56 protein-coding genes, 1 tRNA gene and 1 other RNA gene (2 of these 58 running past the window's edge) are annotated in these 57671 nt (G+C 46.8%); 28 read left to right on the top strand and 30 right to left on the bottom strand.

The features are described from left to right. The 6 genes from aspS to rnpB all read left to right on the top strand — a co-directional run. Positions 1 to 455 carry the 3' end of an aspartate--tRNA ligase gene (gene aspS / locus QUE61_RS08660; protein ID WP_286306825.1) on the top strand. It extends 1345 nt beyond the left edge of the window, so the window shows 455 of its 1800 coding nt (coding positions 1346–1800); its start codon lies off the left edge, out of view; its stop codon occupies positions 453 to 455. A gap of 1 nt (position 456) precedes the next feature. Then, positions 457 to 915, top strand: a complete 459-nt coding sequence (nudB, locus tag QUE61_RS08655; protein ID WP_286306824.1) for a dihydroneopterin triphosphate diphosphatase — start codon at positions 457 to 459, stop codon at positions 913 to 915. Further along, positions 912 to 2762, top strand: a complete 1851-nt coding sequence (locus tag QUE61_RS08650; protein WP_286306823.1) for an ABCB family ABC transporter ATP-binding protein/permease — start codon at positions 912 to 914, stop codon at positions 2760 to 2762. The genes nudB and QUE61_RS08650 overlap by 4 nt, the downstream gene beginning before the upstream one ends. 15 nt (positions 2763 to 2777) lie before the next feature. Further along, positions 2778 to 4127 carry a glycerate kinase type-2 family protein gene (locus QUE61_RS08645; protein ID WP_286306822.1) on the top strand — a complete coding sequence of 450 codons (1350 nt, stop codon included), beginning with the start codon at positions 2778 to 2780 and terminating at the stop codon, positions 4125 to 4127. A 2-nt stretch (positions 4128 to 4129) separates the two neighbouring features. Further along, entirely contained in the window at positions 4130 to 5182 is a 1053-nt protein-coding gene (gene pyrC, locus QUE61_RS08640) for a dihydroorotase (RefSeq protein WP_286306821.1), read from the top strand. A gap of 42 nt (positions 5183 to 5224) precedes the next feature. Beyond that, positions 5225 to 5531: RNase P RNA component class A (rnpB, locus tag QUE61_RS08635), an RNA gene on the top strand. Here rnpB and QUE61_RS08630 read toward each other — a convergent pair. Further along, complete coding sequence (locus tag QUE61_RS08630) at positions 5520 to 5942, bottom strand: OsmC family protein (protein WP_286308346.1); 423 nt, start codon at positions 5940 to 5942, stop codon at positions 5520 to 5522. The two genes, rnpB and QUE61_RS08630, sit on opposite strands and share 12 nt — an antisense overlap. A gap of 419 nt (positions 5943 to 6361) precedes the next feature. Between QUE61_RS08630 and rplM the strand changes: the two genes are divergently transcribed. The 4 genes from rplM (at position 6362) to erpA (ending at position 8788) form a co-directional block, all read left to right on the top strand. Continuing rightward, positions 6362 to 6790: a 50S ribosomal protein L13 gene (gene rplM, locus QUE61_RS08625; protein WP_108509103.1), complete on the top strand. Its 429-nt coding sequence runs from the start codon at positions 6362 to 6364 to the stop codon at positions 6788 to 6790. Positions 6791 to 6799: 9 nt separating this feature from the next. After that, positions 6800 to 7192, top strand: coding sequence for a 30S ribosomal protein S9 (gene rpsI / locus QUE61_RS08620; protein WP_108509102.1), 393 nt, complete (start codon positions 6800 to 6802; stop codon positions 7190 to 7192). A gap of 88 nt (positions 7193 to 7280) precedes the next feature. Further along, positions 7281 to 8339, top strand: coding sequence for an N-acetyl-gamma-glutamyl-phosphate reductase (gene argC / locus QUE61_RS08615; protein ID WP_286306820.1), 1059 nt, complete (start codon positions 7281 to 7283; stop codon positions 8337 to 8339). A 68-nt stretch (positions 8340 to 8407) separates the two neighbouring features. Then, entirely contained in the window at positions 8408 to 8788 is a 381-nt protein-coding gene (gene erpA, locus QUE61_RS08610) for an iron-sulfur cluster insertion protein ErpA (protein ID WP_286306819.1), read from the top strand. Between the two features lie 6 nt (positions 8789 to 8794). On the opposite strand, the gene QUE61_RS08605 is transcribed toward erpA, so the two are convergent. Continuing rightward, on the bottom strand, positions 8795 to 9940 hold the full coding sequence (locus tag QUE61_RS08605) for an anhydro-N-acetylmuramic acid kinase (RefSeq protein WP_286306818.1): 1146 nt from the start codon (positions 9938 to 9940) through the stop codon (positions 8795 to 8797). Between the two features lie 80 nt (positions 9941 to 10020). Here QUE61_RS08605 and tyrS point away from each other — a divergent pair, with 80 nt between their 5' ends. Continuing rightward, complete coding sequence (tyrS, locus tag QUE61_RS08600) at positions 10021 to 11247, top strand: tyrosine--tRNA ligase (RefSeq protein WP_286306817.1); 1227 nt, start codon at positions 10021 to 10023, stop codon at positions 11245 to 11247. Positions 11248 to 11253: 6 nt separating this feature from the next. Here tyrS and ruvB read toward each other — a convergent pair whose 3' ends face one another. From ruvB to QUE61_RS08550, 10 genes are all read right to left on the bottom strand, one after another. After that, the gene (gene ruvB / locus QUE61_RS08595) at positions 11254 to 12315 is read right to left on the bottom strand and encodes a Holliday junction branch migration DNA helicase RuvB (protein WP_286306816.1); all 1062 of its coding nucleotides are present in this window, start codon (positions 12313 to 12315) and stop codon (positions 11254 to 11256) included. 3 nt (positions 12316 to 12318) lie between these two features. Next, positions 12319 to 12900, bottom strand: coding sequence for a Holliday junction branch migration protein RuvA (gene ruvA, locus QUE61_RS08590; protein ID WP_286306815.1), 582 nt, complete (start codon positions 12898 to 12900; stop codon positions 12319 to 12321). 9 nt (positions 12901 to 12909) lie between these two features. Further along, positions 12910 to 13404 carry a crossover junction endodeoxyribonuclease RuvC gene (ruvC, locus tag QUE61_RS08585; RefSeq protein WP_286306814.1) on the bottom strand — a complete coding sequence of 165 codons (495 nt, stop codon included), beginning with the start codon at positions 13402 to 13404 and terminating at the stop codon, positions 12910 to 12912. 2 nt (positions 13405 to 13406) lie between these two features. Beyond that, complete coding sequence (purH, locus tag QUE61_RS08580; RefSeq protein ID WP_286306813.1) at positions 13407 to 14990, bottom strand: bifunctional phosphoribosylaminoimidazolecarboxamide formyltransferase/IMP cyclohydrolase; 1584 nt, start codon at positions 14988 to 14990, stop codon at positions 13407 to 13409. Between the two features lie 2 nt (positions 14991 to 14992). Further along, positions 14993 to 15232: a helix-turn-helix domain-containing protein gene (locus QUE61_RS08575; protein ID WP_108509095.1), complete on the bottom strand. Its 240-nt coding sequence runs from the start codon at positions 15230 to 15232 to the stop codon at positions 14993 to 14995. 10 nt (positions 15233 to 15242) lie between these two features. Then, entirely contained in the window at positions 15243 to 16259 is a 1017-nt protein-coding gene (gene dusB / locus QUE61_RS08570; RefSeq protein WP_286306812.1) for a tRNA dihydrouridine synthase DusB, read from the bottom strand. Positions 16260 to 16334: 75 nt separating this feature from the next. Next, entirely contained in the window at positions 16335 to 17483 is a 1149-nt protein-coding gene (locus QUE61_RS08565) for an FAD-dependent monooxygenase (protein WP_286306811.1), read from the bottom strand. An 11-nt stretch (positions 17484 to 17494) separates the two neighbouring features. Continuing rightward, entirely contained in the window at positions 17495 to 18871 is a 1377-nt protein-coding gene (locus tag QUE61_RS08560; protein WP_286306810.1) for an aminopeptidase P N-terminal domain-containing protein, read from the bottom strand. A 10-nt stretch (positions 18872 to 18881) separates the two neighbouring features. Next, on the bottom strand, positions 18882 to 19592 hold the full coding sequence (murU, locus tag QUE61_RS08555; RefSeq protein WP_286306809.1) for an N-acetylmuramate alpha-1-phosphate uridylyltransferase MurU: 711 nt from the start codon (positions 19590 to 19592) through the stop codon (positions 18882 to 18884). Continuing rightward, positions 19589 to 20608 carry an aminoglycoside phosphotransferase family protein gene (locus QUE61_RS08550; protein WP_286306808.1) on the bottom strand — a complete coding sequence of 340 codons (1020 nt, stop codon included), beginning with the start codon at positions 20606 to 20608 and terminating at the stop codon, positions 19589 to 19591. Before QUE61_RS08550 ends, murU begins: the two co-directional genes overlap by 4 nt. Positions 20609 to 20640: 32 nt before the next feature. On the opposite strand from QUE61_RS08550, the gene QUE61_RS08545 reads away from it, so the two are divergent. From QUE61_RS08545 to rsmA, 4 genes are read left to right on the top strand one after another with little or no spacing between them, the layout of a single operon-like run. Next, positions 20641 to 23238, top strand: a complete 2598-nt coding sequence (locus tag QUE61_RS08545) for an LPS-assembly protein LptD (RefSeq protein WP_286306807.1) — start codon at positions 20641 to 20643, stop codon at positions 23236 to 23238. A gap of 35 nt (positions 23239 to 23273) precedes the next feature. After that, positions 23274 to 24680, top strand: a complete 1407-nt coding sequence (locus QUE61_RS08540) for a peptidylprolyl isomerase (protein WP_286306806.1) — start codon at positions 23274 to 23276, stop codon at positions 24678 to 24680. After that, on the top strand, positions 24664 to 25659 hold the full coding sequence (gene pdxA, locus QUE61_RS08535) for a 4-hydroxythreonine-4-phosphate dehydrogenase PdxA (protein WP_286306805.1): 996 nt from the start codon (positions 24664 to 24666) through the stop codon (positions 25657 to 25659). The genes QUE61_RS08540 and pdxA overlap by 17 nt, the downstream gene beginning before the upstream one ends. Continuing rightward, positions 25643 to 26434: a 16S rRNA (adenine(1518)-N(6)/adenine(1519)-N(6))-dimethyltransferase RsmA gene (rsmA, locus tag QUE61_RS08530; RefSeq protein WP_286306804.1), complete on the top strand. Its 792-nt coding sequence runs from the start codon at positions 25643 to 25645 to the stop codon at positions 26432 to 26434. The genes pdxA and rsmA overlap by 17 nt, the downstream gene beginning before the upstream one ends. Here the strand turns inward: rsmA and QUE61_RS08525 are convergent, their stop codons facing one another. From QUE61_RS08525 to miaB, 8 genes are all read right to left on the bottom strand, one after another. Next, positions 26435 to 27175 (bottom strand): lysophospholipid acyltransferase family protein, encoded by a 741-nt coding sequence (locus QUE61_RS08525; protein ID WP_286306803.1) that lies wholly within the window; start codon positions 27173 to 27175, stop codon positions 26435 to 26437. It abuts the gene before it with no gap. Further along, positions 27172 to 27744, bottom strand: a complete 573-nt coding sequence (gene gmhB, locus QUE61_RS08520; RefSeq protein WP_286306802.1) for a D-glycero-beta-D-manno-heptose 1,7-bisphosphate 7-phosphatase — start codon at positions 27742 to 27744, stop codon at positions 27172 to 27174. Before gmhB ends, QUE61_RS08525 begins: the two co-directional genes overlap by 4 nt. Further along, a complete protein-coding gene (gene glyS, locus QUE61_RS08515) occupies positions 27741 to 29870 on the bottom strand; it encodes a glycine--tRNA ligase subunit beta (protein WP_286306801.1) in 2130 nt (709 codons plus the stop codon). The genes gmhB and glyS overlap by 4 nt, the downstream gene beginning before the upstream one ends. A 14-nt stretch (positions 29871 to 29884) precedes the next feature. After that, positions 29885 to 30766 carry a glycine--tRNA ligase subunit alpha gene (gene glyQ / locus QUE61_RS08510; protein WP_286306800.1) on the bottom strand — a complete coding sequence of 294 codons (882 nt, stop codon included), beginning with the start codon at positions 30764 to 30766 and terminating at the stop codon, positions 29885 to 29887. Positions 30767 to 30831: 65 nt separating this feature from the next. Then, positions 30832 to 32355: an apolipoprotein N-acyltransferase gene (gene lnt, locus QUE61_RS08505; RefSeq protein WP_286306799.1), complete on the bottom strand. Its 1524-nt coding sequence runs from the start codon at positions 32353 to 32355 to the stop codon at positions 30832 to 30834. Beyond that, entirely contained in the window at positions 32356 to 33201 is an 846-nt protein-coding gene (locus tag QUE61_RS08500) for an HlyC/CorC family transporter (RefSeq protein ID WP_286306798.1), read from the bottom strand. Positions 33202 to 33255: 54 nt separating this feature from the next. Next, positions 33256 to 33705 (bottom strand): rRNA maturation RNase YbeY, encoded by a 450-nt coding sequence (gene ybeY / locus QUE61_RS08495; protein ID WP_286306797.1) that lies wholly within the window; start codon positions 33703 to 33705, stop codon positions 33256 to 33258. A 13-nt stretch (positions 33706 to 33718) separates the two neighbouring features. Beyond that, positions 33719 to 35071 carry a tRNA (N6-isopentenyl adenosine(37)-C2)-methylthiotransferase MiaB gene (gene miaB, locus QUE61_RS08490; protein WP_286306796.1) on the bottom strand — a complete coding sequence of 451 codons (1353 nt, stop codon included), beginning with the start codon at positions 35069 to 35071 and terminating at the stop codon, positions 33719 to 33721. A gap of 137 nt (positions 35072 to 35208) precedes the next feature. On the opposite strand from miaB, the gene htpG reads away from it, so the two are divergent. Together htpG and QUE61_RS08480 are read left to right on the top strand one after the other, a co-directional pair. After that, positions 35209 to 37107: a molecular chaperone HtpG gene (gene htpG / locus QUE61_RS08485; protein ID WP_286306795.1), complete on the top strand. Its 1899-nt coding sequence runs from the start codon at positions 35209 to 35211 to the stop codon at positions 37105 to 37107. A gap of 10 nt (positions 37108 to 37117) precedes the next feature. After that, complete coding sequence (locus QUE61_RS08480; protein WP_286306794.1) at positions 37118 to 37504, top strand: OsmC family protein; 387 nt, start codon at positions 37118 to 37120, stop codon at positions 37502 to 37504. On the opposite strand, the gene QUE61_RS08475 is transcribed toward QUE61_RS08480, so the two are convergent. Together QUE61_RS08475 and QUE61_RS08470 are read right to left on the bottom strand one after the other, a co-directional pair. Then, a complete protein-coding gene (locus tag QUE61_RS08475) occupies positions 37496 to 37801 on the bottom strand; it encodes a glycine zipper domain-containing protein (RefSeq protein WP_286306793.1) in 306 nt (101 codons plus the stop codon). The genes QUE61_RS08480 and QUE61_RS08475 overlap by 9 nt on opposite strands. Before the next feature lie 25 nt (positions 37802 to 37826). Further along, complete coding sequence (locus tag QUE61_RS08470; RefSeq protein ID WP_286306792.1) at positions 37827 to 38183, bottom strand: Rap1a/Tai family immunity protein; 357 nt, start codon at positions 38181 to 38183, stop codon at positions 37827 to 37829. Positions 38184 to 38291: 108 nt separating this feature from the next. Between QUE61_RS08470 and QUE61_RS08465 the strand changes: the two genes are divergently transcribed. From QUE61_RS08465 to QUE61_RS08455, 3 genes are read left to right on the top strand one after another with little or no spacing between them, the layout of a single operon-like run. Continuing rightward, positions 38292 to 39494 carry an ammonium transporter gene (locus QUE61_RS08465; RefSeq protein ID WP_286306791.1) on the top strand — a complete coding sequence of 401 codons (1203 nt, stop codon included), beginning with the start codon at positions 38292 to 38294 and terminating at the stop codon, positions 39492 to 39494. A 23-nt stretch (positions 39495 to 39517) separates the two neighbouring features. Then, positions 39518 to 40042 (top strand): gamma carbonic anhydrase family protein, encoded by a 525-nt coding sequence (locus QUE61_RS08460; protein WP_286306790.1) that lies wholly within the window; start codon positions 39518 to 39520, stop codon positions 40040 to 40042. Positions 40043 to 40049: 7 nt separating this feature from the next. Beyond that, the gene (locus QUE61_RS08455; protein ID WP_286306789.1) at positions 40050 to 40982 is read left to right on the top strand and encodes an AEC family transporter; all 933 of its coding nucleotides are present in this window, start codon (positions 40050 to 40052) and stop codon (positions 40980 to 40982) included. Here the strand turns inward: QUE61_RS08455 and maiA are convergent. Both maiA and QUE61_RS08445 read right to left on the bottom strand, forming a co-directional pair. After that, complete coding sequence (gene maiA, locus QUE61_RS08450; protein ID WP_286306788.1) at positions 40975 to 41646, bottom strand: maleylacetoacetate isomerase; 672 nt, start codon at positions 41644 to 41646, stop codon at positions 40975 to 40977. The two genes, QUE61_RS08455 and maiA, sit on opposite strands and share 8 nt — an antisense overlap. Then, entirely contained in the window at positions 41646 to 43244 is a 1599-nt protein-coding gene (locus tag QUE61_RS08445; protein ID WP_286306787.1) for a gamma-glutamyltransferase family protein, read from the bottom strand. The genes maiA and QUE61_RS08445 overlap by 1 nt, the downstream gene beginning before the upstream one ends. 213 nt (positions 43245 to 43457) lie before the next feature. Here QUE61_RS08445 and QUE61_RS08440 point away from each other — a divergent pair, with 213 nt between their 5' ends. The 4 genes from QUE61_RS08440 to QUE61_RS08425 are packed head-to-tail and all read left to right on the top strand — an operon-like array spanning position 43458 to position 47664. After that, entirely contained in the window at positions 43458 to 44558 is a 1101-nt protein-coding gene (locus tag QUE61_RS08440; protein ID WP_286306786.1) for a TRAP transporter substrate-binding protein, read from the top strand. Between the two features lie 20 nt (positions 44559 to 44578). Continuing rightward, a complete protein-coding gene (locus QUE61_RS08435) occupies positions 44579 to 45103 on the top strand; it encodes a TRAP transporter small permease subunit (protein WP_286306785.1) in 525 nt (174 codons plus the stop codon). Continuing rightward, a complete protein-coding gene (locus QUE61_RS08430; protein ID WP_286306784.1) occupies positions 45096 to 46421 on the top strand; it encodes a TRAP transporter large permease in 1326 nt (441 codons plus the stop codon). The genes QUE61_RS08435 and QUE61_RS08430 overlap by 8 nt, the downstream gene beginning before the upstream one ends. Further along, complete coding sequence (locus QUE61_RS08425) at positions 46411 to 47664, top strand: Coenzyme F420 hydrogenase/dehydrogenase, beta subunit C-terminal domain (protein ID WP_286306783.1); 1254 nt, start codon at positions 46411 to 46413, stop codon at positions 47662 to 47664. The genes QUE61_RS08430 and QUE61_RS08425 overlap by 11 nt, the downstream gene beginning before the upstream one ends. 118 nt (positions 47665 to 47782) lie before the next feature. On the opposite strand, the gene QUE61_RS08420 is transcribed toward QUE61_RS08425, so the two are convergent. Continuing rightward, positions 47783 to 47929: a hypothetical protein gene (locus tag QUE61_RS08420; RefSeq protein WP_286306782.1), complete on the bottom strand. Its 147-nt coding sequence runs from the start codon at positions 47927 to 47929 to the stop codon at positions 47783 to 47785. Positions 47930 to 47991: 62 nt separating this feature from the next. Beyond that, positions 47992 to 48068, bottom strand: a tRNA-Met gene (locus QUE61_RS08415). 384 nt (positions 48069 to 48452) lie between these two features. Between QUE61_RS08415 and QUE61_RS08410 the strand changes: the two genes are divergently transcribed. Continuing rightward, complete coding sequence (locus QUE61_RS08410; RefSeq protein ID WP_286306781.1) at positions 48453 to 50762, top strand: heavy metal translocating P-type ATPase; 2310 nt, start codon at positions 48453 to 48455, stop codon at positions 50760 to 50762. A gap of 203 nt (positions 50763 to 50965) precedes the next feature. Then, positions 50966 to 51280 (top strand): DUF1840 domain-containing protein, encoded by a 315-nt coding sequence (locus QUE61_RS08405; protein ID WP_286306780.1) that lies wholly within the window; start codon positions 50966 to 50968, stop codon positions 51278 to 51280. A 284-nt stretch (positions 51281 to 51564) separates the two neighbouring features. Here QUE61_RS08405 and QUE61_RS08400 read toward each other — a convergent pair whose 3' ends face one another. Genes QUE61_RS08400 through QUE61_RS08390 form a run of 3 tightly spaced genes read right to left on the bottom strand, consistent with a single transcriptional unit; the run spans position 51565 to position 54315 of the window. Next, on the bottom strand, positions 51565 to 52059 hold the full coding sequence (locus tag QUE61_RS08400; RefSeq protein WP_286306779.1) for a hypothetical protein: 495 nt from the start codon (positions 52057 to 52059) through the stop codon (positions 51565 to 51567). 16 nt (positions 52060 to 52075) lie between these two features. After that, positions 52076 to 53014, bottom strand: a complete 939-nt coding sequence (locus QUE61_RS08395) for a hypothetical protein (RefSeq protein ID WP_286306778.1) — start codon at positions 53012 to 53014, stop codon at positions 52076 to 52078. Further along, positions 53011 to 54315 carry a glycosyltransferase family 2 protein gene (locus QUE61_RS08390; protein ID WP_286306777.1) on the bottom strand — a complete coding sequence of 435 codons (1305 nt, stop codon included), beginning with the start codon at positions 54313 to 54315 and terminating at the stop codon, positions 53011 to 53013. The genes QUE61_RS08395 and QUE61_RS08390 overlap by 4 nt, the downstream gene beginning before the upstream one ends. 147 nt (positions 54316 to 54462) lie before the next feature. Here QUE61_RS08390 and QUE61_RS08385 point away from each other — a divergent pair, with 147 nt between their 5' ends. After that, positions 54463 to 55644: an HD-GYP domain-containing protein gene (locus tag QUE61_RS08385; protein WP_286306776.1), complete on the top strand. Its 1182-nt coding sequence runs from the start codon at positions 54463 to 54465 to the stop codon at positions 55642 to 55644. Beyond that, positions 55644 to 56489 carry a GGDEF domain-containing protein gene (locus QUE61_RS08380; RefSeq protein WP_286306775.1) on the top strand — a complete coding sequence of 282 codons (846 nt, stop codon included), beginning with the start codon at positions 55644 to 55646 and terminating at the stop codon, positions 56487 to 56489. Before QUE61_RS08385 ends, QUE61_RS08380 begins: the two co-directional genes overlap by 1 nt. A gap of 610 nt (positions 56490 to 57099) precedes the next feature. Here the strand turns inward: QUE61_RS08380 and modA are convergent. Beyond that, positions 57100 to 57671 carry the 3' portion of a molybdate ABC transporter substrate-binding protein gene (modA, locus tag QUE61_RS08375; RefSeq protein WP_286306774.1) on the bottom strand. The gene runs 184 nt beyond the window's last position, so the window shows 572 of its 756 coding nt (coding positions 185–756); its start codon lies off the right edge, out of view; its stop codon occupies positions 57100 to 57102.

The following is a 57671-nucleotide window of genomic DNA, read 5'->3' as shown; positions in this document are numbered from 1 at the left end:
ATGATGCCCGTTGGGTTGCCTGTCATCATCCCTTCACAAGCCCTAAAGATGAGCACCTGAAGTTATTGGAAACCGATCCTGGCAAATGCCTGGCAAAAGCCTATGACATGGTATTGAATGGCAGTGAGATCGGTGGTGGATCGGTTCGTATTCATCAAGAGGCTGTCCAAAGTCAGGTATTTCGTGCCCTGAAGATCGGACCAGACGAAGCAAAAGCAAAATTTGGTTTCTTATTGGACGCTCTGCAATACGGCGCCCCTCCCCATGGAGGGATTGCCTTTGGATTGGATCGTATTGTGACCATGATGACCGGTGCGGAGTCGATCCGCGATGTGATTGCCTTCCCCAAGACTCAGCGCGCACAATGCTTGTTGACGCAAGCTCCAAGTCCTGTCGATGAGCGTCAATTGCGTGAACTGCATATCCGGTTACGCAATACCAATCCGGTGGGTTGATTTGAAAATCCCGATTTCGGTTTTAGTCCTTATTCATAACAGAAATCGGGAAGTCCTCCTGCTCGAGCGGGCAGATCGGCCAGGATTTTGGCAATCCGTTACTGGTAGCCTTGATTTTATCGATGAGCCATTCGAGAGCGCTGCAATTCGAGAGGTGGCCGAAGAGACGGGTATTGACGTCCAAGCCTTGCCTTTAGGCTCCCTACAAAATCTTCATCACGCTGTGCAGTATGAGATTTATCCAGGGTGGCGTCATCGCTATCCCCCGGGGGTAGAGCGCAATACGGAGCACTGGTTTGCTTTGGAGGTTCCAGCAAATGCTGCAATTCGGTTAGCTCCTCGGGAGCACCTGCAGTATGTTTGGCTGCCGTATCAAGAGGCTGCACAAAAGTGTTTTTCTCATACCAATCGGGATGCCATTTTGCAGTTTTATAACGATTCCTCTCAGTTGACACGATGAGAGGCGCTCAGAACCAGCCATCGGGTGGCATGCTGCCCATCAAGCGAGCCGCTAATCGTTCGGATTGGCAAGTCATTAAAGATCTTTTGCCATATCTGTTTGAGCATCGCTTTCGGGTTCTCTTTGCCATGTTGTGCTTAGTGGCGGCCAAATTTGCTAACTTGGGCGTCCCAATTGTTTTAAAGGACCTGATTGATGCCATGAACATCAAACCCGGTTCTTTGCAAAGTTATTTAATCGTTCCTGCTGGCCTGATTGTGGGATACGGTGCCTTACGCTTACTTGCTTCGTTGTTTTCTGAGTTACGCGAATTACTTTTTGCAAAAGTGACCCAAAGTGCTGTGCGCAAGATTGCGTTACAAGTATTTGAGCATTTGCATGCCTTGAGCTTACAGTTTCATTTGGGTCGCCAGACCGGCGGAGTGAGTCGCGATATCGAACGTGGCACACGCGGTATTCAAACTCTGGTTTCATTCTCGCTCTACAGTATTTTGCCAACCATGATTGAATTCGCTTTGGTGTTGGCATATTTCGCTTATAACTACGATATTTGGTTTGCAATCATTACCTTTGTTGCATTAGTCGTTTATATTTTTTATACGATCAAGGTAACCGAATGGCGCACCCATTATCGGCGAACGATGAATGAGATGGATTCGAAAGCCAATCAACGTGCGATTGATTCCTTAATTAACTTTGAAACCGTGAAGTATTTTGGAAATGAGCATTTTGAAGCGCGTCGCTACGACGAAAATCTCAAACATTACCAGTCTGCTGCGATCCTCTCTCAACAATCCTTAGCCATCCTCAATCTAGGCCAGCAGGCCATTATTGCGGTTGGCTTAGTCTTAATTCTATGGCGAGCCACTCAGGGCGTGGTCGATGGATCGATGACCTTAGGTGATTTAGTGCTTGTGAATACGCTCATGATTCAGCTATACATCCCCTTAAATTTTTTGGGTGTGATCTATCGCGAAATGAAGCAGTCGATCACTGATATGGATCATATGTTCACGCTTTTGAATGAAGATCAAGAAATTAAAGACTCTAAAGATGCCAAGCCTTTACTTATCCGGGATTTTGCTAAGGGTCCCGAGGTTCGGTTTGAACATGTCTATTTTTCGTATAACAAGAAGCGTGAGATTTTGAAGGATTTGAGTTTTACGATTCCAGCTGGGACCATTACTGCGGTAGTTGGGCAAAGTGGGGCTGGCAAAAGTACCTTGGCGAGACTCCTCTTTCGCTTCTACGATGTGCAGTCAGGCGCGATTCTATTGGATGGCCAAAATATTCAAGATGTGGAGCAAGCCAGCCTGCGCAAAGTGATTGGTATTGTTCCTCAAGACACCGTCTTGTTCAATGACACGATTGCCTACAACATTGCCTATGGAAGTCCACAAGCAAGTCGTGAGGCAATTGTGGAGGCGGCGCGTGCCGCACAGATGAGCCAGTTTATTGAACATCTGCCAGAGGGGTACGACACCCCCGTGGGTGAACGTGGACTCAAGCTTTCCGGTGGCGAGAAGCAACGGGTTGCGATCGCTCGCACACTCTTAAAAAAGCCTGCTTTATTGATTTTTGATGAAGCGACTTCTGCCCTCGATTCAAGGACCGAGCGCGCCTTTCAGGAAGAATTATTTAATTTGGCAAAAAATCGGACCACATTAATCATTGCCCATCGACTGTCAACCGTGGTTCATGCCGACCAAATCCTAGTGATGGATCATGGGCAAATCATTGAACGCGGCACGCATTATGAACTTTTAGAGTCCAATGGCCGCTATGCCTCCATGTGGCAATTACAAGAAAACGCACCGATTGACCCTGATCAAGCCATTGATAATTAGGCTTAAAATGGGTAGATGCAAACCACACAGCCCCCCTCAAGTCGTCAGCTGCATTTAGAGGGCGCGTTCGCGGCGGCACTCGCTGTTGCGGATCCTAAGAAAATCGTTCCAGAGTATCTTGCCAAAATTTTTCCTGAGGGTAAGGCTCCGCAAGGTCGGTGTCTTGTCGTTGGCGCAGGTAAGGCAAGTGCTGCGATGGCAAGTGCTTTAGAGGCCTATGCCAAAACCCATTGGCCAAATGCATCCATTGATGGCTTAGTGGTCACTCGTTATGGCCATGCATCACCTACGCAACAGATCAAGATCGTTGAGGCCGGTCATCCGGTACCTGATCAGGCTGGAATGGATGCTGCTGCAGAAGTATTGCGCTTGGTTAGTACCTTACAAGCTGGGGATACTCTGATTGCGCTTGTTTCTGGTGGCGGTTCGAGTTTATTAACTTTGCCGCAGCCAGGAATTACGATCGACGACATGCGCAAGACCACCGAAGCTTTACTCAATAGCGGTGCGCCGATTGAGGAGATGAATATCGTCCGCAAACATTTATCAGCCATCTTGGGCGGTAATTTGGCGCGTGCTGCTCTTTCGCGCGGCGCCCTGGTTGAGGCTTTGCTCATTTCAGATGTTACTGGCGATCATCCAGCGGACATCGCGAGTGGGCCATGTGCAGCTGATTACTCAAGTTATGGTGATGCATTACAGATTTTCGCGAAATACCATTTGGATGAACGAAGTATTCCAGCTTCCGTATTAACCCATTTGCAAAAAGGACTGGTGGGTGAGATCCCAGAAACCTTAAAGCAAGCGGACATTGATCAACATTGCTATCCCCTGCGCAACCATGTGATTGCAACGGCACATCGCAGTCTTGAGGCTGCTGCGCAATATTGCAAAGGCCTTGGATACACTGCCATTATTCTGGGGGATACGATAACCGGTGAAGCTAAAGACGTTGGTCTTGTGCACGCGGGGATCGCACGTGAGTTAGCCCATCATGCCAGTTGGGGGAAACTCCCCGTGGCACTCATTTCAGGTGGGGAGTGCACAGTTACTTTGCCACCCGGGACCGACGGGCGCGGCGGCCGTTGTTCAGAGTTTCTCTTATCTTTATTTGCAGCGACTTCTGACCTAAAGACGCTATCTGCTATTGCCGCTGATACGGATGGCATCGATGGAAGTGAAAAAAATGCAGGTGCGTGGTTCACCCCTGAAGTACGGTTGAATGCTCAAGAGAAAGACTTGCGTGCCGGTCGCTTTCAACAATCGCATGATTGTTACGGTTTCTTTGCTGAACTAAATACCCTAGTTCATACAGGCCCGACCTTAACCAATGTGAATGATTTTCGAATGATTTTGATCGACTGACCATGAACAGAACGCTTACCATCACGCGCCCAGATGATTGGCATTTGCATGTCCGAGATGGCGCTGTCTTAAATGATGTCTTAGCGCATACTGCTGCTCAATTTGGGCGCGCAATCATCATGCCCAATCTGAAGCCACCGGTTACCACGGTTGATTTAGCCAAAGCCTATGAGGCTCGGATTCAGGTGGTATTAAAGCGGCTAGGGATTACCCACTTCTCTCCCCTCATGACCTTATATCTCACAGACAACACGTCAGCGAACGAGGTCAAAAAAGCGAGCGAGAACGGTATTATTGGATTTAAGTTATATCCCGCAGGCGCCACAACGAATAGTGATGGCGGTGTCACGGATATTAAAAAAGCATATCCAGCTCTAGAGGCGATGCAGCGTTATTCAGTACCCTTATTGATTCATGGTGAAGTTACTGAGCAGGCGATTGATATCTTTGATCGTGAAGCTGTTTTTATTGATCGTATCTTAGACCCCATTCGCAAGCACTTTCCAGAATTACGTATCGTGTTTGAGCACATTACCACTAAGCAGGCGGCCCACTATGTGCGTGATGCGAATACCGATGGTAAGAAAACCTTAGCTGCAACGATTACAGCTCACCATTTACTCATGAATCGGAATAGTTTGTTTACTGGCGGTATTCGTCCCCACCACTATTGCTTACCTGTTTTAAAGCGCGAGGAGCATCGAGTTGCATTAGTGGAAATGGCAACTAGCGGTAACCCACGCTTCTTCTTGGGAACGGATAGCGCTCCGCATCCAAAAGGTGACAAGGAGAGTGGTTGTGGGTGTGCTGGGTGCTATACCGCGCACAATGCACTGGGTCTCTATGCAGAGGCTTTTGATAGTGTTGGAAAACTGGATCGACTCGAGGGATTTGCCAGTCATTTTGGTGCTGACTATTACGGCTTACCACGACATACAGAAACAATTACTCTGATTAATCAACCGCAGACTGTACCATTTGAGTACCCTATGGGAGAGTCGATTCTGGTGCCTTTGCGTGCGGGTGAAACGATTGGCTGGTCCATCGCCCAATAATTTAGCAGTACAAATTCCTTTCCTCGTTTAGACTGTCATCGCAGAGTTAACTAGGCAATCGCTGCTTTCGTAAGAAAGGAGAGGAAAGTCCGGACTCCATAGGGCAGGGTGTTGGCTAACAGCCATCCACGGTGACGTGCGGAATAGGGCCACAGAGACGAGCGTATTGAGTTACGGTGAAACGCGGCAACCTCCACTCGGAGCAATCCCAAGTAAGCAAATGTTGACATGGCCCGTCGAGTTTGCGGGTAGGGAGCTTGAGCCTGCAGGTAACTGCAGGCCTAGAGGAATGATTGCCCCTTAATGCAAATTAGGGCGACAGAATCCGGCTTATCGGTTAACTCTGCACTACTTCAAAGCTATAGGTAATTTCAGCTGTTTTGCCAAGCATTGCAGTGGCTGAGCAATACTTGTCGTGAGATAGCGCAATCGCCCGCTCCACCTTACTAGGATCTAAGTTTGAGCCCTTCACCAAAAAATGTAGATTTATTTTGGTGAATACCTTCGGATCGGATTCTGCGCGCTCCGCTTTTACAGACACCTCACAGCCGCTCACGGCTTGACGGGAGCGCTGTAGGATTAAAACCACATCAAAGGCTGTACAACCGCCGGCCCCTGCCAGTAAGAGCTCCATCGGGCGAGGCGCTAAGTTATTCCCGCCAGCCTCGGGGGCACCATCCATATTGAGGATATGGCCTGTACCCGTCTGAGCCATAAACGCCATCCCAGCATCAGGCAACCAGTTTATTTTGCATTCCATCATATAAAAATCCTCAAATAATAATATTTCTATTTAAATCAATACGTTATATCAAAAAGTGGCTCTGTAAGTCTTATATAAAAGATAGGGTAAACCCAAATTTTTTCTTGCAATGCACAAGATTTAGTCCTAAAATCTCTTCATTGATGTCAACCTTGATTTACTAAAAGTCGTTTTTTACAAATCAAGTTTGCATTCTACTGATGTCTCCTCCACCCAAACATTGGTGGATTTCAACCCGGGATTGATTCCCGGGTTTTTTTTGATATACAATTCAATGCTTTACTGAATTACCGATTCGGTCAGCGGTAATTTGTTGGACCAATTGAGAAGTTTGATCTGCGAGCCTGCAAGCATAAGCGGAGCCAAAGTGCGATTTCTGAGTTGGAGTGTGTTGACCAAACAATTTGAAAGTAATCATGAAAACCTTTTCCGCAAAACCGCATGAGGTAAAGCGCGAGTGGTTCGTGATTGACGCTACGGACAAAGTCCTCGGTCGTGTCGCCAGTGAAGTGGCACTCCGTCTACGCGGCAAGCACAAACCCGAATTTACCCCTCACGTCGATACTGGCGATTTTATTGTCGTCATCAATTCGTCCAAACTTCGTGTCACTGGAAGTAAGGGACTTAATAAGATTTATTACCGTCATAGTGGCTATCCTGGTGGTATTAGCTCGACCAACTTTGACAAGATGCAAGCTCGCTTTCCAGCGCGCGCTCTTGAGAAGGCCGTAAAAGGCATGTTGCCCAAAGGCCCCCTTGGCTATGCCATGATCAAGAAGCTCAAAGTCTATGGCGATGCTACGCATCCCCACACGGCTCAACAGCCTAAACCTTTAGAGATTTAAGGAAGCGATATGTACGGAAATTGGAACTACGGAACAGGACGTCGCAAGAGCTCAGTGGCTCGCGTCTTCATTAAATCAGGTAAAGGTGAGATTACCGTGAATGGCAAGCCCATTGACGCTTATTTTGCTCGTGAGACTTCGCGGATGATCGCTCGTCAGCCTTTAGCGTTGACCAGCAATCTAACCACATTTGATATTCAAGTGAACGTTAGCGGTGGCGGGGAGACCGGCCAAGCTGGTGCCGTGCGTCATGGTGTAACCCGTGCGCTGATTGACTATGATGCGGCACTTAAGCCAACTCTGTCAAAAGCTGGATTAGTCACTCGTGATGCTCGTGAGGTTGAGCGTAAGAAAGTTGGTTTACACGGCGCTCGCCGTCGTAAGCAATTTAGTAAGCGTTAAGCGACACCGAAATGTCTGGAAGGGGCCGCTTATGCGGCCCTTTATTTTTATACAATTTGTCTATTGATCAGTGGCAATGGAGAAGAGCATGATTAAAGTCGGTATTGTGGGTGGCACGGGGTATACGGGCGTGGAATTGCTTCGCCTTTTGGCCCAACATCCTCAGGTCCAATTGCACTCGATCACCTCTCGATCCGAAGCTGGCATGGCGGTTGCAGAAATGTTTCCATCCTTACGTAATCGGGTGGATTTGAAATTTACTACTCCAGAAAATGCCAAGCTTACGGAGTGCGACGCCGTATTTTTTGCGACCCCTCACGGCGTGGCAATGGCACAGGCCAAAGAGCTACTCGCAGCGAATGTGAAGATATTGGATCTTGCTGCAGACTTTCGTCTTCAGGATACCAAGGTCTTTGAGCAATGGTATGGGATGCCGCATGCATGCCCGGATATCCTGAAGGAGGCGGTTTATGGTTTGCCTGAAATCAATCGGGAGAAAATCAAGCAGGCTCGGGTTGTTGGTTTGGCAGGTTGCTATCCAACCTCCGTGCAGTTAGGGCTCGCTCCACTGCTATCGCCAAAGAACAACTTTTCAAAGTCTCTCATTGATGCTCAACGAATCATTGCCGACTGTAAATCTGGCACTTCAGGCGCTGGCCGTAAAGCCGAAATTGCTACCTTGCTGTCGGAGGCAAGCGATAACTTCAAAGCGTATGCTGTTAAGGGTCATCGTCATTTACCTGAGATTACGCAAGGCTTGAAGGCCATTGCAGGGCATGATCAGGTAGCCTTAACCTTCGTACCTCATCTAACCCCGATGATTCGGGGGATCCATTCAACCTTATACGTTCAATTAACACCAGAGGGTAGATCGGTCGACTTTCAGGCGGTGTATGAGGGTTTTTATGCCAATGAGCCCTTCGTGGACGTCATGCCGGCGGGAAGCCATCCAGAAACCCGCTCGGTGCGCGGCTGTAATGGCATGAAGATTGCGGTTCATCGGCCTGGCGGTGGTGACACTCTTGTTATTTTGGTGGTTGAAGATAATTTGGTAAAAGGTGCGTCAGGCCAAGGTGTCCAGTGCCTAAACATCATGTTTGGCTTTCCTGAATCGATGGGCTTAGAGCAGATCGCCCTCATGCCATGATTCACCCTGTGCAAATAGGGGAATTAGAGCCTACAATCAATAATATAGATGCCTAAAAGGGAGTAATCATGACCGCTACCAATACCGCTGTTGATCAAGACTCAGCCATGGCTGAGCCACCAGTTCCGTTGATTTTTACGGATAGTGCAGCCGCTAAGGTTGCTGACTTAATTGCCGAAGAAGGAAATCCTGAATTAAAGCTCCGTGTTTTTGTTCAGGGTGGAGGATGTTCTGGATTTCAGTATGGATTTACTTTTGATGACGCCGTTAATGAGGATGACACCAGTTTTGAAAAAAACGGCGTGACCTTGTTGGTCGATTCAATGAGTTTTCAGTACCTTGTGGGCGCGGAGATTGACTACAAAGAAGATATCAACGGTTCACAGTTTGTGATCAAAAACCCAAACGCAACCACTACCTGTGGTTGCGGCTCATCTTTTTCAGCCTAATTGATTTCAGGCAGGGTAGAGCGTCCCAAGGATTCGTGAACCTTTTGCTCCAGTAACGGCCGGCACATTTGCTGGCCGTTTTTGCATGAAGGCCCACGCCAACCAAGCAAACGCCAGACTTTCAACCAGTTGGGGATCAACCCCAAATTGGCCTGATGACTCAATCGTTAGACGCGGTAGCTGATGGCGGGCCTGAATTTTAAGCAGCTCAAGTAAAGCAATATTCTTTACTCCACCCCCACACACAATCAAGGTCTGAGTATTGCTCGCAAACGAGCGTAATGCATTAAGAATGCTATCAATCGTAAGTTGCAAGAGAGTAGCTTGAACATCTTCAGGGGCAAGCGATAGCCCTGTCATCAAATGATTTAGCCAGTGCAAATTAAAGTGATCACGCCCCGTACTCTTGGGAGGAAGCTTTGCAAAGTAAGGGTCTTGTAACATCCGTGATAAGAGTTCTGAATTGGGCGTGCCGGTACTGGCCCACCGTCCGTCATCGTCAAACGCTTTCCCAAGATGGTGATGCACCCAGGCATCGAGTAATAAATTACCTGGCCCACAATCAAAACCAGTCACTTCGCCAGATGCTGGAAGAATCGTTAAATTAGCAATCCCACCAATGTTCAAAATGGCACGATTTTCAAGGGGATCATAAAACTGTTCACGATGAAAGGCGGGTACTAGAGGCGCACCTTGACCGCCAGCAGCTATATCGCGCGCACGAAAATTAGCAACGACGTTCATACCAGTGAGCTCAGCCAATAGGGCGGCATTTAGACTCTGATGGGTATAGCTTTTAAGCGGATCGGATGCGGGTTGATGACGCAGGGTTTGCCCATGGGCACCAATCGCAGATACCGCGCTGGGCTGAATATTTTGAATCCGCAACAGCTCTTGGCATACCTGTGCGTAGGCATTGGCAAGCGCGTTGGCTGCAAGGTGTTCGCGGTGAAGCTCATGATTAGTAGCAAATTGCAATTCGGCAAGCTCTGACCTCAGGTGCGCATCAAACCTGACACTATGGGACTGAATCAGCCGGGCTTTGCCCGTAGCATCGATTTCGGCCAAGACTGCATCGATACCATCGAGGCTGGTTCCCGACATGAGCCCAATCCATCGAGAGCTCGAGGCGTTTGCTTGATTAGAATTCAAGGGTGTGGCGAACTTTCTTGAGAATGCGACAATATCACGTTAACGATATTAAACCCTTAATTTAACTGAAAAAAATAGGTATGAGCACAAAACCCTATCCAGTAACCCCACGCGTTCTTGAGGCTATGGAAGTTACCAAGCGTGGCTGTGAGGAGTTATTGGTCGAGGCAGATTGGTTGCAAAAATTAGCGCGCAGCGAAGCAACCCACAAACCCTTACGAATTAAACTGGGCTTGGATCCAACTGCGCCGGATATTCATTTGGGGCATACCGTTGTTCTTAACAAGCTACGTCAGCTTCAAGATCTAGGTCATACTGTCATTTTCTTGATTGGCGACTTTACCAGCATGATTGGTGATCCGTCGGGTCGCAATAGTACTCGTCCACCGTTAACCCCGGAAGAGATTGCAGTCAATGCAAAAACATATTATCAGCAAGCCAGCATCATCTTAGATCCCAGTAAAACGGAAGTGCGTTACAACAGCGAGTGGTGCGATGCCTTAGGTGCGCGCGGCATGATTACCTTAGCGGCTAAATATACGGTCGCTCGGATGCTGGAGCGTGATGACTTTACCAAGCGCTATCGGGGCGGTGTGCCGATTTCGGTGCACGAGTTTCTATATCCATTAATGCAGGGTTATGACTCAGTGGCTTTACAAAGTGATTTAGAGCTTGGAGGGACTGATCAAAAATTTAATCTTCTCGTCGGTCGTGAACTACAAAAAGAGTATGGCCAAGAGCCCCAATGCATCTTGACGATGCCTCTTTTGGTGGGTCTTGATGGGGTTGAGAAGATGAGTAAGTCCAAGGGCAACTACATCGGTATTAACGAGCCTGCCAATGAGATGTTTGGCAAGGTAATGAGTATTTCGGATGAGCTCATGTGGAGTTACTTCACATTGTTGTCATTTAGACCGATGGCCGAAATCGATCTGATGAAGCAAGAAGTCGCTGCGGGCCGAAATCCACGCGATTGCAAAGTGTTATTGGGTCAAGAGATCGTGGCCCGTTTTCATTCGCAGGCCGCCGCAGAGAAGGCGCTGGAAGACTTTAATCATCGCGCCAAAGGTGGAGTGCCCGACGATATTCCTGCGCTTGAGTTAACTGGAGCTCCACTGGGCATTGCTGCTCTTTTGAAAGCCGCCAATTTGGTGCCATCGACCTCGGAGGCCAATCGCAATATTGAGCAACATGGTGTACGTATTGATGGGTCAGTCGTGAGTGATAAGACCTTGAAGTTAGAGCCTGGTACTTATGTGGTTCAAGTTGGCAAGCGCCGTTTTGCCAAAGTGACGCTCTTAAAATAAGGTCACTTAGTCGAGCAAATCGAGGTTTGCAGATCTGCTTGGCGCCTTGAGGCCAAAATGTTCATAACACTGACGGGTGGCAATACGACCACGCGAGGTGCGTTGTAAATATCCTTGCTGAATCAGAAACGGTTCCAACACGTCTTCGATGGTGTCGCGTTCTTCGCCAATGGCTGCAGCTAAATTATCAATACCGACTGGACCGCCATTAAATTTATGCAAGATTGCTTCAAGAAGCTTGCGATCCATCACGTCAAAGCCCATTGGATCAACATCTAGCATGGCTAGGGCAGCGTCAGCCATTGACTTCGTTATTACCCCGCTGCCCTTTACTTCTGCATAGTCTCGAACCCTACGAAGTAATCGGTTCGCAATCCGAGGAGTACCGCGGGCTCGACGAGCGATCTCGCTGGCGCCCTGAGGGTCAATCTGGGCGTTGAGTAAAGTAGCCGATCGTTCAATGATCTTCGTGAGTTCGTCCGAAGAATAAAACTCAAGTCTTGCCACAATCCCAAAGCGATCGCGCAAGGGATTGGTTAGCATACCAGCACGCGTCGTTGCTCCAATTAAGGTAAAGGGCTTGAGGTCCAACTTTACGCTGCGGGCTGCAGGACCCTCACCAATCATGATATCGAGCGAATAATCCTCAAGAGCAGGATAAAGAATCTCTTCAACGACTGGTGAGAGCCGATGAATCTCATCAATAAAAAGGACATCGTTTTCTTCGAGGTTGGTGAGAAGTGCGGCAAGATCACCGGGGCGATCCAATACTGGACCACTGGTTTGTCGAAGATTAACCCCAAGCTCTCGGGCAATGATGTGCGCTAGGGTCGTTTTGCCTAAACCGGGTGGGCCGAACAATAAAACATGATCTAAAGCTTCTTTGCGTTTACGGGTCGCATTGATGAAGATTTCGAGTTGTGAGCGTGCTTTGCTTTGACCAACGTATTCATCGAGTTGCTTTGGCCGAAGGGCCCGCTCAAATACGGCTTCGGCTTGCCCAGCCCCGGGGCTGACAATTCGCTCATCACCACCATCAGCATCTAAATTATCAGTATGAATTGCCACAGCTTAACCTTTTGAAAGCGCTTTGAGAGCGATCTTAATCCCATCGGAGACGCTCGTGTCAGCAGGGATTTGACGAACTGCCAGATGCGCCTCTTTATCGGAGTATCCCAAGGAAACTAATGCTTGAATCACCTCGGAGGTGGTATCGGGCTTACCGGATGCATTCTGGGAAATTCCTAAATCGGGGGCTAATTTGCCCTTGAGTTCTAACAAAAGGCGTTCAGCCGTCTTTTTACCAATACCAGGAACTCGGACTAAGGCACCTGGGTCTTGGGTCGCAATGGCTTGAATCAATTCACCTACACTCATGCCCGATAGCACCGCCAGAGCAGTGCGTGCCCCAACCCCGCTGATCTTGATGAGTGATCGAAAGGCATTGCGTTCGGCGTCGGTGGCAAAACCAAATAATTGTTGTTGATCCTCGCGCACATGGAAATGCGTGAGGAGGGTAATCATTTGACCAACAGGTGGTAATTGATAAAGGGTGCTCATCGGCACGTCGACCTCATAGCCGACCCCATGGCAATCAATCAGCAATTTAGGAGCTGAAATCGTAATAAGTGTGCCATGGATGCGTCCAATCATGATTCTATCTTAACGCTTTGCTTTAGTCATTTGAACTTGATGATGGTGAGCTGCACAAATGGCGACCCCAAGTGCATCGGCTGCATCAGGCGATGGACTTTTTTTGAGCTTGAGTAAACGCTTTACCATTTCTTGCATTTGTGTTTTGCTAGCCCGACCAGTACCGACGATTGCCTGCTTCACACCACGCGCGCTATATTCAGAGACTGAAAGACCGGTCGATACAAGGGCGGCAATCACAGCGCCTCGTGCTTGACCCAGCATCAAGGTAGAGCGTGGATTGACATTTAAAAAGATTTCTTCTATGGCAGCCGCATCTGGCTGATAGCGAAGCAGAACCTCTTGGACGCCCTGATACAGGGTTCCGAGACGATGAGGCAAACCTAAGGCAACTTCGCCACTCTCAATTGTCCCCGAACTAATGTAGCGTAATTGTTGACCTTCGAGCTCAATGACGCCAAAGCCAGTGGTTCGTAAGCCAGGATCGATACCTAACCAGCGCATGATTAATGTCTAAAGTGCCGAGTGCTTGTAAATACCATTGCAATGCCATGCTCATTAGCCGCTTCAATCACTTCAGGGTCGCGCATACTGCCCCCGGGTTGAATGACACTAGTCGCGCCTGCAGCCACCACCACATCCAGACCATCACGAAACGGGAAGAAGGCATCACTCGCAACCGCAGAACCTTTGAGACTTAGGCCAGCATGCTCAGCCTTAATGCTTGCAATTCGGGCAGAGTCAATCCGACTCATTTGACCGGCACCGATTCCTAAGGTCATGCCATTGGCGCAATACACAATTGCATTGGACTTCACAAACTTGGCGACTCGCCAAGCAAACATCAGATCTGCTAATTCAGTGGGGGTCGGCTGACGCTTAGTCACCACCTGCAACTCTTGGGGAAGTACATTTTTTGAATCACTCGATTGCACTAACAGGCCGCCCCCAACGCGTTTGAAGTCAAATTGATTAAGAGGACTAGCCCCTTGATTGGGAAGCGGAATTTCAAGAAGACGCACATTTTGTTTGGAAGCAAAAATCGCCTTGGCAGACTCGGTAAAAGAGGGCGCGATGAGTACCTCAACAAATTGTTTGGCAATCGCTAAGGCACAGGCTTCATCGCAGGGACGATTGAGTGCAATGATTCCGCCAAAAGCAGAGGTTGGATCAGTTTGCAATGCTTTTAGGTAGGCTTTTTCTACGGTATCTGCAATCGCCACACCACAAGGGTTGGCATGTTTAATAATGACACACGCCGCTTGATCGCGACTAATGGATTTGACACATTCCCAAGCAGCATCCGAGTCAGCAATATTGTTAAATGACAACTCTTTGCCTTGAAGCTGTTGGTAATGAGCGAGACTGCCAACAGGTGGTACGAGGTCCTTATAAAACGCTGCCGATTGGTGAGGGTTCTCACCATAGCGCATTTCTTGAACGCGCTCAAATGCTAAATGCAGAGTCTGTGGATAGGGATGGCGCTTTTGATGATCTTGCGTATCGTCTAAAGAGCTTAAGTAGTTCGCAATCGCTCCATCATATTGAGCGGTATGGGCAAACACTTTTTTAGCAAGCGCTAAGTTGGTTGCAAAAGAAACTGTATTCTGATTACGACGCATCTCATCCAAAACTAGTTCGTAATCAGCTGGGGAGATGAGTACGGTGACATCTTGATGATTCTTAGCAGCGGCTCGTAACATGGCTGGTCCGCCAATATCAATATTTTCAACGGCCTCTTCAAAGCTGCACTTGTCTTGACTAACCGTTTGCGTAAAGGGGTAGAGATTAATCACCAATAGATCAATGGGCTCAATCCCATGCTTGGCGATGGCGGCCATATGCTCTTTGGAGTCGCGACGGGCCAATAAGCCGCCATGAACCTTTGGGTGCAAGGTTTTGACCCGACCGTCCAACATTTCAGGAAATTCAGTAAGGCTTGCCACTTCGGTAACCGGTAAGCCTTCTTGGGCCAACAGTTTGGCGGTGCCGCCAGTGGAGATCAGTTTTACGCCTAGGCCATGGAGTGCTTGGGCAAACTGAACAATGCCGCTTTTATCGGATACGGAGAGGAGGGCTGTACGAATCATGATTAGATTAAGCGATGCTCTAAAAGTTTTTTGCGTAGGGTGTTGCGGTTAATACCTAAATACGATGCAGCTAAGGACTGGTTTTGTTTGGCATGCGCCATGACCAGCTCTAACATCGGCTTTTCAACCACACTCAAGACCATTTGATAAATATCATTGGGCGGGGTACCTTTGAGGTCATCGAGGTAGCGCTGCAGATTGATCTCAATGCACTCCGTAACGGGATGTTTATTACTTTTCATGATAGGTCAATTAGGCTGCTTCTAAAAATAAAAGGTGATCCGAGTGGAGCTTCATCTCATCAAAATAATCATTGACGAGTTGCAGTTGGGTTTTGCAATCCTCAGCACTATTCATTTGGTGACGAAATGCATGCGAGTTGCGTAAGCCCTTGCAATACCACGCAATATGCTTACGTGCGGTTCGTAGACCCGTGTACTCACCATAGAATGCGTAGTGATCGAGTAAATGCTCATTGAGGATCGCTTGAATTTCATGAATCCGCGGAGCAGGCAAGAGCTCACCTGTTTTTAAGTAGTGATCAATTTCCCGAAAAATCCAGGGCCTGCCCTGTGCTGCTCGTCCAATCATGAGTGCATCTGCCCCAGTGATGCGCAGAACCTGCTTGGCTTTCTCGGGGCTGTTGATATCGCCATTCGCAACCACCGGAATGCCGATACGGCTCTTCACTGCCGCAATCGTTTCATATTCAGCGTCACCATGATACAAATCCGCTCTGGTACGGCCATGAATCGTGAGCATCGAAATTCCAGCCCCCTGCGCAATTTTTGCAATCTCTTGCGCATTCTTATGATCACGATCCCAGCCAGTTCTAATTTTGAGTGTCACGGGGACCGCATCAGGCCCAGTGCCAACGGCCTGAACCACCGACTCCACAATTTGCTGTACTAAAGGTTGATCTTTTAAGAGGGCAGAACCTGCCGCGACATTACATACTTTTTTAGCTGGGCAACCCATATTGATATCGATGATTTGGGCGCCTCGATCCACATTCAAGCGAGCTGCTTGCGCCATCATAATTGGGTCAGCCCCTGCAATTTGGACTGCGATGGGTTTGAACTCACCAACATGATTGGCGCGCCTTAAGGTTTTTTCACTATTCCATAGCATGGCATTGGATGCGATCATTTCCGAGACCGCATAACCTGCCCCTAATTTTTTACATAATTGTCGAAAGGGGCGATCGGTGACACCAGCCATCGGCGCAACAAATAGAGCATTGGCTAGTGAATAAGGACCGATTTGCATACCGAGGGAAATGGATCTAGATTGGAGGCACCACTGTACCACACCCGCTACCCAACTGCTTAATTTTTAGGCAATCTAGCGCCGGCCAAACATCATTTGCTTAGCGAGCGTGACTTTCACAGGAGGTAGCCAGGCGAGTGCGCCAAGCGCAAGACTACGCGAGACCTGAATGGGGAATAGGGGCGAGGTAAACACGCGTGCTAAGAAGTCAGTAATGCCAATCGTTGCGCGCCGATCAACTTGACGGCTTTTTGCATAGTCAAGCAGTTGGGCGTTCACGGCATCAGGCGTTACCGCGTGTGTTTGCTTAAAGAGATCAGCGAGTTTCTCGGCGAGTAAGTAAGCGTCGCGTAAGCCAAGATTCAGGCCTTGGCCAGCTACCGGATGCAAGGTCTGCGCGGCATTACCAATCCATACCTCATGACCCGTGCAAATGTCTTTGCGATAGTTAAGACCCAGATCGTAGAGACGGCGATTGGTGATATTGGTAAATCGACCCAGACGCTGACCAAAACTGTGTTCTAGTTCGTTGAGAAACTCAGTATCACTGAGAGCCATTCGGCGTTGACTGGACTCTGGGGAGGCGCACCAGACCAGATTATGCGTATGAGGTCCTAAATGCGAGGGTAGCAGTGCAAGCGGGCCCTCATCGGTAAAGCGCTCCCACGCCTGATGGGCAATTGGATGCTCAACATCCACGGTACCCACGAGGGCCGCTTGACGGTAATCGCGGCCAGACTCGACCCAATCCTGTTGCTTAAACAGTCCGCCCTCGGCATGAACGATGCATGCAGCTGGTGGCGTATTGAAGCTTTCATCCGCATTGTGATGCCACACAAAATTCGGTGAATGGGTCCTCAGAGCTCGCAGTGCCTTTCTAAGGGTCAGATGAATATCGCGATAGCGACTAATATGGCCCAAGGCATCTTGCCCCAGTTCTTCGCGTGTCATTAGGGCTCGACCAAAGCGACCGACCTGAGAGACGTGAATTTGGTGAATCGCAGGGCAATTGGATGGCCAAGCATTGATCGTATCCAGTAACAATTTACTGCCATGCGATAGAGCGATGCCGCGTTGGTCGCCCGACTGAATTTGCTCATCACCCTCTGGATTACGATCAATCAAGGTCAGATTCATGCGCGGATTTTTCTGTAAAAGCCAGGCGGCACAGGCGAGACCCACAGGACCTCCACCTTGGATAACAACGGTATGGGATGGGTTCATACGCTCATCCATTAAGAACGGATGATGGACTCAATTTCAACTGGATCAACCGGGACCCCACGGGAGATTAAGTCGCAACCATTGGCGGTTACTAGAGCATCATCTTCAATCCGGATCCCAATATTCCAATAGGCTTCTGGAATATCTTCCGCAGGACGAATATAAAGACCGGGTTCGATGGTCAGCACCATGTTCTCTTCAAGCGTGCGCCAAGGTCTTTCGGTATCAGCTTGAGTCACAGTATGAAGTTCTCGATAGGATCCGACGTCATGAACATCCATGCCTAACCAATGGCTAGTGCGGTGCATATAAAAACGCTTATAGGCTCCCGTCTCAATGGCATGGTCGAGAGAGCCAACTTCGCTAATCCGAATTAATTTTTCATCCATCAAACCTTGGGTAAGAACTTTTACTGCAGCTTGGTGTGGATCGATAAACGAACGGCCAGGGCGTGTTGCATCAACCGCCGCTTGTTGGGCTGCGAGTGTAATGTCATAGAGCGCACGCTGGGCACTGCTAAATCGTCCATTAATTGGAAAGGTTCGGGTGATATCGGAGGCATAACCATGAAGCTCACACCCGGCATCAATCAGACACAGATCGCCGTCCAAAAGTTCAGCCGATCCTGCGCGGTGATGCAACACACAGGCATTCGCACCAGCGGCCACTATGCTGTTATAGGCAACACTCTCAGCCCCGTGGTAACGAAATTCATAGAGCAACTCGGCCTCTAATTGATACTCACGCTTTCCAGGCTTGCAAGAGCGCATGGCGCGAATGTGAGCCTGGGCCGAGATGGCTGCGGCTTGCCGCATGATGGCGATTTCCTCAGGATCTTTAAACAACCGCATTTCATGCAAAATGACTTCAATGTCATGAAATACTTCAGGAGCATTGACGCCCATGCGCGCCCGTTGACGCACTGTGTTCATCCATCCGCGCAAAGACGCATCGTCTTGAGAGGCTGTAGCAAGTTTGATGTATACCGCGTCTTGATCCGCTAAAAAATCCGGCAGTTTTTGGTCTAGCTCTGAGTTTGGGTACGCAGCGTTTATGCGTAAATGGACCGGCGCTTCTTGGGGGCCTAAGCGGTATCCATCCCATATCTCGCGTTCAAGATCTTTGGGTCGACAGAAGAGGTGGGTCTCATAGCTAGATTTTGTAACCAGCATCACCAGGGTAGCGGCAGGCTCTTCAAAACCGGTGAGGTAAAAGAAATCGCTGTCATGCCGATAAGGAAAATCGCTATCTCGATTGCGTACCTTTTCGGGGGCCGTTCCCAGAATGACTACCCCGCCACCTGTTTTGGCTTGAATAATCGATGCCAAGCGATCCCGGCGCTGTTGGCAGGCATTCATGAGCGGATGATGCGAGTTTGGACGATTCATTTTTAAGTTCTTAGGATCGATTCAGTTCAGCTAAGCGTTCGGGACTACCTACATCCTGCCACGAACCTAAATATTTTTCACCGGAGATTTGATGATTGACCATTGCCCTGCGTAAGATGGGGGCTAATTTAGCACTTTCTCCCCGATTTAAGCCCTCAAACAAGCTCCGATGGTAGATGCCAATCCCTGAAAATGTCAGTTTTGGACAGTTGGCATTCGAATGCTCCTCCCCACGTACGATGACGCCATCGAGATAAAAGTCGCCTGTAGGGTGGTGCGGTGGATTGGGAACCAAAATGAGATGTGCTAAGAACTGTTCTTGATTACGGAGTTGTTCAGTACGTTGGATCAATGCTTGAATCGGAAAATTAGGACTATAAACATCCCCATTGATTACTAGAAAGAAATCAGTCGGGTTGAGAATGGGTAATGCTTGGCAGATTCCCCCGGCTGTCTCCAAGGCGGTTACTTCCGGAGAATACTGAATCGACAATCCATAGTTACGACCATTGCCAAACGCTGCCTCGATCTGTTGACCAAGCCAGGCATGATTGATCACCACATGTTGAACACCAGCCTGCTGGAGTGATTCCAGATGCCAGTTCAGTAAGGACTTGCCCTTGACCTTTAAAAGCGGTTTCGGAGTATGGTCGCTTAATGGGCGCATACGCTCCCCACGACCAGCGGCTAGTAAAAGACAAGGTAGATGCTGTGCGGTCATCGATGGTGAACAGTTGAAGACGACTGCTTAACGACTTGATCCAAAATCCGCAAAAGAGGCTTAAAGCAGCTGTAACGATTTGCAACCGCACGCGTGTATTTGAGAACCAAGGGAATATCGTTTAAGTAATTGGCTTTGCCATCACGATGATATAAGCGCGCAAAGATACCCAAAACTTTCAGGTGACGCTGTAGGCCCATCCATTCAAAGTCCCGATAAAAATCAGCAAAATCAGACGGAACTTTCAAGCCGGAGGCGCGAGCCATATCCCAATACTCAATCAAGAAATCAAGCACCTCTTCTTCGGTCCACTCAATATAAGCGTCGCGTAATAAAGAGACGATGTCATACGTAATCGGACCATATAGGGCATCTTGAAAATCCAAAACCCCGGGATTATTAGGTGAGCAATGCATTAAATTGCGCGAATGAAAATCGCGATGGACGTATACCTGCGATTGGGCAAGATTATTTTCTTTAATCAACTGAAAGATCGCGTGAAGTTGATTTTTCTCATCATTACTCAAAGCATATTGATGATGGCGCTTTAAATACCACGCATCAAATAGATCGAGTTCGCGCTGCAGGGTTGCATCATCATAGGGGGGTAAAACACCCTCACGACTCGCAAGCTGCATTTTTACCAAGGCTTGGCTGGCATCTCGGTAAAGCGCTTTTGCATTACTAGGTGATAAGGCGCTCAGATAGGTCTTGCTTCCTAAATCACTGAGGAGTAGGAATCCTTTTTCCTGGCTTTCTTCAAGAATGAGTGGTACATGAAGACCTGCATCTTTCAAAAGATTGGCGACCTGAATAAAGGGTAAAACGGCCTCTTTATCGGGTGGGGCATCCATCACAATCAGGCTGGGATATTGGGGGTGAGAGCTGGCAATTCGGAAGTAGCGCCGAAAGCTCGCATCTGAGGAAGCAGGGGCCAAGCTGGCAGTCTCTAGCCCCCAGCGGCCTACTTGGCTATCAAGCCATTGATTCAGTTGAATTAAGCGATTGTCAGGCATGATCGATTCGTATAATAAGGCTGTCAGGATCCATGAGTCATTATCGCCTTCGCGCCGGCATCAGCGCCTATCTCGCATCTTTAAAGACCCCGTACGCGATCCTGGGCCGGGGGTTAATGCTCACCCCTTTAATGCTAGCCATGCCGCTGATGGCCCAAAACTTGGGCCCAGTTGTTAATACCATTTCACCATTACTGCCATCGCCACAACAAAACCAGACTCAACAAGAGTTACAAAAGCAAGCCCCTATTCCGATTGGTGAGTCGCCTCGACCACTGCCAGTTGGATCCCTCCCAACCACAACTTTAGTTCCTAGCCGGGCTGAGGTAACGGTTTTAAAGTTAGATGATCAGTTACGGGTTGGCAAACCGATTCCAGATAGTGAGGCCTTGACCTTCTCCTTTAGCGATGAAATTGATGGTGTGGTTGATCGTCAAATGAACTTGAAGGGACGTGCTCAAATTCGTCGGAACGACACCGTCATTAAGGCTGATGAAATTAATTATGACCCCGATACTGATATTGCAAATTTAATTGGTAATGTTGAACTTATTAAAGGAAATACTCAGTTCTCGGGACCACGCGCACGCTTTAAGGTCGATGCACGCGAAGGCGAGATGGATAAACCGAAGTATGAGCTTCGGGAGGTGCGCGGGCGTGGTCAAGCGAATAAGTTAACGATTGAGTCGGCCGACGTCTTTCTCTTCGATAAAGCCACCTATACCACCTGCAGTCCAGACAATTTAGATTGGTATTTCACAGCTAGTCAGATTGAGGTTGATCAAGAACAAAAACAAATGACGGGCCGCAATGGCGTGATGCGTTTTTTTGATGTGCCGATTGCGTATGCACCTTACTTTAGTTTGCCTACCTCAAATCAACGTCGCTCTGGATTGTTGGCACCTGTGATTGGTTATAACTCGAATAATGGTTTAGATATTGCCCAGCCTTATTACGTCAATATTGCACCCAATCGCGATCTTACCGTTACACCTCGGTTCATGAATCATCGCGGGACATTACTAGGCGGCGATTTTCGTTACATTGATCCCAAGTATTCAGGAACGTTGAGTGGTCAGTTCTTGAACTACGACAAAATTTTAGGACGCGATCGCTGGAAGTACGACTGGCAACAGCGACAAATGTTAGGCCGAGCGTGGAATGGATACGCGAATGTCAGTAAGGTGTCGGATAACTTATATCCGATTGATTTCTCGTACGGCATCGGCGGCGCAGTGACGAATCAGTTCCGGCAAGAGGTGGGAACTAACTATGGCGGAATTAAAAACTGGAATTTCACAGCACGAGCACTGACCTTTCAAACTTTGCAGCCAGACCCAACGGCACCGGTTACTTCTCCCTACAACATCCTTCCGCAAGTTACCGCCAATTATCGTAATCAGCGTGCCTTGGGTACCCCTGGATCATTCTCGGGTGGATTTAATCGAACTCCCGATATTACATTCGGCGCGGATTTCACTCGCTTTTCATACAACACCAATAATTTGTATGCGCCTGCATCCGGAATGCCCCAGGGAGGCTCATTTACTCAGGCCGATCGAACGGTGATTCGGGGCAGCATTGCCATGCCCCAAATTACCCCTGGCTATTACTTAAAGCCAAAACTTAGTTTTCAAGCCAATCAATATTCTGGCGTGCTCACAAATAGTCCATCGACTTCGATTAATCAATCGTTAAATCAACCCATTCAAGGATTTGCTTTGCCAACCTTTAGCTTGGATTCAGGTTTGGCGTTTGAGCGCGATGCAACCGAAATGAAAGGCTTTTTTGGGCGCGACATGATTGTGACCATGGAGCCTCGAGCTTTTTATGTCTACACCCCATTCCAGAGTCAGGCGCAGACCCCACTATTTGATACTGCTGATGCGGGCTTTGGTATTACTCAAATATTTAGTGAGAACACCTTTGTGGGTAATGACCGCGTGGCTGATAACAATAAATTAACCATGGGATTAACGAGCCGTGTTTTAGAAACGAATACTGGTGCAGAGCGAGCTACAGTAACGCTGGCCCAGCGCCAAGATTTCACAGGTCAACGAGTGGGTTTAAATGGCACGATCCAAAACCCCACGCGATACTCCGATACACTGGGTGCCAGTACGATCCGTTTGCTAGGGAACTTTAACGTCGATTTGTTTGGGCAGTACAACACCCAACTCAACCGCTTTGTGCAAAGCAGTGTGGGTGCAGGGTGGCGACCCACCCCTGGACGTAGCCTTAATTTTGCGTATCGTAACGTCTGGAACCCTCCGACGATAGCTGGTAATACGGGCGTGACTCAGACCGATCAATACAATGTATTTGGTGAGTGGCCAATATTTAAAAAATATCGTGTATTGGGCCGTTGGGGATACGATGCCTTGACAGCAAAGACCTTAAACACATTGGTGGGATTGCAGTACGACGAAGATTGTTGGACCGCTCGTTTTGCTTACTCCCAAGCCCGTAACACCTCCCAGATCACCACTACCCAAGTCCTTTTTCAATTAGAATTTAGAGGTTTTGCTAGTGTTGGAAATAACCCAGTCGATGTGATGCGCCTGAACGTACCTGGATACCAACCAGTAGCTAAGCCTTTGCCACCTTCACCCTACGAAAATTATCAATAATGACTTTGTGTCGTGATTCATTCCAAAAGTTCACTGTGCTCCGTTATTTGATGGCATTTGGATTCTTGGGCGTGCTGTTTAGTCAGCCATTAGGCGCACAAAATAATCTTTCTGCCAATGAGCCTAAGATCATCAATATTGATGGGGTGGTAGCAGTTGTTAACACCGGGGTTGTAACACGTAAAGAAATTGATGATCGAATTGCTTCGATTCAAAAGCAAGCACCAGCCGGAGGAAAAAAACTGCCAGAGGGTGATGAGCTGCGTAAGCAAGTTCTTGAGAACTTGATCTTAGAGAAGATTCAAATTCAAGAAGCTGAGCAAACCGGTTTAGCTGTCAATGAAAAAGAGCTCAATAAGATTATTGAAGATATTGCAACTCGCAATAAGTTGACCTTCAATGAATTTCGGGAGACAGTCACTAAATCAGGCATGAGTTTCCAGCGCTATCGTGAGTTATTGCGTGAGGATGTTCTAAAAGCGCGTTTACGAGAGCGAGAGGTTGACTCACAAATTAAGATCTCCGATGCTGAAATCGATAACTTTATTGTCGAGCAGATGCAGCGTCGCGGGACAGAGCCTGCCGCAGCAGGCTCGGGTCCTGAAGAGATTGCGGTTGCTCAAATTTTTATCCCGGTCGAAGAGGGGGCTGGTCCAAGCGCTCAAGCTGAGGCCAGAAAGCGCGCCGAAACCATATTAAAGGAAGCACGTGGTGACGCTGATTTTATGCAATTGGGTGCTCAAGCTAATAAAGAAAACGCTCGTATTAAGTTTCAGGATCTTGGCTATCGAACCCAAGATCGTTTACCTCAAATCTTTGTTGAGGTGGTGCGCAATCTTGGTCCTGGCCAGGTAGCACCATCGGTGGTGCGAAGCCCAGCCGGCTTTCATGTTTTAAAAGTAATGGATCGACGCGCCAGTGGCACTGGAGCACGCGCAGCAACCAGTAATACCAATCCCGCGGATCTTACCCCGCAGAATATGATTGTTACGCAAACACTAGCGCGACATATCCTGATTCGTCATCGTCAAGGATTGCAAGATGCGGATGTCGAGCGACGCCTACAAGGCTATCGTGATCAGATTCGTGCCAAGACCGCTGATTTTGAGTCTTTAGCAAAGAAATTCTCGGAAGATGGCTCAGCCCAGAACGGCGGTATATTGGGCTGGATGGGTCCTGGCGAATTGGTGCCTCCATTCGAGATTGCCATGAACCGTTTGCAAATCGGCGAAGTGAGCGATCCGGTTAAGACCGAATTTGGTTGGCATTTAATTCAAGTGCTAGAGCGGCGCGATGCGCAACTAACGGTTGAGAAGCAACGCGAGTTTGCTCGAGCCGCCATTCGAGAGCGTAAGTTCGAGCAAGCTTACCAAGACTGGTTGCGCCAATTGCGCGATACGGCGACTGTCAAGATTTTGAATCTGGATGAGCAAGTCCGTTAAGCTCGCACTGAGTACTGGGGAGCCAGCTGGCGTTGGTCCTGAAGTTTCATTAGCGGCTGCCAAGGCCTTCGTAGCAGCTTATGCGGATGTGGAAGTTGGCTTATTTGGTGATCGGCAGTTATTTACAAATGAGGCATTGCCACCCCAAATCCAAATTTTGCATATCCCTCTAAATTACCCACCACAACCGGGTGTTCTTAATCCGGCTAGTGCGCAGTACGTACTTTCTTTGATTCGTAAGGCTAGCGATTCATGTCGAGTTGGTCAACATCATGCACTGGTTACTGCTCCGGTTCAAAAAAGTATTTTGGATACACCGCAGTCACCATTTACAGGGCATACTGAGTTTTTGGCTGACCTCGATCACCAGCACCAGGTCGTCATGATGTTATGTGGCGAAATCCCTCAGGCACTTAGTGGCAAAGGCCAGGCAATCGCCTTGCGAGTTGCTCTTGCCACCACCCATTTGCCTATTCGTCAGGTTGCTGGCGCTATTCAGTTTGAGTCGTTATTAAAGACCCTGAGAATCATGCAACAAGATTTACAGGCGCGCTTTGGGATAGCAAAGCCTCGCATTGCGGTGACTGGCTTAAATCCCCACGCTGGAGAGGATGGTCATCTTGGTCGCGAGGAACATGAAGTGATTATTCCTGTGATTGAGGCTGCTAAACATGAAGGGATCCTGGCTTTTGGGCCGTACCCGGCCGATACCTTATTTCATGCGGATCGCTTGAGTTCATTTGATGCAGTCTTAGCGATGTACCATGATCAAGGTTTAGCCCCCTTTAAGTTTGCAAGTTTTACGGAGGGAGTGAATGTTACTCTGGGTCTCTCATACATCCGCACCTCCGTTGATCATGGCACAGCTCTCGATATCGCTGGGCAGGGTAGGGCGGATTGGCGCAGCATGTTTGCTGCTCTTCGCCTCGCAAGAGAGTTGGCTCTCACGAAATTGAAGCACGATGCATCGAGCACGTAAGCGCTTTGGTCAGAACTTCCTGATGGATCAGGGAGTCATTGCTGCGATTGTGAATGCTTTAAATCCTACGCCTGGCATGCACGTTCTTGAAATTGGTCCAGGATTGGGTGCTTTAACCCGACCCTTACTTGAGCGCCTTGAAAAGCTCGAGGTTCTTGAGATCGATCGTGACATTGTTCATACATGGCAAGAAGCAAAACAGCGAGAGCGCTTAGACGGCCTAATTATTCACGAAGGGGATGCCCTTCAATTTGATTTTGCTAGCTGGGCTAAGCAAGCTAAGCTATTGAAAGAGCGCTGCGCCTTCATTGGCAACCTACCATATAACATTTCATCGCCGTTGCTCTTTCATCTGATTGCTGCAGCGCCATGGGTCGATGAACAAATCTTTATGTTACAGGCTGAAGTTGTAGAACGTATCACTGCACCGGCGGGCGATTCGGAGTACAGCCGCTTGTCGGTCATGCTGCAAGCAAGGTACCACGTCGATTACTTGATGGACGTGCCGCCGACTGCGTTTGAGCCGCAACCCAAAGTAGATTCAGCAGTGATTCGGATGATTCCGCGTGCCGATTTTTCTTTAACACCAGCTCAATGGGATGCGCTCAGTCAAATTGTAGCCTTGGCTTTTTCTCAGCGTCGCAAAATGCTACGCAGTAATTTACAGAGTGTTTCTGAGCAATTAAATCTGACCGATACGGAACTAAAAGCGCGTGCCCAAGATATTTCAGTGGAGCGTTATGTTCAGTGGGCGTTGATGCTGTCAGAAAAATAATTATTTGGCTTGATAAGCCGCCGGGTCAATTCGTCGCATTTCACCCTCGATCCAGGTTTCTACAGCCTCGTGTAATTGATCCCCAGATTTGCCTTGGGAGGGGATTGACGGTCCAATGGAGACTGTAATGAGCCCAGGGTACTTCAAAAAACTATTTCGTGGCCAGTAGCGACCGGCATTATGGGCGACCGGTAATATGGTTGCTCCCGTGAGTCCGGCTAAGCGGGCCCCGCCTTTGCGATAGGGTTTATGGGATCCAATGGGGGTACGGGTGCCCTCTGGAAACAAAATCATCCATTTACCTGCTTTTAAACGCTCCTTACCTTGATTAGCAACCGATATTGCGGAGCCGCCCGCATCGGAGCGATTGATATGAATCATATTCAGTAAGCCAATCACCCAACCAAAAAACGGAATCCAAAGTAGTTCACGTTTAAAAACATAGCAGAGATCTTTAGGAAAGATCTGTAAAAACGCAATGGTTTCCCAAGCCGATTGATGCTTGCTAAGAATCACCACAGGCTGATCAATCACTGCCTGAATGTTTTCTTTTCCTAGAACTTCAAACCGAACCCCACAAAAGACTTCCAGGAAAAAGATAATACTTCGACCCCAGAACTGAATGATGCGATAGCGTGTATGCTCGTTTAGAAACGGAAATGTAATTAAGCAAAAAACCGCATAGAACGGCGTGTACGTTACAAGACTAATCAAAAAAAGGAGTGAACGAAGCCAAATCATGAGTGAGCCAAGATCGATTGTGCAAAACTCATTAAATCTTCATGGATCTGTGTATTGCTAGGTAATTCAGATCTGGTAACACCCCGGCCTTTTCCTGTTAGGACCAAGTGCGGAGTGGCGCCAAGAGCCGTTCCTGCTAAAAGATCGCGCAGTGAATCGCCCACGATGGGAACATTGCTTAATGGCAAAGCAGGGTTTTCAGGACTTTTTAAATAACGGTTTGCAATTTGGTGCATTAAGCCCGGTTTGGGCTTGCGGCAATCGCATTGATCGGCATCGGTGTGGGGGCAAAAGAAAATACTATCTATCTTGCCGCTCAGTGGTTTAAGCAAATCCATCATTTTCTGGTGCATCGCATGTAACTCATTGAGGCTGTAATACCCACGGGCGATACCCGACTGGTTGGTGGCAATGGTTAGGATATAGCCCGCCTGAGAGAGTAGCGCGATTGCCTCTAGGCTATTGGGAATCGGGATCCACTCATCGCATGACTTCACATAATCGTCGCGATCTTGATTAATTACTCCATCACGATCCAAAATAATGAGCTTATCAGCTTTAACGGTCATGCAAGTTTGCCAATATCGGCGACTAAATTCATTTGTTGGTGGAGGCGTTGCAGTAGGGCAAGACGATTATTTCGAAGCTCGATGTTCTCATCCATCACCATAACATCTGCAAAGAATTGATCGACTGGCTTACTGAGTGAGACTAGATCTTGCAATAGACCAATCAATTGTTGGGCTTGAAGTTTTTGATCAAGGCGTGGTTGTAATTGAGTAAGAGCCGTGTATAAATTTTTTTCTGCTGCAATCGTGAGCAAACTTGGATTGATCTCTGCACTCACTTTGCCATCGACCTTCTTCAGGATGTTACTAATTCGCTTATTGGCTCCAGCGAGCGCGGCCGCTTGCGGTAATTGATTGAAACTTCGAATGGCCAGTAAACGTGCAATGAGATCGTTGAGTTTTTGCGGATGGGTGCTCAGGACCGCATCAATTTCTAAGGGGCTAAATGTAGCGCCATCAACGGCTTGATCTTTTAAATATGCTTTTAATCGATCCAGAATAAACTGATAGATAACTTCTTCATCAACCTCGACCTTCAAAACTAGATTTGAAAACTGCTGCTTCGCAAGCCCAATCAGTTGCTTGAGATTGAGTGGTAAATTCTTTTCTAATAGCAGACGGCAAATCCCCAAGGCATGGCGCCGCAGTGCATAAGGGTCCTTATCGCCTGTGGGAGCAAGACCCACACCCCAAATCCCAACAATCGTTTCTAACTTATCGGCGATCGCCAATACGGTTCCTACCAAAGTTTCCGGTAGAGAGTCCCCAGCAAATCGGGGGAGATAGTGTTCGTAACACGCGGCAGCAACATCCGGCGCCTCATGATTAGCCAAGGCGTAGTAGCGCCCCATGACCCCTTGTAGTTCAGGGAACTCGCCAACCATATCCGTTAATAGATCAGCCTTAGCAAGTTGTGACGCACGGTCAACTTCTTGAGGGTTAAGCACAAACCCAGCTTGATTGAGGCTACTAGCAATTGCACTGGCTAAGGCTCGGACCCGCTCCGAGCGTTGCAGCTGATTTCCCAATTGATTGTGATAAATCACTTTAGCTAAATCCGGAACGCGTGATTCAAGAGTGCGTTTTTGATCTTGAAGATAAAAGAAGCGAGCATCAGCCAAACGGGGGCGAATAACGCGCTCATTCCCAGAAATAATTGACTCTGGTTGATCCGTTTGGATGTTTGAGACGATGAGGAAACGATTGCTTAGTTTGCCGTTTTGATCAGTTAAGGCAAAGTATTTCTGATTGGTTTGCATCGTCAGAATCAAGCATTCCTGAGGAACTTCCAAAAACTCAGGATCAAACTCGCAGGTATAGATCGCCGGATACTCCACCAAGGCGGTGACCTCATCCAAAAGAGCGTCTGGCATTAAAACCCGTAAACCCTTGGCAGCCTTTTGTAACTCAGATTCAATATAAGCGCGGCGTTTGGCAAATGACGGGATTACTTTTGCAGCCTCAAGTTGGGGTTCGTATTGCTGCGCGTCCCCAATGGTAATGATTCCAGACGATAAGAAACGATGCCCCTCGGTTTGGTTGCTTGCATCAATCCCTAAGGCATGAATCGTAAGGGTCTTCGATCCGTGTAGTGCAATGATGCGGTGTACGGGTCTCGCAAATTGGACTTCTTCAATAGCACCTGATTGCGCTTCGATCTGGTAATGCATCATCTTTGCGATTGGTAATTGGTCGATGGCGTCTGCTAAAGCCGATTGCAATGCTGATTCTAGACGCGCACCTGTGGCAATCGTATTTAAATAAAGCGCCTCATTTTTACCTTCACCGCTACGTTCTAATTGATCGAGCGGAGTATCGGGGTGACCCAAGCTTGCCAACTTTTTGGTAAGCGCTTGACTGGGTTTACCTTGTGCATCATAGGCAATTGAGAGTGGCAAGAGTTTCTCGCGCACTGGATAATCGGGTGCTTGATCCAAAACATCACTAATGAGAACTGCCAAACGTCTAGGGCTGGCAAATGACTCACAGGTACTGCTAGTACTTAGTAACTGTGCTTTCTTTAAACTTTCGTAGATTGATTGCGAAAAGGATTCGCCTAAACGTTTGAGTGATTTTGGGGGAAGCTCTTCGGTAAATAGCTCGAGCAGCAAGGGGAGATGGTTCATATGGAATTAATGCCTTAATGCGCTTTAGTTTGCAACATGGGAAATCCCAGTTGTTCACGTGATTCGTAATACGCTTGCGCGACCAAGCGCGACAGATTGCGAATACGACCGATGTAAGCAGCTCGCTCCGTGACCGAAATCGCCCCGCGCGCATCAAGCAGATTAAATGTATGGGCTGCTTTTAGAACCATCTCATACGCAGGTAGTGCAAGCGCTTGCTCCATTAAGCGCTTTGCTTCGCTTTCATACTGATTAAAGTTTGCGAACAGGAAGTCTGTATTGGAGTGCTCAAAGTTATAGCGCGACTGTTCTACTTCGTTTTGGTGATACACATCACCATAGGTCACGCCGTCCGTCCAGACGAGATCAAATACATTGGAGCAATTTTGCAAGTACATCGCTAAGCGTTCAATTCCGTAGGTAATCTCACCCAATACGGGTTTGCAATCTAAGCCACCCACTTGCTGAAAATACGTAAACTGAGTCACCTCCATCCCATTGAGCCAAACTTCCCAGCCAAGGCCCCACGCCCCTAAGGTTGGGTTCTCCCAGTCGTCTTCTACGAAACGAATATCGTTTTTCTTTAGATCAAGCCCTAAAGCCTTTAAAGAGCCTAGATATAAATCCAAGATGTTGGCAGGCGCTGGTTTTAAAACAACTTGGTACTGGTAGTAGTGTTGCAAGCGATTTGGGTTTTCACCATAACGACCATCCTTGGGACGGCGTGAAGGTTGAACATACGCTGCTTTCCATGGTTCAGGACCAATGGCTCGCAAGAAGGTGGCAGTATGTGAGGTGCCAGCCCCGACTTCGAGATCGATGGGTTGCAACAGCGCACAACCCTGTTGGTCCCAATAATCTTGAAGTTTGAGAATAATTTGTTGAAACGTTAGCATGCGACACAATGATTTTTTAGATAAGACCTTGATTTTACTCGGCAAACCAAGGACTTGTTAAAAAATCAGTTCGGTCGTGTTCTCCGCCAATAGCCAATTCCCAAGGCAAAAAGTACCCAGATCAAAATCGGCCAATTGCCCCAAACCACATAGGGCGTGCGTCCTTCGAAGGCTTGTACACGCAACTCAAGCTCGCCCTGCACAAATTGCGGAAGGCTTGCCACGACTCGTCCGCGCTGATCAATCACCGCAGTGATCCCAGTATTAGTGGCACGTAAACTGGGTAAGCCAGTTTCGAGAGAGCGTAATTGGGAGAGGCGTAATTGCTGCATGGGGGCTTGCGATTGGCCAAACCAAGCCAAGTTCGTAACGTTCACTAAAAGATTAACTGGTTCTCTACTATTACGAATTCGGGTGGCGATTTCGTTACCAAAAATGTCTTCGTAGCAAATTGAGATGGCCGCATAAAGCGGGCGATCTAGATTGGAGGGGGGGCGAATCAAAAATGGCGCCTGATCAATTGATCCTCTGGCAAAGTCACTCATCGGCACTTTAAATGAATCCACAAACCACTGAAAACCTGGAGGAATAAATTCGCCAAACGGAACCAAGTGATGCTTATCGTAGTGGAAGATGGGCTGTTGGTTAGAAAAGCCACTGACCCGGTTGGAATACTGAACCGCAGTGTCGCCTTTGGCAATTTTGCCAATTAAGCCGAGTAATACATGACTATCGGTTTCATTCACAAATGCTTGAATGCGTTCAATCGATTGATCAGGAATGTCTGGTTCGGGCCAAGGAAATGCGGTCTCAGGAGCAATGATTAAATCAGCCGGAGCTTTAATAATTTGATCCCGATAAAAATGGATTTGTTTCAGGATGTCAGCGGGATTAAATTTGAGGCTTTGTTCAAAGTTCCCCTGAATTAGGCGTACCGAGATGGGTGAGTCTTTGGGGCTGGTGAATGACCACATTCCCAAAACCTGGACAATTGCAACCACTCCTACTACGCCAGCGACATTGCGAGGTCGGGACTGACTCAATTGCAAGGCAGCCCAGATAAATAAAAAGGTACAAGCTAGGCCACCTAAGTAGGGTGCGATATTTGCAAATGGACCATTCACTTGCGACTCGGCAAATCCCATCCATGGAAAGCCAGTAAAAATCTGACCTCGTAAATATTCAGTTAGTACCCATGCTGCAGGAATCGCAAGGGATCGCCACGCCGAATCATTGACTTGCTTTGCAATCAGATTGGCTAACCCAAAATAGACCGCCATTAGACTGGCTAGGGCGAAAACAGCAAGGCTTGATAACCAGATTGCCATTCCGCCGACATCGTGCAGGCTAATAAAAATCCACCAAAGGGCGATTACAAAATAACCAAGACCGAGTAAGAATCCATCCCGAAATGCCTGACTGGATTTAGCCTCGCTACTCCTACTTAGGATGTATAAAGTGTAAGCAAATAAGACTATTTGAATATAGCCACTAAAGGGAAGCTCACTCGCGATTGCTAAGAGAACCCCTAAAAAAACAAGTAAGGCGCTATAAATAATGGGATTGGCCTGAAGACGACTACTTTGCAATTAAGAATCGACGGCAGAAACGTTGGGGGTTGCAATGCGGCGCATTAGAAGAATATGGACCTGACGGGGATCGGCACGTTGAACCTCGAATTCGAAACCATTCATGCGAACCCGCTCACCAAATTTTGGTACTCGACCCAAATGTTGAATCACCAGTCCAGCCACAGTTTCCACATCTTCAGCCGAGAAGTCAGTTTTTAACTCATCGTTCAGTTGTTCTAATTCAGTCATGCCCTTAATGCGATAGTCGCCATTTTTTAAGACGGTGATATTGTCGGCGTCCTCATCGATGTCATGCTCATCTTCAATATCACCAACAATTTGCTCAATCACATCTTCAATGGTGATCATGCCAGCCACGCCACTGTATTCGTCAACCACAATGGCTAAATGATTGCGGTTATTGCGAAAGTCTTTGAGCAAGACGCTTAAGCGTTTTGACTCAGGAATAAAAACAGCCGGTCGCAGCCAGTCTCGAACCTGAAAATCTTTTTCAGTGAAATGGCGTAAAAGATCTTTTGCTAACAGAATGCCGATGACTTGATCTCGATTGCCTTCATACACTGGGAAGCGCGAGTGGCCAGTTTTGACCACATCCGCAATGATTTGTGACAAGGGAGCATTGATGTCAATCCAGTCAATTTGGGCGCGAGGTAGCAATATATCGCGAGCAGATAATTCGCCAACTTGAAACACCCCCTCGATCATCGAAAGTGCATCGGCATCCATGAGCCCATCCGCTTGGGCTTCACGAAGAGTCTCAATCAGCTCTTTACGCTGCGCTTTGGGATCAGAGGATTGGTCAGAAAAAAACGCGCTTAGGCGATCAATCAGGCTATTTGACATAAATTAGTAGACAGCATAAAACATTTTTATGACAGTCAGTTCAAGCATGGATTTCTAGTAGGGGTTTGGAAAGCCAAGCGATTGCAAGATCTTGATTTCAAGCGCTTCCATTTGTTTAGCATCTTTTGGCTTTAGATGGTCATAGCCTTTGGCATGCAAGCAGCCATGAATCAAAAGATGGGCGAGGTGTGCCACGAGCGACTTTTGTTGCTTTTTGGCCTCTGCGCGCAGAATTGGTAAACATAAAACAATGTCTGCTTCAATCGATTTGCCCTGTGTTGGATAGGAAAAAGTGAGGACATTGGTGGGCTTATCAAAGCCCCGAAAAAATAGATTGAGATCATGGGCCTCGGCTTTATTCACAAACCGAATCGTGAGTATTGCCTTACTTTGAAAACAGGCTCCAGCCCATTTACGAATTTGCGCCAAACTCGCAATACTCAAAACCTGGTTTTGCAAGGCTTGCGTGGCGAACTGAAGATCGAGGTTTAGGGTTTGGCTCATGAATCAATTAGACCTAAGAATGAACAATTTCTCCGCGTAGGGTGTGCTTCAGAACTTCGGTAACTTTAACGTCAAGCATCTGTCCAATCCATTGATCGACGGCGCTGTGATCAGAATCACCCTCAGGAATGATGATATTGACCACGCGATTATTTTCGGTGCGCCCCATTAGGTGCGCGTTATCACGAGTGAAGCCTTCAATCAGGACCCGTTCATGATTGCCTAGCATTGCTTGGCTGACTGTAAGCGCTTGAGAATCAATTTGGGCGATCAAACGCTGCAAGCGCTTTAACTTGATTTCATAAGGGGTGTCGTCCTCCAGATTAGCTGCGGGAGTACCAGGCCTCGGGCTAAAGATGAATGAGTAGCTGTTATCAAACTGCAGCTCAGCCACCATATCCATCAGCTTCTCAAAGTCAGCTTCGGTTTCCCCGGGAAAGCCTACGATGAAGTCACTCGAGAGCGAGAGATTGGGACGAACGGAGCGCATTTTACGAATAATGCTTTTGAACTCTAAGCTCGTATAGCCCCGCTTCATGGCCGACAAAATTTTATCCGAGGCGTGTTGCACGGGAAGGTGTAAATGACTGACTAACTGGGGGACGCGATCATAAACGTCAATGAGGCGTTGGGTAAATTCTTTGGGATGACTGGTGGTAAACCGAATGCGTTCTAGCCCCGGGATCTCTGACATGTATTCGAGGAGCAGGGCAAAATCAGCAATCTCAGAAGTTTGGCCCATAAGACCGCGATAGGCATTGACGTTTTGACCCAATAGAGTGATCTCCTTCACACCCTGCTCAGTGAGACCTACAATTTCAGTGAGTACATCCTCAAAGGGACGAGATACCTCTTCACCGCGTGTATACGGCACCACGCAATAGCTGCAGTACTTCGAGCAGCCTTCCATGATGGAGACGAAGGCGGAACCTTTGGTCTGACGTGAGCGAGGGAGATGATCAAACTTCTCAATCTCTGGAAACGAGATATCCACTTGCGATTGTCCAGTGGCAAGTCGCTGGTCAATTAATTTTGGCAAACGGTGCAGGGTTTGTGGGCCAAAAACAAAATCCACATGCGGTGCTCGATTAATGATCTGTTTGCCTTCTTGGCTAGCAACGCAGCCGCCAACGCCAATTAAAAGGTCGGGCTTTAACTGCTTTAACTCTCGCAGACGGCCTAGGTCAGAGAACACCTTTTCTTGGGCTTTTTCTCGGATAGAGCAGGTATTGAGCAAGATGACATCAGCATCTTCTATTTGATCCGTTTGGTCCATGCCTTGAGCAGAATGAAGGACGTCGGCCATTTTGTCCGAATCATACTCATTCATTTGGCAGCCAAATGTTTTGATATAAAGCTTTTTCATACGCCGATCTCAGGTTTATAACTGGGGGCAAGCTTCCTATTGTAGGCGATTCTTAAGCGCGTTCAGGCCCTTGAAATCGGTCAAGATGCCCCAATATGTAAAACAATCAAAAATTGAACAAAAAAGGACATTTACCAATGAGTACCGTAAAAGAAACCCTTGGTTTTCAGGCCGAAGTAAAACAGCTTTTGCAGTTGATGATCCATTCCTTGTATTCCAATAAGGAAATCTTTTTGCGAGAGCTGATTTCAAACGCCTCGGATGCCGCTGATAAGTTACGCTTTGAGGCGATGACCCATTCTGACTGGTATGAGTCAGACCCCGAGTTAAAAATCAAAATCAGCTTTAATAAAGAGGCTAGAACCATCACGATTAGTGATAACGGAATCGGCATGAGCCGCGATGAGGTGATTGCTAATTTAGGAACCATTGCGCGATCGGGCACAAAAGAGTTTTTTACAAAACTCTCGGGTGATCAGCAAAAGGATGCAGCCCTGATTGGTCAGTTTGGTGTTGGATTCTATTCAGCATTTATTGTGGCTGACAACATCATCGTGGAAACACGACGTGCTGGTTTGCCCGCATCCGAGGGTGTGCGTTGGGAATCCCAGGGTTCTGGGGAGTTCACGATTGAAACCATCAATCGTCCAGAGCGTGGCACCTCGATCACCTTGCACTTGCGCGAGGGCGAAGATGAGTTACTTTCTTCATGGAAATTGAAATCCATCATTCGTAAATACTCGGATCATATTTCTTTGCCAATCCAGATGCACAAGGAAGAATGGGATGAAGAAAAGAAGGAACAGGTCACAAAAGATGAGTTTGAGACCATCAATCAAGCAACCGCCTTATGGGCTAGACCAAAGTCAGAAATTACAGACGAGCAGTACAAGGAGTTCTACAAACATATTTCCCATGACTTTGAAGACCCTTTAACGTATTCGCATAATCGGGTTGAGGGGCGCAGTGAGTTCACCCAACTCTTATTTATTCCCAAGAAAGCCAATTTTGACCTTTGGGATCGCAATAAGCGCAATGGCATCAAACTCTATGTCAAACGCGTCTTCATCATGGATGACGCTGAACAGCTCATGCCCATGTATCTTCGCTTTGTCACGGGCGTGATTGACTCTGCTGATTTACCACTGAATGTCTCTCGTGAAATCTTACAAGAATCGCGTGATGTCAAAAGTATCCGTGAAAGCTCAACCAAGCGAGTTTTAACGATGCTTGAGGAGCTAGCTAATAGTGAGGATGCTGCCAAAAAAGAGCAGTATGCCCAGTTTTGGCAAGAGTTTGGTCAAGTCCTTAAAGAGGGGATCGGAGAAGATGTCGGCAATCAAGAGCGGATTGCAAAATTAGCCCGCTTTGCTAGTACGCATACCGATTCTGCCGAGCAAACGGTTGCGCTTGCGGATTACGTTAGTCGTATGAAAGAGGGGCAAGACAAGATTTATTACGTCACCGGAGAATCCTATACCGCTGCCAAGAATAGTCCTCACCTAGAAATCTTTAAGAAAAAAGGCGTTGAGGTTCTATTGTTATCCGATCGAGTTGATGAGTGGTTGTTGTCCTATTTCCATGAGTTTGACGGTAAAGCCTTGGTATCCGTTGCAAAAGGTGGCCTTGATCTCGGTGCCTTGGCCGATGAAGCTGAGAAAAAGGAACAAAAGGAAACCGAAGAGCAGTACAAGGACTTGATCGAGCGCATGAAAAAATCACTCGATGGCAAGGTGAAGGATGTGCGTGTCACCTTACGTTTGACGGATTCGCCTGCGTGTTTAGTCGCCGATGAGCATGAGCTCTCCGCGAATCTGTTGCGGATGCTCAAGGCTGCGGGTCAGCAAGCGCCGGATAGCAAACCGATTTTAGAAATTAATCCACAACACCCCTTAGTTCTAAAACTAAAATACGAGGATAAGCAATTCGACGATTGGGCAACAATTTTGTTTGATCAGGCATTGCTTGCGGAAGGCGGTCAGTTACAAGATCCCGCTGGATATGTAAAACGTATTAATCAAATGCTATTGGCATAAAGGATTGGGTATGAGAGCAGTAGTATCTCGATTTGGTAGCGGTCATTTTCAGCAGGCCCTTCAAGTCGGCAATGATCATTTTGTCTCGGATGTTGATCAAGACAAGGGCGGTAATGCCTCGGGCCCATCGCCTCATGAGTATTTGGGGGCTGCCTTAGCTGCCTGCACAGGCATGACCCTCAAAATGTACGCCAAGAGAAAATCGTGGGATCTGCAGGATGCGATTGTGACAGTGAATATTGAGCGAGAAAACGATATCGAGAAATTTAAACGCTCAATTAAGCTTGTAGGTATCACTGATGCAGAGCAATCAGAGCGATTACTTGAGATTGCCAATAAATGCCCTGTTCACAAGGCACTCATTGGCACGATTGAAATTAATACTGAATTACTTTGAGCCCGATGAGGAGCTATTGGAGTTGGTAGAGCTTGCTTTACCAGCTTGATAGCCTTTGTTGTATTGGGCTTGCTTGTCTTTCTCATACATATCGTAGACATAGCCAGAGGCTGCACCAACTGCCGCACCACCCACCGCACCCCAAATGGGGTTGCTATGGAAAATAGCAGCACCGACTGCGCCCGCAGTTGCGCCAATTGCGCCACCCGATAAAGTACGCTGTTGAGTAGTGTCCATATTGGAGCAACCCGTTATCAACAATGCGGAACCAAGAATGATGGGAATAAATTTTTTCATGATCACGTTCTCCTAAATGAAATGATTATTTGCCACAAGGAAAGCGACTGGCAAGATAACGCAGTGCACTATCTGCCGCAGGCGTATTGTTGTATTGCTGATTTTGCTTCGCCCAATTGACGTAATCCGCGATTACGCTATCCACAGGAGGGGCGGGTTGCTTCAGACAAATAAAAGGCTTGGCGTTGGTAGGGTGACGTGTCACTAAATAGGTGTCATAAATAGCCGTTGAGTAACCAACACAAAATGATCGGTATTCTGAGCTGGCGGGCAATTGACAATACTTGACGAGCTCTTGCGTACTCAGTGCCTTATCTTGAGCAGCAATAGGTGCACTTAGCAGCGCAAAACCAATACCTAAGCCAAAAACAATTTTTTTCATAATTAAACCTTATTAAAAATATGCACCACCTAGGTGCAAAATTAGGAATTTAATGCCCCATACCTAACCATAATAATGAAAATTAATTCATAAAAATAGGGGTATTTCATGGATGCAATCAAATCAGGGGTGGATACCCTTTTTATTTTGCTGGGCGCAATCATGGTTCTGGCAATGCATGCAGGCTTTGCATTTTTGGAACTTGGTACCGTTCGCAAGAAAAATCAAGTTAATGCTTTGATTAAGATTTTGGTGGACTTTTCAGTATCTACTATTGCGTATTTCTTCATTGGGTACAGCATCGCTTACGGTGTTCATTTTTTCTCCAGCGCTGAAGTGCTTGCTCAGAAAAGTGGCTTTGATCTCGTTAAATTTTTCTTCTTACTGACATTTGCTGCTGCAATTCCAGCCATCATTTCCGGTGGAATCGCAGAGCGTGCCAAATTTAATCCTCAATTAATTGCTACTTTTGTGATTGTTGGTTTTGTATACCCATTTTTTGAGGGCATTACATGGAATCAGCATTATGGAATTCAAACTTGGATTAAGGAGTTGACCGGTGATGAATTTCATGATTTTGCTGGTTCAATCGTAGTTCATGCGGTTGGTGGTTGGTTGGCTTTGCCAGCGATCTTGTTATTGGGTGCACGTCGTGGGCGATATTCGAAAGAGGGTCAGGTTGCAGCACATCCACCTTCAAGTATTCCATTTTTAGCTTTGGGCGCTTGGATTCTGACGGTCGGATGGTTTGGCTTTAATGTCATGAGTGCGCAAACGATTGATAAGATCAGCGGATTAGTCGCCTTAAACTCACTGATGGCAATGGTTGGCGGCACCGTTGCGGCATGGTTTGTAGGGCGTAACGATCCCGGTTTCTCCTACAACGGACCTCTTGCTGGCTTGGTAGCGGTTTGTGCTGGTTCCGATTTAATGCACCCCCTGGGCGCTCTCGTGGTTGGCTTGGTGGCAGGTGCTTTATTTGTTTATATGTTCACGAAGGTACAGAATCGTTGGAAGATTGATGACGTACTTGGTGTTTGGCCTTTACATGGTTTGTGTGGTTTGTGGGGCGGTATAGCAGCAGGAATCTTTGGAAGTACTGCACTCGGTGGGCTTGGCGGAGTTAATGTCCTGGCCCAAACAATCGGTAGTGTATTAGGGATAACGATCGCTTTAATTGGCGGTTTCCTGGTGTACGGACTTCTTAAAGTAACGCTTGGGATTCGGATGTCTCAAGAAGAAGAATTCGACGGAGCCGATCTGAGCATTCATAAAATCTCTGCTACCCCGGATCGTGACTCTAATTGGTAGCCCAGACTCTCTATAATTAGGGCATGGCAATTTATGAGTTAGATGGGATATCTCCAGAATTAGGTGAAGGCGCTTGGGTGTCGGACTCTGCCGAGGTGATTGGGCGTGTTCATCTCGGCAAAAACGCAAATGTCTGGCCACGCGTCGTGATTCGGGGCGATAACGAGCCGATTCGCATTGGAGCTGGTACGAACATCCAAGACTCTGCAGTTTTACACTCTGACTATGGCTGGCCGCTCACCTTGGGCGAGAACGTATCGATTGGTCATCAGGCGATGGTGCATGGCTGCACGATTGGTGATGGTAGTCTCGTTGGAATTAATGCTATCGTCCTTAATGGCGCCAAGATTGGTAAAAATTGTCTAGTCGGCGCTGGTGCTTTAGTTACGGAAGGGAAAGAATTCCCAGACGGTTCCTTGATTATTGGATCGCCTGCGAAAGCGGTCAAAACGCTAAGCTCAGAGCAAATTGCTGAGATGAATCGCATCTCCTCGCATTACGTCGAGAACGCTGCACGTTACCGCAAAACCCTCAAGAAAATTTCCTAGGCTTTCATTGCTTCACGTTCTTAACGTCATTATTCCGATCTTTGCCCTAATCTTGGCAGGATATATTTGTGGCAAAACGGGTAAGTTAAGTCCGAATGCATCGACTGAAATTAATCGCTTTGTGGTGTGGCTTGCGCTGCCAGCCCAAATGTTTGACTTCACTGCACATAGCAATTGGCAAGAGCTTTGGCAACCAGGATTCATCATTGCATTTAGCTCGGGTGCGATTCTGGTTTATTTGGCCCTCCTGATTTATTACCGAATTCAGACCAAAGATTGGACCGTTGCTAGTTTTCAAAGCTTGAGCGGTTCGTATGCAAACACTGGGTATATGGGCATTCCGCTACTACTACTCGCTTTTGGTGAGAGCGGCCTTGGGCCTGCCGTGATTGCAACCTTGATTGTGGTGTGTGCACTCTTTGCAGTAGCGATCATCTTTATTGAGCTAGGCGTACATGCTAAAAAGCCGTTTGGTGAAATTATTCAAACGGTTGGTAAATCCTTGGCCACCAATCCTCTATTGGTAGCGCCGTTTTGTGGGGCGCTTTGGGCGACAACTGGTTTAGAGCTCTATGGACCACTTCGCCAGTTTGTCAGTTTTTTAGGAGCTGCAGCCAGTCCCTGCGCATTGGTTTCAATTGGATTATTTTTAGTTCAAAAAACTGCCGCACCCGCAAAGACCACTTGGAGTCTGGTGTTTGTAAAACTGATCTTGCAACCATTCGTCGTTTGGGTGGTAGCGGATCCGATCTTGGGATTACCGACGTTCTGGGTTTATGCCGCTGTATTGGTGAGTGCTTTGCCAACGGGTACGGGCCCATTCATGCTAGCTCAATATTACCGAGCCGACGGTTCTCTGATCTCACGTGTAGTATTGATTACTACCCTAGGTTCTTTATTTACGCTATCGATCCTTATATGGTGGATGACGCCTAGCTAGGCTCTGGATTTTTTCCTTCTGCATCCACTTGGTGCTCCCAAGAGGCATTGATAAACGCGGGGAGCTGCATACAATTCTGCGTAATACGGTGCAAGGTCGGATAACCACTAAAACTAATCTTGGCATCGAAGGCATTAAAGACTTGCGGTACTAAAAAAACGTCAGCGATCGTTGGTTGATCGCCATAACAAAATTGACCAACGCGCGGATCTTTTGAAAGCCGTTTTTCAAGGCTGGCGAGCCCCTTGTCGACCCAATGGTTGTACCAGGTTAAACGCTGTTCATCACTAATTCCGAGTTTTCCAACGAGATAGCGTAGAACCCGAAGATTGTTGATGGGATGAATATCCGCAGCGATATCCTGTGCTAAACCTCGCACCCACGCCCGATCCTCGATCTTAGTTGGTAACAAAGTCGGTTTGGGGTATTTTTCCTCGAGGAATTCAATGATCGCTGATGACTGGTGCAGAGCAATTCCCGCATCAATATATAGCGGCACTAAACCATTTGGGTTTAGGGCTTGATAGGATTCTTGGAGCTGTTCACCGCCACCCTTGCGAAGGTGAACCGGAATTACCTCATATTCAATCCCTTTGAGATTGAGTGCAATCCGCACCCGAAAGGCAGCAGAGCTGCGCCAGAAGCTATATAGCGTTGGTTTCATTAGAACGATGCTACCGCACCATCGCTTCTTGGATCCCAGCCACCTTTGAGGATGCCTGATGGCTCGCGAATAATGCAACCCGCGTGTCCAACCGTTTCATCAAGCTGAGCCAAGATCTCAATGTCATGCCCCATGTCTCGAAGTTGTTGAACGAGCGCTGGATCAAAACGGGATTCCAATTTCAGCGTATCACTGGTTTGTCCCCACGTGCGGCCCAGAAGCCAACGGGGACGACTAATCGCATCTTGTGGATCGAGTCCATAGATAGCAGTTCGTGTAAATACCGCACATTGGGTTTGTGGTTGTCCATCACCACCCATGGTTCCGTAAACCATAGACCGACCATCTTTGAATAAAGCAAGGGCGGGATTTAGGGTATGAAATGGCTTGCGGTAAGGTAAGAGGGTATTGAGCGCCTTAGGATCCAATGAAAAGCTGCAACCACGGTTTTGCCAGTTAATGCCTGTTTTTGGTAAGACAATTCCGGAGCCGAACTCATGATAAATACTTTGGATAAACGAAACGCATCGGCCCTCGCCATCAATCACGCCCATCCAAATGGTGTCTGCGGGTCCTCGACCAGCGCCCCAGGGGAGAGCGCGTTGACGATCTACTTGATTGGCCAGTGTTTTTAAAAAGCTAGGCGATAAAAATTCTTGCGCATGTTTTTGCATATAGGCAGGATCCGTAATGTGTTGATCGCGGATCTTGAACGCTTGTTTGGTTGCTTCCACACAATGATGAACATATTCCGGGCTGTCAACCGCAAATTGCTTGAGTTTGAGTTGATCCAAAATGCCCAAAATCATGAGTGACACCACCCCTTGGGTGGGAGGCGTCATGTTGTATACATCTGCCAAACTGTGAGCTAGGTGCAAGGGGTTGATTAATTTTGCATGGTGGCGTTGCAGATCATCAAGGCGCAGTGGACTACCTAATTGTTTGAGCTCTTTAGCAATTAACTCTGCGAGTTCTCCGCGGTAATAATCATTTGTGCCTTTTTTGGCGATTTGACGCAGAGTCGTTGCAAGACGCTTTTGATAAAACACGCTGCCAGTTGCTGGAGACTTACCTTTTACTAAGAAGGTTTCTGAGAATCCAGGTTGTGGACTCAGCTCAACCCGTTTTTTCTCAGTAAGAGCAGATTGACTATGGGTGACTGGAACACCATGCTCAGCATAATGAATCGCATCCTCGAGTAAACGAGATAAGGGTAATCTGCCACCCAAGCTCTTTTTGGAAAGATCAAATGCTGCTCCCCATCCTGAAATGGTGCCTGCAACCGTATTCGCTGCGATTGGCCCGCGAAATGGAATAGCTCCCGTGATTCCTTGCTCTTGATACCACGAGCGAGCAGCCAAACCAGCGGCACCGCCGCAGGCATCGATGCCACCCATTGCTTTACCAGGTGCATGAATCACCCAAAAAGAATCCCCGCCAATTGAGTTCATGTGCGGATAAACGACTGCTATGGTGGCCGCAGCCGAAATCATAGCCTCAAGGGCATTACCCCCTTCGCGCAAGACAGCAAGCGCAGATTGAGAAGCGAGTGAGTGGGGCGCAACGGCCATTCCACGGATACCCCATTTTGGTTGCATAGCAATAATTTCCTTTGAACTAGAATGAAGATGATATTCCCCAAATTAACGAATCAATGCACTACTTTTGGGAATAGTGTACAAGTGCATCGGTATTTTCCCTGTACATTGATTAATGAAATCGATACATGGATTCTGGCAAATCGCTTGGATTGAGTACTTCATTTCATCGCCATATGTTGTTTGAGATTTCTATAAATAAGGAGAAAACAAATGAGTTCAAGTCGTCGCAAATTTTTAAGTACCAGTATTGGAGCCGGGGTTGCTGGTGCGGCTCTTGCTGCGCCTGCCATTGTAAAGGCTCAGTCAGCACAAACGTTTAATTGGAAAATGACGAGTGCCTATCCGAAAGGCGCGCCGTTTTATATGGATGGTCCAGGTAGCGCTACTGATTTAGCTAAACGCATTCTGGAAATGTCAGGCGGTCGTTTGAAGATTCAGGTCTTTGGAGCCGGTGAATTGATTCCAGCTTTTGAGGGGTTTGATGCGGTACGCGCAGGTACCGTTGAAATGAATCACGCCAATAGTTATTTCTGGACCGGTAAAACATTTGCTGCTCAGTACTTCACCGCCGTACCTTTTGGTTTGAACTTCCAAGGGATGAACGGCTGGTTCTACGACGGCGGTGGTATTGATTTATGGAATGAGGTTTATAACCCATTTGGTATGGTGGCCATGCCTTGCGGTAATACCGGCGTACAGATGACTGGTTGGTTTAAGAAAAAGATCAATACGGTTGCCGATCTGAAGGGCTTGAAAATGCGCATTCCTGGCTTGGCAGGCAAGGTTTATGCCAAATTAGGCGTTGACGTTAAGGTTCTTCCAGGTGGCGAGATTTTTCCAGCACTCGAGCGCGGTGTGATCGATGCTGCTGAGTTCGTAGGCCCATTCCAGGACCGTCGACTTGGCTTACAAAAGGCTGCAAAGTTTTACTACACCACAGGCTGGCACGAACCTGCAACCACATCTGAGTTGCTGATTAATAAAGCCGCATGGATGAAGTTGCCCAAAGATTTACAAGAGGTTGTGAAGAATGCCTCAGCCGCTTGTAATGTGATTGGTGAGGCATGGTGTCAGAAAAACAATGCCGATGCGATGGAAGACTTGGTTAAGAATCAAGGCGTTCAAGCTTTGCCATTACCAGACTCAGTGATTAAGGCAATGCGTGAAGAGACCACGAAGATCTTAAATGAAGAGGCAGCCAAGGACCCGATGACGAAGAAAGTCCACGATTCTTATTTTGCTTATAAGAAGAAATACGATGCGTGGGCCGCTTATAGTGAAGCAACTTATCACACTAAAGTTCGCGGTTAATTTATACGTAAAGGTTTCAAATGCAGAAAGCATCAGTAGTTATTGCTGAACGCATTGAAAGCATAATCGACATTTTTGGCAAGGTGGCCTCATGGCTCACCTTGTCAATTGTTCTTTTAATTGTGATCAATGTGATCTTGCGTTATTCCATGAGTCTTGGAAGTGTATGGGCTCAGGAATTGGAGTGGCATTTGTTAGCGGCCATGATTTTATTCGGTATGAGTTACGCTCTATTACGGGGCGATAACGTTCGAGTCGATTTGTTTTATGCAAACTACTCACCGCAAAAAAAATATATTGTCGATATGCTCTCAGCCGTATTGACCGTATTAATTGCATTGTTTTTTATAAAACTATCCATTGGATACGTAGGCCAATCCTACTCAATTGGCGAGAAGTCTCCTGATCCGGGTGGTATTCCAGCTCGCTGGTTCATCAAAGGCTTAATTCCATTTGGTTTTAGCTTACTTGCTCTTCAAGGGATTGCAGAAACGATTCGGGTTTATCTCAATCGGCCTGCCAATCGTGGAGGTCAGCATGTTTAATCCTGAAATTGTTGCCTTTTTGATGTTGGGCGGATTTTTTGTCATGTTGATGATCGGGGTGCCCGTCGCAATTTCATTGGCAACCGTTGGATTCGTATTTGGTTTCATCGGTTTTGGTGACACCCTATTTAATCTGCTACCAGCCCGCGTCTTTGGAGTGGTCGGTGGCTATCAATGGCTAGCGATCCCACTTTTTATCTTTATGGGAATCATGCTTGAGAAATCAAGGCTTGCTGATGATTTGCTCGATGTAATTGGCCATCTAGCTGGGGGCGTAAAGGGCGGCATGGCCGTTGGCATCATTCTCTTTGGGGCCTTGATGGGTGCTACCACCGGAATTGTGGGCGCTACCATTATTACGCTAGGCCTGCTAACTTTGCCGACCTTGTTACGTCGAGGCTATGACAAAGGTATTGCTTGCGGCACGATTATGGCGTCCGGAACCTTGGGTCAAATTATTCCTCCCAGTTTGATCCTCATTCTGCTCTCGGACATTTTGCAGTTATCGGTTGGTACTTTATTTGCCGCAGCAGTAATGCCCGGTTTGTTATTAACGGTTGTCTACATTATTTATTTGCTTATTCGTGGATGGATGCAGCCCGAGCTCATGCCGCCGATTCCGATTGAGGAACGTAGCAAAGTTTCAGGCAAAGAGCTTTGGGTTCGATTCTGGAAAGTAGTTGTGCCGCCCATTATGTTGGTGGTCGCTGTATTGGGCTCCATCGTTGGTGGCGTTGCTGCGCCCACCGAAGCAGCCGCAATGGGTTCATTTGGTGCGATCCTTGTGACCGCATTCTCTGGACGTTTAACGTGGGAGCGCCTAAAGGCAACGATGGTCGATACCACCAAAATTAGTGCTCTCATGATGTTCATTTTGATTTGTGCCCAAGTCTTTTCTTTGGCCTTTAGGGGTCTCAATGGCGAAGAGCTGATTGCCAAACTATTTAATGTTGTACCAGGTGGACTCAATAGTGATATTTGGCTGATGCTGTTGCTAATTTTTGTCTTGGGATTTTTCTTAGAGTGGATTGAGATTAGTTATATTGCCGTTCCACTATTTATGCCAATTTTGTTATCTCAAGGCGCTGATCCGGTTTGGGTAGCCATGATGATCACGGTGTGTTTGCAATCCTCCTTCTTAACCCCTCCATTTGGTTGGGCTCTCTTTTATCTCAAAGGAGTTGCGCCACCCGAGGTATTAATTAAACATCTTTATAAAGGAGCTATACCGTTCATTGCGATGCAGGGCGTCACACTATACTTAGTGTTCCAGTTCCCTCAAATCTCGCTATGGTTGCCTAAGTTAATTGGATGGTAAAAAAGTAATTAGCATTGAATCACTCTCATACTCGGGCGATGCGCCCGAGCGAGAGCTTTGTACCGATTGCGGAATTTCACGTTCCTCCGACCCAAAACGTTGTGGTCGCGCTTGTCAGTTTATTGACCCTCAATACGAATCTCTTGAACAAGCAATTCATGGAAAAACGCGAGTATTCAGCGGCGATCAACTCTTCTTTGGAGTCTATCGCAAGATGTACCGCGCAAGTATGCGTGAGCCACTAGCCGGAGCGCAGTGGACCGGAATTACCACTTCGATTGCTAATCAACTCCTAAAAAATGATTTAGTTGATGCCATTTTGACCATGGCACCGGATCCGGATGATCGTTGGCGACCAATGCCAGTCCTAATTACAGATCCTCAAGAGCTCCATCAAGCTCGGGGTATGCGGATGGGATACGCCCCGCTTCTGGCTCTTCTGGATGTGGCCAAAGAGAGAAATTACCAACGGCTAGGAGTCATTGGAATCCCATGTCAGGTCTATGCCTTGAGGGCTTTAGAAAAGGAATTAAACCTAAAGAAACTCTATGTGATCGGTACGCCCTGTTCAGACAACACCAGCACGGAGAACTTTCATGAGTTTTTACAACTGATTGATGAGAGCCCAGAAGAAATCACGTATTTAGAGTTCAGGGCCGACTACCATGTGGAGTTGCGTTATCGAGATGGACGAAATAAAACAATTCCATTTTTGATGTTGCCATTATCCAAACTCAGACCCGACTTTTTCCCATTGACGTGCAGAACCTGCGTGGATTACACCAATACCCTTTCGGATATCACAGTTGGCTACATGGGCGGCTCTGGGGAGCAATGGTTAATTGTGCGCAATCACCAGGGAGAAGAGTTACTCAAGCTGTTAGGTAATCAAATAAAACTTACTGAACCAGAAAGTGCTGGTAATCGTGCAAGCCCTGTTAGAGGGTTTATGAAAAACGTTGAGTTAGCTGCTGGTGGTTTACCACTGCGTCAGATGCCCAATTGGTTAAGACCGATCGTCGGGTGGCTCATGCCTAAGATTGGACCTCGAGGCTTAGAGTTTGCAAGAGCACGGGTTGAGATGAAAGCGATTGAAACGGTATTACACCTGCGCAGAGAGTTGCCAAAGAAGATGAAAAACATGGTGCCCAATCATGTTTGGCAACTCGTCAAACCTTACGGGCTAGTCGCAAATACCAGTGAAATCAAAGATGAAGTGAAGAATACAACTAAAGAGAAATAACAAATAGGGCAATGATTAAGAGATTCAGGATGCCAAAAATAATGAAGACGGGCTTGTAAATATATTTGCGTTTAACCGCTTCATCGCGCTCTCGTTGTGTTTTTGAATCCATAACAAACTATTTTTTGGGTTTAGTAGAAAAAGCACCAAGTAATATTAAGACAGCAATCACAATACCAATGAGATCTTTATCCCGAATGTACATATAAAAGCCCAAACCTAGGGCAATAAATCCAAAGATCATCCACCACGTTCTAGAAATCATCGATATACCTTACCAATAAACGATCCAAAAACAAAGCCCCCAGACTAGCTGAGGGCAGAATTTGGTGGCGAATCAGGGATTTGAACCCCGGACCTGCGGATTATGATTCCGTCGCTCTAACCAGCTGAGCTAATTCGCCGAACTGAGGATTATAAGGTAAAAGGCCTCAAGAGCCAGCCAAGCTCAAACTGGGAAATATCTCATCCGTGAGGTTATGGAATTTGTCGTTTAAAACGACATTTAGCATCTAAACCATTAATTTGGCAATTCGGAGGATTTATGTAGACCCTCTTTGTTTATAGGCGTAGGATGAAAGAGGTGGTTCTTTTGATCGGAGGTCTAAATGTATCAGATGATGGATGGTTCGATGATGGGCGGGATGGGGTTTGTTGGTATTTTGGTTTTGATTGCCCTAATCCTTTCAATTGTTGCTTTGAGCAAATATATATTTTTCAGTAAAAAGTAATCAGGCGAAGTAGTTGTAGTGATTAAGTATCACGTAGATTGAAAAATAAGGATTTACATGGTTGATAGCAATTGCCAACATGCCGATGCGCTCAGTAATTTAAAAGACCCGGTTTGTGGCATGACCGTGACAAGTGAGTCTAGACACAGTTATTTCCTTAACGAGTTGATGTATTACTTTTGCAGCAATGGCTGTAAAGAAAAATTCATTCGTTTACCAAATAATTATCTAGATAAGGGTTTGGGTGGCTTACTAATTACCAAGCCCGTGGCCAGAGCCATATACACCTGTCCAATGCATCCTGAGATTCAGCAGGATCATCCAGGCAGTTGCTCTCTTTGTGGCATGTCCTTGGAGCCATTAATACCAGAGTTAGGGGAAGACGATAATCCTGAGCTCTTCAGTTTTCAAAGACGCTTTTGGTGGACTTTGCCATTAACAATCGCGGTCACCGCCTTGGCTATGTTTGGGCATCAACTCAATTTAATGGTTATGCGTACCCAAACGTGGGCGGAGTTATTTCTTACTCTGCCGATCGTACTTTGGGCTGGTTGGCCCTTTTTTCAGAGGGGCATCGATTCTATTAAGAATCGTAGTCCCAATATGTGGACCTTAATTGGGCTTGGTACCAGCGCCGCTTTTATGTATAGCGTCGTCGCAACCATTGCACCCCAATTATTTCCTGCATCATTTATGTCGATGGGCAGAATAGGTGTGTATTTTGAAGCGTCTGCTGTCATTATTTCCTTAACATTACTTGGGCAAATACTAGAACTGAAAGCGCGCTCACAAACTTCTGCGGCAATTAAGTCTTTATTGGGGTTGGCGCCCAAGACAGCTAGAAGAATTAGGGCCGCTGGAGTCGAGGAAGACATTCCCCTAGAAAGGGTTCATATTGGCGATTCTTTACGAGTGCGTCCGGGAGAAAAAGTTCCAGTTGATGGACTCATTATGGAAGGCTCTAGCGCCATCGACGAGTCCATGCTCACTGGCGAGCCATTGCCTGTGAGCAAAAAAGTGGGTGATAAAGTGATTGGTGCCACGATGAATACTAATGGAGCTCTAATTATTAAGGCAGAACGGGTTGGGTCTTCTACAGTTTTGGCACAAATTGTTCAAATGGTTACTCAAGCACAGCGATCCCGAGCTCCAATGCAAAGAATGGCTGATGTGGTTGCCGGATATTTTGTCTTTGTAGTGGTGTTGGTCGCATTAATTTCATTTTTTGCATGGGGATTCTTTGGCCCAGATCCTAGCTGGGTATTTGGACTAATCAACGCCGTATCCGTCTTGATTATTGCCTGTCCGTGCGCCTTGGGACTAGCTACGCCTATGTCGATTATGGTAGCCACGGGTAAAGGGGCAAGTAAAGGAATTTTATTTCGTGATGCCGCCGCAATTGAAAACTTGCGCAAGGTCACTACCTTGATTATTGATAAAACAGGCACTCTAACCGAAGGAAAGCCAATATTTGAACAAGTGGTCGCTAATCCTGGATTTGAGAATGATGAGATTTTGAGATTGGCGGCCAGTCTTGATCAAGGAAGCGAACATCCTCTTGCCAATGCCATTGTGCGTGTGGCAAAAGAGCGCCAGCTGATGCTAGATAAGCCCGATCACTTTGAATCGATTTCAGGCATTGGGGTGAAGGGCAGCATTGGCACACTAAATTTAGCTCTTGGCAATGCAAGCTTAATGGAGAAGTTAGGGGTATCGGTTACTAGCTTAGCAATGCAGGCAGAACAATTGCGATCTGAGGGCACTAGCGTAATGCACCTAGCGATTAATGGGGACCTGGCTGGCTTACTAGTGGTTTCTGATCCGATTAAAGCAACTAGTGCAGAAGCCTTGCAGAGTCTCAGAGATGCCGGTCTACATATTGTGATGGCTACCGGTGATGGTTTAACCACTGCAAAATCAGTAGGGGGGCGCCTTGGAATCAAGGAGGTCTATGGTGAAGTGAAGCCCATGGATAAGCTGGAGTTGGTGACACGTTTACAGAATGAAGGTTGTATTGTTGCAATGGCAGGTGATGGTATTAATGATGCTCCCGCTTTAGCTAAGGCAAATGTTGGTATTGCGATGGGTACCGGTACTGATGTAGCCATTAATAGCGCCCACATTACATTGGTCAAAGGTGATTTACGGGGTATTGCAGTTGCTCGTTCCCTATCAGAAGCTACTGTTAGAAACATGAAACAGAACTTAAGCTTTGCATTCCTATATAACTCATTTGGTATACCAATAGCGGCTGGGCTTCTTTACCCTTTGACAGGTTGGCTGCTATCACCAATGATTGCGGCCTTTGCTATGAGTATGAGTTCAGCCTCAGTAATTGGAAATGCATTGCGTTTAAGAGGAGAATGATCATGAAAGTGCTTATTAAGTCGAAACTCAATATATTGTGGCAGTCAACGATAGGGCAACCTCGGCCTCAGCCTATTCCGTCCAAGCCAAGCTCAACCAAGGGAATATCCCATCCGTGAGCTTTTCACCATATCGTTTCAAACGATCAATTTGTGGTTACCAAATTCTGAACCAACTTTAATTAATAATGGTAAGCTAGGTATATGATTCACAAATTTCGGACAAAAAATGCTGCCCCCGTCATCATGCTAGATGACTTAACACAATCTATTTTTAATGCGATTGAGCGTCCATTTGAAAATAAAGGTATTTTTCTTCCGGAGCAAATCCCAACGTATATCGCCCGCTTAGAAGCGGTCATCGACACTGAACAAAATAGCGCATCCGAGGCCTCTAATTCTGACGAGGAAGTTCAGCCAGCCTCTGAAGATCCGTTAGGGCGAAGGGCATATCCATTTTTGATGCTTTTACGTCAAGCTCTCAAGGATCATGAACCAGTTGTTTGGGGTGTGGATTAATAGTTAGTAGTTTGAGTATTGAAAAGTTAGTTACAGGCCCTTTCCTACTGAAGGCCAATTTTTAAGTAATTAAATGTCGTTTAAAACGACAATTCTTCGTAGAGTCATCGATAATTTTGTGCATACAATCGCAGCACATTTTCTCATTGACTCCGTAAGATTAACTCGTCAGCCCTTAGCCATAAGGCTTCCAAGTTGTGTGTAATCAAGTGTGATGCACAGTGTGTAAAGCACCTATTCTGGTGGTGGTGCTATGTCTTTGAAACGATTTTAAAAACGATCGCTCAAGGTTTCTGGTTGTGGGCATATTTTGCAGAGTCGGATGCCAGGTTAGCCAGCTTGACTGCCTCAGCTGCTGCTTCAGCCGCACGTTTTGTTGCTGAGGCTGCCTCAGCGGATGCCTGAAGTGATGAGGCCTCTGCCTGGTGCGCGACTGCTGCCGCCGCTGCAGCAGCGGCAGAAGATGCAGCAGCGGCTGCTTGAATAGCCGCCTCTGCCGAAAACTTGGCAGCCTCGGCCGCCGCTTCAGCCGCAGCAATGACCGATTGACTGGCTGCCTCTCTAGCGGCATTAGCACAGCGCTCGGTCGCGCCTCTGGCATTTTCAGCTGCTAAGCAAGCTTTCTTGGCAGCTTCAGCAGCACTGCTGGTCAGTTCTTTCAGAGAGGCAAGTGCTTTGGTATAGCGCTCATTAACGATCATGTAGCCTTTGCGCAGGTTAATGATCTCAGTTTCATGTGCCACTAATTTGGCATAGATTTTTTCAATATCGTCGTTCATTGTCTCGCTACTATTCCTAAAAAGGGAAAATCAGTTCAGCCATAAAGTAGCGGTAAAAATAATTGGGGCCCAAAAAGCCCGCTGATTTACCATATCCTGCTTTTGTTCGTAAGAATACATCATTCGCATTGACAGGGCTCGTGAGCGCTAACTCATAGAGTTGTGTAGTTGTACTGGGGCCTTGATCAATGCTTTGCTGCCCTACACCAGCAGTGCCATTGATCATCCAGCCTTGGATACGCTGACGCATCCCTAAGGCCAACATGGATTCGTTATAACTATCTGGGTTGAAGTAGTTATTCGCGACATTGGTATTCGTATCGCGATACTGACGGTAGCGCAACTGCGCTGTAATGCCGTAATCGGGAATGAGGTCATAAATGATTCTGGCACGCAGGGTGGGGCGAGTGTTGGTGTCTGAGAAGTAGAGATTGCCTCCGAACAATACAATACTTAGCCGTTCCATGACTTGCTGTTCAATACTGGCTCCACCCATGGTGTAGTAAATCCCATTCGTGAGAGAGTTCTGGGTTTCCACCCGATCCCGAAACACCATGATTTCTGCCCGTGTGGTGTCGGTAAGCATAGTGGAGTAATTGCTGTCAGTCGTCAGCAATTTATAGCCACCCTCCAAGTTATAGCCAAGATTGAGGTTATAACCGAGACCGTTGCGTGGATTAATTTTCTTGGTTACTAACGTATATTGCTCGGCAGTAGAGTTCCAATTACTTTGACTAAAGTAATTGTGTTGGTATTGCAGTCCAGTGTAGTTTTCGGCATTCTGATATAGAGGATAGATGCTAGCTTTGTACTTATGAGTTAAAAAGCCCTCACTATCGGACGATACATACACTTCTGGAATTGATATGGCATGTTTTGGCTTGAGAGTTGCATCTTGAGCGCCAACCTGCGTTGTTAGGAGCAATAGGATGAATCCGCCAAGCAGTCTGATCATTTGGTGCCCCAGTGCTTACGAAGATTAAAAATCTCGCTGACATATCCCCAAACACAGGCCGGTTGCAACACCATGCCATAGGCCAAAACATAGAAAATGAAACCAAGATAGTTTTTTCGGATATGAAGATTTTCTTGAACAAACATGGCTTTACTACGGTTGTACATCACAATATTGAGTAGAAATGCCATCGGAATTAAGGCAATGGTCATCGGACCTACAATCCAGTAAATACCGAAGCCAGCAAGGATTAATCCAGGAATAAAGCCAAAGGTGTAGGCCACATCAATGATTGGGAAGAGGGTGTTCCACCAAATGTAAATCGTATTTTTCTGTGCTTTAAAAAGAATGGGCCAATTTTCTTTAAAGGACTCAATCAAACCTCGCGACCAGCGTCGACGTTGATTCACAAATTTCATTAAGGTATTGGGACAGGTTGTGAATGCGCAGGCATTCTCGGCATGCCCTACGCGGTAGCCTGCAAGCAATATTTTCCAGGTCAGCACAATATCTTCGCCCACCTTATCGGGCCAGCCTCCAAGGGCCTCAACAGTCTTACGGTCATAGAGTGAAAAAGCGCCCTGTGCGACTAAGGTTCCCTGAAATAGTGACTGAACCCGCTTTATCGAAGCGATCCCTAAAAAGTAATCCCATTCCTGTGCTTTAGTAATCCAGTTCTCCCGTGAATTCCGAATCAAGATTTCGCCAGCAACTGCGCGAGTGTTGCTAGGATCCGACAAGTAGCGTCCCACGAGGTGACGCAATGCATCTTTTAATAAGTAGGAGTCTGCATCAATTGTGATCACAATATCTGTCGTGCATTCCTTTAGCCCACGATTGAGCGCATTGGCTTTCCCCCCATTTTTTTGTAAATCAATCAACTGGAGCTGGGGATGATCGGGCTTAAACCGACTCACGATAGTAGCCGTATCATCTCGGGAGCCATCATTAATCACAATGACATGAACCGCATTGGGATAGTCCTCTTGAAAAATACTATTCAGTGTCGTTGCAATGTCAGAAGCCTCGTTATAGGCTGCAATCAAAATCGTAATGGGAGGGTAGTGCTGTTCCTGTAAGATAGGTGGGCGCTTATCAAGCAGCAAGGAGCTAATCACAAACGCATTCATATAGCCCGGAATAATGGCAATAAATGAGATAAAGAAAATAGCGAGTGGCCAGCCAATAACCTGAGAAAGATCTTGATACCACGGTAGTGATAACCAAATCGAGATTACCATCCAGGCAAGTGCCGCCATGAGGCAGATCACGTATTTGGCTTTGATTGTTAGATAAGCCATGAATTCAGGTTAACACGCTGCTCTGGGTCATTATACAAGAGCCTGACTTAATTACGCATGTATGGCGATTTTGATTGACTTATCCATCGAAATTAGTAGTTTCCGGCGTATCATTGACCTTTAATCCAATCAATAGGTAGTCAAGCATTGGAAAGTCTTAATGAACTGCAGAAGCAAAACTGGGCGCTACTTGCGTACGCGAAGGCATCCTCTGCTTTAGTTCGCTCGAACAACCGGGATGAGCTCATCGAAGGTGTTTGTAACGCAATCGTTAATCAATCACCTTATATACTGGCTTGGGTTGGTCTGGCTATGCATGACGATCTAAAAACCGTTCAGGTAATCGGTACGCATGGCGCAGCAGCAGATTACGCCAAGGGAATTGATGTGAAATGGTCGCCTGACACATCAGCAGGACAGGGACCCACCGGTCTTTGTATTCAAACCAGTTTGCCTGTTTTGATTGCGGATTCTGAGAATGACCCTCGCTTTTTACCTTGGCGAGAGCGCTCTAAACTATATGGCATTCGCTCAGTGATTGCTGTTCCAATTAAAAACCATGAACCCCAAGCAATTGGTGCGCTTACGGTCTATGCCAATCTGCCAAATGCGTTTAGTGAGATTGAGGTTCAATTATTTGCGAGTTTGGCTAAAGAGATTGGCTTTGGACTCGCGGCTATTGAAAAGCAACGCCTGCTTGATGAAGAAATCACCAAGCGCGAACAATTAAATACTCAATTAGTTGATTCCTTAAATGCAACCATTGAGGCAATCTCAAAAACAATGGAATGGCGAGACCCCTATACAGCAGGACATCAAAAAAAGGTCGCCTTACTATCCCAAGCAATTGCAAGAAAATTGGGTTGGGGGGAAAAGAGAATAAAAGGACTATATCTTGCTGCACTAGTTCATGATATCGGGAAGATTGCTACGCCTGCCGAAATTTTAACAAAGCCCTCAATGCTCACTGAGATAGAGATGACTTTAATCAAAGAGCATCCAAAGACCGGATACAACATACTCAAAGATATTCCATTTACATGGCCGATTGCACAAGCGGTTTATCAGCACCATGAGCGCCTTGACGGAAGTGGCTACCCTAATAAATTATCTGGAGACTCAATTATCCCGGAGGCGAAAATATTAGCTGTTGCTGACACGATTGAGGCGATATCCTCTCATCGACCATATCGTCCTGGTTTAGGATTGGAAAAAGCAATCCTTCAAGTTAAGGCTGAGGCGGGTAAAACTTTAGATCCGGCTATCTGTGAGGCGGCATGCCAACTGCTTGAACAAGATGAATTTCAAAAAATAATGGCATCAACCTAATGACACATAACATCGTCGTAAATTTGTATGTCATATCTTTATTGTTTCAGATAATAGCGGTTTATTTTTCTTTTCAGCTTTTTCGCAAAGCAACCATTTACCGAATCCCCTGTTTATTTTTAATGTTGGGATTTTTGATGATGGTGTTAACACGAATACATCCTTTGGTGTCGCCTTTAGAAGGTAAGATTTTTAATGAGATTGATGCCATAAAGGCAGTAGTGATTTCAGCACTCATTATGCTCGGCATGTATTACATGATTCGGAGCTACACATCGTTGGTAGATCAAAGTCATATTTTCGAGCTTGATGCCAAAACAGATGCTATGACAGGTGCCTTAAGACGCCAAGAAACCTTTCATCGCTTGGAGCAAGAGATCAGTCGTAGTTTTCGTAATCACCAGCCATTGGCGCTAGTCCTGATTGACATTGACCACTTCAAGTTTGTAAATGATCGCTATGGGCATTTGGTTGGAGATGTTGTGCTAAAAAATTTAGTCGCTTTCTATCAAAAGGGATTGCGTGATGTTGATATCTTAGGCCGGGTTGGTGGTGAGGAGTTTTTGGTAATCCTGCCAGCTACCAATGAAGCTGATGCTCTTGAAATTACTGAGCGTCTTCGTAAAGCATTACAGGATCACGACATAGCACGCGTCAATCATGAGCCAATAAAAATCACAATCAGTAGTGGAATTTCTATTTTCGATCCCGAACAAGAGCTTGATTTCATCCATAAGGACTTAGCAAATAAATATTTTCAGCAAGCTGATTTGGCTATGTACCAAGCTAAACAGTTAGGAAGAAATCAGAGTTACATTTGGAAAGAGGCCCAACCCATTCCTTAAAATAGTAAATTCAACTCCATTTAATCCATAAATCATATGAAGCTAGCATAATTAAAGATTATGCCTCTAAATCGCATTGTTGATGATGCTACAAGACTTGAAACGCAAACAGAATAATCATAAGCGGCTGAAATTAATTCGGCATCAACAAAACTCAGTAAATAAAAAATCAAGCCTTAACTACTTTTTCCCAACCCCTGGTGATTTTTGACTACAGGTCTAGAAATACGTCGTTTGATTCAAAATCAATGGGTTTTAGAGATTAAGTGACCACGGATTGCGCTTAGTGCTGATGAGCTGAGAGGCATAGTAAAAATGGTGTCGTTTAAAACGACACTTTCAAATTCAAGTTATCTATTTTTTTATAATCACCGCACATTTTCTCGTGGACTCCGTGTGTCTAACTGGCCAGCCTTTATTCATAAGGCCTCCAAGGTGTGTGTAGTCTAGTGTGTCGCACAATGTGCACACACCAACTTTTGTGGTTTCGTTATGTCTTTGAAACGATTGAGGATTTTTCAGAAACTTCGAGCTTATGATTCCGTCGCTCTAACCAGCTGAGCTAATTCGCCGAACTGAGAATTGTAGCAAAACAAGCCAATTATTGCGATTACTGTGCAATTTGATAACCGTGGGCCATCAATATCTCTTTTGCTTTGGGCGCTTGCATAAACTCGTAGAGCCGTATTGCATCTGGAGTAGGATTTTTAATTAATACCATCCTTTGTTTAATTGGTTGATAGCCATCGTTTAGTTCAACAGAGGAGATCTGTCTGGCAAGGGCTGATGATTTGGCGATAGAGAGGGCTGTAAAGCCGATGTCAGCAGAGCCTGTCGTTACAAACATTGCTGCCATCGCAATATTGTCGGCATACACAATCTTCGAGTTCGCCAGCTCCCAAAGATTATTGGCTTTTAAATACTCAACACTAGCCCGACCATACGGTGCGAGTTCAGGCTTTGCCAGAGCAATCTTGTTTGCTTTCTTAATGGCATCTGCCATTTTTCCTCTGGAGCCATCTAGAGCAATTCCTTTACCTTTATTTGTAATCAGCGCTAATTTTCCGATGGCATAGACGGTCCCTTCGTTTATCGTTTTACCTTTTTTGAATAATTCAAGGGGGTATTGCTCGTCCGCGGAGATAAACAAATGAAACGGAGCGCCGTTCATGATTTGTGAGG

The sequence above is a fragment of the Polynucleobacter sp. HIN5 genome, assembly GCF_030297555.1.
GTDB lineage: Bacteria > Pseudomonadota > Gammaproteobacteria > Burkholderiales > Burkholderiaceae > Polynucleobacter.
This window is presented reverse-complemented; position numbering and strand designations above follow the sequence as displayed.

Coding starts and splice junctions, on each gene's coding strand:
- QUE61_RS08650 (WP_286306823.1), top strand. CDS start 912: ATGAGAGGCGCTCAGAACCAGCCATCGGGTGGCATGCTGCCCATCAAG.
- QUE61_RS08645 (WP_286306822.1), top strand. CDS start 2,778: ATGCAAACCACACAGCCCCCCTCAAGTCGTCAGCTGCATTTAGAGGGC.
- pyrC (WP_286306821.1), top strand. CDS start 4,130: ATGAACAGAACGCTTACCATCACGCGCCCAGATGATTGGCATTTGCAT.
- QUE61_RS08630 (WP_286308346.1), bottom strand. CDS start 5,942: ATGGAATGCAAAATAAACTGGTTGCCTGATGCTGGGATGGCGTTTATG.
- rplM (WP_108509103.1), top strand. CDS start 6,362: ATGAAAACCTTTTCCGCAAAACCGCATGAGGTAAAGCGCGAGTGGTTC.
- rpsI (WP_108509102.1), top strand. CDS start 6,800: ATGTACGGAAATTGGAACTACGGAACAGGACGTCGCAAGAGCTCAGTG.
- argC (WP_286306820.1), top strand. CDS start 7,281: ATGATTAAAGTCGGTATTGTGGGTGGCACGGGGTATACGGGCGTGGAA.
- erpA (WP_286306819.1), top strand. CDS start 8,408: ATGACCGCTACCAATACCGCTGTTGATCAAGACTCAGCCATGGCTGAG.
- tyrS (WP_286306817.1), top strand. CDS start 10,021: ATGAGCACAAAACCCTATCCAGTAACCCCACGCGTTCTTGAGGCTATG.
- ruvA (WP_286306815.1), bottom strand. CDS start 12,900: ATGATTGGACGCATCCATGGCACACTTATTACGATTTCAGCTCCTAAA.
- ruvC (WP_286306814.1), bottom strand. CDS start 13,404: ATGCGCTGGTTAGGTATCGATCCTGGCTTACGAACCACTGGCTTTGGC.
- purH (WP_286306813.1), bottom strand. CDS start 14,990: ATGATTCGTACAGCCCTCCTCTCCGTATCCGATAAAAGCGGCATTGTT.
- QUE61_RS08575 (WP_108509095.1), bottom strand. CDS start 15,232: ATGAAAAGTAATAAACATCCCGTTACGGAGTGCATTGAGATCAATCTG.
- dusB (WP_286306812.1), bottom strand. CDS start 16,259: ATGCAAATCGGTCCTTATTCACTAGCCAATGCTCTATTTGTTGCGCCG.
- QUE61_RS08565 (WP_286306811.1), bottom strand. CDS start 17,483: ATGAACCCATCCCATACCGTTGTTATCCAAGGTGGAGGTCCTGTGGGT.
- QUE61_RS08560 (WP_286306810.1), bottom strand. CDS start 18,871: ATGAATCGTCCAAACTCGCATCATCCGCTCATGAATGCCTGCCAACAG.
- murU (WP_286306809.1), bottom strand. CDS start 19,592: ATGACCGCACAGCATCTACCTTGTCTTTTACTAGCCGCTGGTCGTGGG.
- QUE61_RS08550 (WP_286306808.1), bottom strand. CDS start 20,608: ATGCCTGACAATCGCTTAATTCAACTGAATCAATGGCTTGATAGCCAA.
- QUE61_RS08545 (WP_286306807.1), top strand. CDS start 20,641: ATGAGTCATTATCGCCTTCGCGCCGGCATCAGCGCCTATCTCGCATCT.
- pdxA (WP_286306805.1), top strand. CDS start 24,664: ATGAGCAAGTCCGTTAAGCTCGCACTGAGTACTGGGGAGCCAGCTGGC.
- rsmA (WP_286306804.1), top strand. CDS start 25,643: ATGCATCGAGCACGTAAGCGCTTTGGTCAGAACTTCCTGATGGATCAG.
- QUE61_RS08525 (WP_286306803.1), bottom strand. CDS start 27,175: ATGATTTGGCTTCGTTCACTCCTTTTTTTGATTAGTCTTGTAACGTAC.
- gmhB (WP_286306802.1), bottom strand. CDS start 27,744: ATGACCGTTAAAGCTGATAAGCTCATTATTTTGGATCGTGATGGAGTA.
- glyS (WP_286306801.1), bottom strand. CDS start 29,870: ATGAACCATCTCCCCTTGCTGCTCGAGCTATTTACCGAAGAGCTTCCC.
- glyQ (WP_286306800.1), bottom strand. CDS start 30,766: ATGCTAACGTTTCAACAAATTATTCTCAAACTTCAAGATTATTGGGAC.
- QUE61_RS08500 (WP_286306798.1), bottom strand. CDS start 33,201: ATGTCAAATAGCCTGATTGATCGCCTAAGCGCGTTTTTTTCTGACCAA.
- ybeY (WP_286306797.1), bottom strand. CDS start 33,705: ATGAGCCAAACCCTAAACCTCGATCTTCAGTTCGCCACGCAAGCCTTG.
- miaB (WP_286306796.1), bottom strand. CDS start 35,071: ATGAAAAAGCTTTATATCAAAACATTTGGCTGCCAAATGAATGAGTAT.
- htpG (WP_286306795.1), top strand. CDS start 35,209: ATGAGTACCGTAAAAGAAACCCTTGGTTTTCAGGCCGAAGTAAAACAG.
- QUE61_RS08480 (WP_286306794.1), top strand. CDS start 37,118: ATGAGAGCAGTAGTATCTCGATTTGGTAGCGGTCATTTTCAGCAGGCC.
- QUE61_RS08475 (WP_286306793.1), bottom strand. CDS start 37,801: ATGAAAAAATTTATTCCCATCATTCTTGGTTCCGCATTGTTGATAACG.
- QUE61_RS08470 (WP_286306792.1), bottom strand. CDS start 38,183: ATGAAAAAAATTGTTTTTGGCTTAGGTATTGGTTTTGCGCTGCTAAGT.
- QUE61_RS08465 (WP_286306791.1), top strand. CDS start 38,292: ATGGATGCAATCAAATCAGGGGTGGATACCCTTTTTATTTTGCTGGGC.
- QUE61_RS08460 (WP_286306790.1), top strand. CDS start 39,518: ATGGCAATTTATGAGTTAGATGGGATATCTCCAGAATTAGGTGAAGGC.
- maiA (WP_286306788.1), bottom strand. CDS start 41,646: ATGAAACCAACGCTATATAGCTTCTGGCGCAGCTCTGCTGCCTTTCGG.
- QUE61_RS08445 (WP_286306787.1), bottom strand. CDS start 43,244: ATGCAACCAAAATGGGGTATCCGTGGAATGGCCGTTGCGCCCCACTCA.
- QUE61_RS08440 (WP_286306786.1), top strand. CDS start 43,458: ATGAGTTCAAGTCGTCGCAAATTTTTAAGTACCAGTATTGGAGCCGGG.
- QUE61_RS08435 (WP_286306785.1), top strand. CDS start 44,579: ATGCAGAAAGCATCAGTAGTTATTGCTGAACGCATTGAAAGCATAATC.
- QUE61_RS08430 (WP_286306784.1), top strand. CDS start 45,096: ATGTTTAATCCTGAAATTGTTGCCTTTTTGATGTTGGGCGGATTTTTT.
- QUE61_RS08420 (WP_286306782.1), bottom strand. CDS start 47,929: ATGATTTCTAGAACGTGGTGGATGATCTTTGGATTTATTGCCCTAGGT.
- QUE61_RS08410 (WP_286306781.1), top strand. CDS start 48,453: ATGGTTGATAGCAATTGCCAACATGCCGATGCGCTCAGTAATTTAAAA.
- QUE61_RS08405 (WP_286306780.1), top strand. CDS start 50,966: ATGATTCACAAATTTCGGACAAAAAATGCTGCCCCCGTCATCATGCTA.
- QUE61_RS08400 (WP_286306779.1), bottom strand. CDS start 52,059: ATGAACGACGATATTGAAAAAATCTATGCCAAATTAGTGGCACATGAA.
- QUE61_RS08395 (WP_286306778.1), bottom strand. CDS start 53,014: ATGATCAGACTGCTTGGCGGATTCATCCTATTGCTCCTAACAACGCAG.
- QUE61_RS08390 (WP_286306777.1), bottom strand. CDS start 54,315: ATGGCTTATCTAACAATCAAAGCCAAATACGTGATCTGCCTCATGGCG.
- QUE61_RS08380 (WP_286306775.1), top strand. CDS start 55,644: ATGACACATAACATCGTCGTAAATTTGTATGTCATATCTTTATTGTTT.